Source organism: Enterobacter sp. 118C5 (assembly GCF_034107645.1).
GTDB lineage: Bacteria > Pseudomonadota > Gammaproteobacteria > Enterobacterales > Enterobacteriaceae > Enterobacter > Enterobacter nematophilus.
On sequence record NZ_JAWNEU010000006.1, the window covers coordinates 57,672 to 113,830 of the forward strand.

52 protein-coding genes and 1 other annotated feature (2 of these 53 cut by a window edge) are annotated in these 56,159 nt (G+C 57.8%); of the genes, 25 read left to right on the forward strand and 27 right to left on the reverse strand.

Annotated elements, in window-relative coordinates:
• Both purK and mnmH read left to right on the forward strand, forming a co-directional pair.
• Positions 1 to 364 carry the end of a 5-(carboxyamino)imidazole ribonucleotide synthase gene (purK, locus tag UTO39_RS12825; RefSeq protein WP_320727326.1) on the forward strand. It extends 704 nt beyond the left edge of the window, so 364 of the gene's 1,068 nt are visible here — the last part of the coding sequence; its start codon lies beyond the left edge, outside the window; the stop codon is at positions 362 to 364.
• Positions 365 to 448: 84 nt separating this feature from the next.
• Positions 449 to 1,519, forward strand: a complete 1,071-nt coding sequence (gene mnmH / locus UTO39_RS12830) for a tRNA 2-selenouridine(34) synthase MnmH (protein ID WP_320727327.1) — start codon at positions 449 to 451, stop codon at positions 1,517 to 1,519.
• Between the two features lie 90 nt (positions 1,520 to 1,609).
• Here the strand turns inward: mnmH and UTO39_RS12835 are convergent, their stop codons facing one another.
• From UTO39_RS12835 to ybbA, 3 genes are all read right to left on the reverse strand, one after another.
• Positions 1,610 to 2,755 (reverse strand): porin, encoded by a 1,146-nt coding sequence (locus UTO39_RS12835; RefSeq protein ID WP_061098992.1) that lies wholly within the window; start codon positions 2,753 to 2,755, stop codon positions 1,610 to 1,612.
• 182 nt (positions 2,756 to 2,937) lie between these two features.
• Positions 2,938 to 5,352, reverse strand: a complete 2,415-nt coding sequence (gene ybbP, locus UTO39_RS12840) for a putative ABC transporter permease subunit YbbP (RefSeq protein WP_320727328.1) — start codon at positions 5,350 to 5,352, stop codon at positions 2,938 to 2,940.
• On the reverse strand, positions 5,349 to 6,035 hold the full coding sequence (gene ybbA, locus UTO39_RS12845) for a putative ABC transporter ATP-binding protein YbbA (protein WP_041912055.1): 687 nt from the start codon (positions 6,033 to 6,035) through the stop codon (positions 5,349 to 5,351). The genes ybbP and ybbA overlap by 4 nt, the downstream gene beginning before the upstream one ends.
• On the opposite strand from ybbA, the gene tesA reads away from it, so the two are divergent.
• From tesA to UTO39_RS12860, 3 genes are read left to right on the forward strand one after another with little or no spacing between them, the layout of a single operon-like run.
• Positions 6,006 to 6,629, forward strand: coding sequence for a multifunctional acyl-CoA thioesterase I/protease I/lysophospholipase L1 (gene tesA / locus UTO39_RS12850; protein ID WP_061098994.1), 624 nt, complete (start codon positions 6,006 to 6,008; stop codon positions 6,627 to 6,629). The two genes, ybbA and tesA, sit on opposite strands and share 30 nt — an antisense overlap.
• Positions 6,619 to 7,428 (forward strand): SDR family oxidoreductase, encoded by an 810-nt coding sequence (locus UTO39_RS12855; RefSeq protein WP_151413928.1) that lies wholly within the window; start codon positions 6,619 to 6,621, stop codon positions 7,426 to 7,428. The genes tesA and UTO39_RS12855 overlap by 11 nt, the downstream gene beginning before the upstream one ends.
• Before the next feature lie 58 nt (positions 7,429 to 7,486).
• Positions 7,487 to 8,341: a co-chaperone YbbN gene (locus UTO39_RS12860; protein WP_320727329.1), complete on the forward strand. Its 855-nt coding sequence runs from the start codon at positions 7,487 to 7,489 to the stop codon at positions 8,339 to 8,341.
• A gap of 49 nt (positions 8,342 to 8,390) precedes the next feature.
• On the opposite strand, the gene fetB is transcribed toward UTO39_RS12860, so the two are convergent.
• Together fetB and fetA are read right to left on the reverse strand one after the other, a co-directional pair.
• Positions 8,391 to 9,173 (reverse strand): iron efflux ABC transporter permease subunit FetB, encoded by a 783-nt coding sequence (fetB, locus tag UTO39_RS12865; protein ID WP_320727330.1) that lies wholly within the window; start codon positions 9,171 to 9,173, stop codon positions 8,391 to 8,393.
• Positions 9,166 to 9,837, reverse strand: a complete 672-nt coding sequence (gene fetA, locus UTO39_RS12870; RefSeq protein WP_320727331.1) for an iron efflux ABC transporter ATP-binding subunit FetA — start codon at positions 9,835 to 9,837, stop codon at positions 9,166 to 9,168. Before fetA ends, fetB begins: the two co-directional genes overlap by 8 nt.
• A gap of 246 nt (positions 9,838 to 10,083) precedes the next feature.
• On the opposite strand from fetA, the gene UTO39_RS12875 reads away from it, so the two are divergent.
• The 3 genes from UTO39_RS12875 to UTO39_RS12885 all read left to right on the forward strand — a co-directional run bounded on the left by UTO39_RS12875 (position 10,084) and on the right by UTO39_RS12885 (position 12,414).
• Complete coding sequence (locus UTO39_RS12875) at positions 10,084 to 10,941, forward strand: hypothetical protein (RefSeq protein WP_061098999.1); 858 nt, start codon at positions 10,084 to 10,086, stop codon at positions 10,939 to 10,941.
• 110 nt (positions 10,942 to 11,051) lie between these two features.
• Entirely contained in the window at positions 11,052 to 11,969 is a 918-nt protein-coding gene (locus UTO39_RS12880; RefSeq protein WP_320727332.1) for an SPFH domain-containing protein, read from the forward strand.
• Entirely contained in the window at positions 11,962 to 12,414 is a 453-nt protein-coding gene (locus UTO39_RS12885) for an NfeD family protein (protein WP_061099001.1), read from the forward strand. Before UTO39_RS12880 ends, UTO39_RS12885 begins: the two co-directional genes overlap by 8 nt.
• On the opposite strand, the gene cueR is transcribed toward UTO39_RS12885, so the two are convergent.
• Positions 12,411 to 12,821, reverse strand: a complete 411-nt coding sequence (gene cueR / locus UTO39_RS12890; RefSeq protein ID WP_028012206.1) for a Cu(I)-responsive transcriptional regulator — start codon at positions 12,819 to 12,821, stop codon at positions 12,411 to 12,413. The genes UTO39_RS12885 and cueR overlap by 4 nt on opposite strands.
• A gap of 108 nt (positions 12,822 to 12,929) precedes the next feature.
• Between cueR and copA the strand changes: the two genes are divergently transcribed.
• The 3 genes from copA (at position 12,930) to ybaK (ending at position 16,951) form a co-directional block, all read left to right on the forward strand.
• The gene (gene copA, locus UTO39_RS12895; RefSeq protein ID WP_320727333.1) at positions 12,930 to 15,428 is read left to right on the forward strand and encodes a copper-exporting P-type ATPase CopA; all 2,499 of its coding nucleotides are present in this window, start codon (positions 12,930 to 12,932) and stop codon (positions 15,426 to 15,428) included.
• 50 nt (positions 15,429 to 15,478) lie between these two features.
• On the forward strand, positions 15,479 to 16,273 hold the full coding sequence (locus tag UTO39_RS12900; RefSeq protein WP_061099003.1) for a TraB/GumN family protein: 795 nt from the start codon (positions 15,479 to 15,481) through the stop codon (positions 16,271 to 16,273).
• 198 nt (positions 16,274 to 16,471) lie between these two features.
• On the forward strand, positions 16,472 to 16,951 hold the full coding sequence (gene ybaK / locus UTO39_RS12905) for a Cys-tRNA(Pro)/Cys-tRNA(Cys) deacylase YbaK (RefSeq protein ID WP_021241623.1): 480 nt from the start codon (positions 16,472 to 16,474) through the stop codon (positions 16,949 to 16,951).
• Between the two features lie 122 nt (positions 16,952 to 17,073).
• Here the strand turns inward: ybaK and ushA are convergent, their stop codons facing one another.
• Positions 17,074 to 18,726 carry a bifunctional UDP-sugar hydrolase/5'-nucleotidase UshA gene (gene ushA, locus UTO39_RS12910; RefSeq protein ID WP_320727334.1) on the reverse strand — a complete coding sequence of 551 codons (1,653 nt, stop codon included), beginning with the start codon at positions 18,724 to 18,726 and terminating at the stop codon, positions 17,074 to 17,076.
• 169 nt (positions 18,727 to 18,895) lie between these two features.
• On the opposite strand from ushA, the gene UTO39_RS12915 reads away from it, so the two are divergent.
• Positions 18,896 to 20,116, forward strand: a complete 1,221-nt coding sequence (locus tag UTO39_RS12915; RefSeq protein WP_320727335.1) for an MFS transporter — start codon at positions 18,896 to 18,898, stop codon at positions 20,114 to 20,116.
• 232 nt (positions 20,117 to 20,348) lie between these two features.
• Entirely contained in the window at positions 20,349 to 22,025 is a 1,677-nt protein-coding gene (gene ybaL, locus UTO39_RS12920; protein ID WP_266179616.1) for a YbaL family putative K(+) efflux transporter, read from the forward strand.
• Between the two features lie 106 nt (positions 22,026 to 22,131).
• On the opposite strand, the gene UTO39_RS12925 is transcribed toward ybaL, so the two are convergent.
• The 9 genes from UTO39_RS12925 to UTO39_RS12965 all read right to left on the reverse strand — a co-directional run bounded on the left by UTO39_RS12925 (position 22,132) and on the right by UTO39_RS12965 (position 31,533).
• On the reverse strand, positions 22,132 to 23,436 hold the full coding sequence (locus tag UTO39_RS12925; RefSeq protein ID WP_061099007.1) for an inosine/guanosine kinase: 1,305 nt from the start codon (positions 23,434 to 23,436) through the stop codon (positions 22,132 to 22,134).
• A gap of 62 nt (positions 23,437 to 23,498) precedes the next feature.
• Positions 23,499 to 24,461: a ferrochelatase gene (gene hemH, locus UTO39_RS12930; protein ID WP_061099008.1), complete on the reverse strand. Its 963-nt coding sequence runs from the start codon at positions 24,459 to 24,461 to the stop codon at positions 23,499 to 23,501.
• A gap of 124 nt (positions 24,462 to 24,585) precedes the next feature.
• Entirely contained in the window at positions 24,586 to 25,230 is a 645-nt protein-coding gene (gene adk, locus UTO39_RS12935; RefSeq protein ID WP_320727336.1) for an adenylate kinase, read from the reverse strand.
• A 229-nt stretch (positions 25,231 to 25,459) separates the two neighbouring features.
• Complete coding sequence (gene htpG, locus UTO39_RS12940) at positions 25,460 to 27,334, reverse strand: molecular chaperone HtpG (RefSeq protein ID WP_061099009.1); 1,875 nt, start codon at positions 27,332 to 27,334, stop codon at positions 25,460 to 25,462.
• Positions 27,335 to 27,444: 110 nt separating this feature from the next.
• Positions 27,445 to 28,050: a recombination mediator RecR gene (gene recR, locus UTO39_RS12945; RefSeq protein ID WP_006809843.1), complete on the reverse strand. Its 606-nt coding sequence runs from the start codon at positions 28,048 to 28,050 to the stop codon at positions 27,445 to 27,447.
• On the reverse strand, positions 28,050 to 28,382 hold the full coding sequence (locus UTO39_RS12950; RefSeq protein WP_003858972.1) for a YbaB/EbfC family nucleoid-associated protein: 333 nt from the start codon (positions 28,380 to 28,382) through the stop codon (positions 28,050 to 28,052). Before UTO39_RS12950 ends, recR begins: the two co-directional genes overlap by 1 nt.
• A gap of 53 nt (positions 28,383 to 28,435) precedes the next feature.
• Entirely contained in the window at positions 28,436 to 30,364 is a 1,929-nt protein-coding gene (dnaX, locus tag UTO39_RS12955; RefSeq protein WP_320727337.1) for a DNA polymerase III subunit gamma/tau, read from the reverse strand.
• Positions 29,042 to 29,106 (reverse strand) — a sequence feature (DnaX frameshifting element). (Overlaps the previous gene by 65 nt.)
• Before the next feature lie 88 nt (positions 30,365 to 30,452).
• Positions 30,453 to 31,004 (reverse strand): adenine phosphoribosyltransferase, encoded by a 552-nt coding sequence (gene apt, locus UTO39_RS12960; protein WP_000127359.1) that lies wholly within the window; start codon positions 31,002 to 31,004, stop codon positions 30,453 to 30,455.
• 151 nt (positions 31,005 to 31,155) lie between these two features.
• Positions 31,156 to 31,533 carry a DUF454 family protein gene (locus UTO39_RS12965; RefSeq protein ID WP_061099011.1) on the reverse strand — a complete coding sequence of 126 codons (378 nt, stop codon included), beginning with the start codon at positions 31,531 to 31,533 and terminating at the stop codon, positions 31,156 to 31,158.
• Between the two features lie 50 nt (positions 31,534 to 31,583).
• Between UTO39_RS12965 and priC the strand changes: the two genes are divergently transcribed.
• Both priC and rsmS read left to right on the forward strand, forming a co-directional pair.
• Positions 31,584 to 32,111 carry a primosomal replication protein N'' gene (gene priC, locus UTO39_RS12970; RefSeq protein WP_320727338.1) on the forward strand — a complete coding sequence of 176 codons (528 nt, stop codon included), beginning with the start codon at positions 31,584 to 31,586 and terminating at the stop codon, positions 32,109 to 32,111.
• A gap of 14 nt (positions 32,112 to 32,125) precedes the next feature.
• Positions 32,126 to 32,302 (forward strand): pleiotropic regulatory protein RsmS, encoded by a 177-nt coding sequence (gene rsmS / locus UTO39_RS12975; RefSeq protein WP_116341560.1) that lies wholly within the window; start codon positions 32,126 to 32,128, stop codon positions 32,300 to 32,302.
• A 51-nt stretch (positions 32,303 to 32,353) separates the two neighbouring features.
• On the opposite strand, the gene mscK is transcribed toward rsmS, so the two are convergent.
• Both mscK and acrR read right to left on the reverse strand, forming a co-directional pair.
• Positions 32,354 to 35,731, reverse strand: coding sequence for a mechanosensitive channel MscK (gene mscK, locus UTO39_RS12980; protein ID WP_253540949.1), 3,378 nt, complete (start codon positions 35,729 to 35,731; stop codon positions 32,354 to 32,356).
• A gap of 113 nt (positions 35,732 to 35,844) precedes the next feature.
• Complete coding sequence (gene acrR / locus UTO39_RS12985) at positions 35,845 to 36,498, reverse strand: multidrug efflux transporter transcriptional repressor AcrR (protein ID WP_151413935.1); 654 nt, start codon at positions 36,496 to 36,498, stop codon at positions 35,845 to 35,847.
• 140 nt (positions 36,499 to 36,638) lie between these two features.
• Between acrR and acrA the strand changes: the two genes are divergently transcribed.
• The 6 genes from acrA (at position 36,639) to UTO39_RS13015 (ending at position 43,478) form a co-directional block, all read left to right on the forward strand.
• Entirely contained in the window at positions 36,639 to 37,832 is a 1,194-nt protein-coding gene (acrA, locus tag UTO39_RS12990; protein WP_061099016.1) for a multidrug efflux RND transporter periplasmic adaptor subunit AcrA, read from the forward strand.
• Positions 37,833 to 37,854: 22 nt separating this feature from the next.
• Entirely contained in the window at positions 37,855 to 41,001 is a 3,147-nt protein-coding gene (gene acrB, locus UTO39_RS12995; protein ID WP_061099017.1) for a multidrug efflux RND transporter permease subunit AcrB, read from the forward strand.
• Between the two features lie 510 nt (positions 41,002 to 41,511).
• The gene (tomB, locus tag UTO39_RS13000; protein WP_008499288.1) at positions 41,512 to 41,886 is read left to right on the forward strand and encodes an Hha toxicity modulator TomB; all 375 of its coding nucleotides are present in this window, start codon (positions 41,512 to 41,514) and stop codon (positions 41,884 to 41,886) included.
• A 27-nt stretch (positions 41,887 to 41,913) separates the two neighbouring features.
• Entirely contained in the window at positions 41,914 to 42,132 is a 219-nt protein-coding gene (locus UTO39_RS13005; RefSeq protein WP_008499287.1) for an HHA domain-containing protein, read from the forward strand.
• Positions 42,133 to 42,341: 209 nt separating this feature from the next.
• Positions 42,342 to 42,893, forward strand: a complete 552-nt coding sequence (gene maa / locus UTO39_RS13010) for a maltose O-acetyltransferase (protein ID WP_151413936.1) — start codon at positions 42,342 to 42,344, stop codon at positions 42,891 to 42,893.
• Between the two features lie 117 nt (positions 42,894 to 43,010).
• The gene (locus UTO39_RS13015; RefSeq protein WP_061099019.1) at positions 43,011 to 43,478 is read left to right on the forward strand and encodes a YlaC family protein; all 468 of its coding nucleotides are present in this window, start codon (positions 43,011 to 43,013) and stop codon (positions 43,476 to 43,478) included.
• On the opposite strand, the gene UTO39_RS13020 is transcribed toward UTO39_RS13015, so the two are convergent.
• On the reverse strand, positions 43,450 to 44,910 hold the full coding sequence (locus tag UTO39_RS13020; protein WP_320727339.1) for a PLP-dependent aminotransferase family protein: 1,461 nt from the start codon (positions 44,908 to 44,910) through the stop codon (positions 43,450 to 43,452). The genes UTO39_RS13015 and UTO39_RS13020 overlap by 29 nt on opposite strands.
• A 101-nt stretch (positions 44,911 to 45,011) precedes the next feature.
• Between UTO39_RS13020 and UTO39_RS13025 the strand changes: the two genes are divergently transcribed.
• On the forward strand, positions 45,012 to 45,722 hold the full coding sequence (locus UTO39_RS13025) for a GNAT family protein (RefSeq protein WP_320727340.1): 711 nt from the start codon (positions 45,012 to 45,014) through the stop codon (positions 45,720 to 45,722).
• On the opposite strand, the gene ykgO is transcribed toward UTO39_RS13025, so the two are convergent.
• Positions 45,719 to 45,859: a type B 50S ribosomal protein L36 gene (gene ykgO, locus UTO39_RS13030; RefSeq protein ID WP_003859006.1), complete on the reverse strand. Its 141-nt coding sequence runs from the start codon at positions 45,857 to 45,859 to the stop codon at positions 45,719 to 45,721. The genes UTO39_RS13025 and ykgO overlap by 4 nt on opposite strands.
• A 2-nt stretch (positions 45,860 to 45,861) precedes the next feature.
• Positions 45,862 to 46,122 (reverse strand): type B 50S ribosomal protein L31, encoded by a 261-nt coding sequence (locus UTO39_RS13035; protein ID WP_006176933.1) that lies wholly within the window; start codon positions 46,120 to 46,122, stop codon positions 45,862 to 45,864.
• Between the two features lie 219 nt (positions 46,123 to 46,341).
• Between UTO39_RS13035 and UTO39_RS13040 the strand changes: the two genes are divergently transcribed.
• Entirely contained in the window at positions 46,342 to 47,907 is a 1,566-nt protein-coding gene (locus tag UTO39_RS13040) for an EAL domain-containing protein (RefSeq protein WP_320727341.1), read from the forward strand.
• Here the strand turns inward: UTO39_RS13040 and UTO39_RS13045 are convergent.
• Positions 47,900 to 48,172: a metal-sensing transcriptional repressor gene (locus UTO39_RS13045; RefSeq protein WP_116341576.1), complete on the reverse strand. Its 273-nt coding sequence runs from the start codon at positions 48,170 to 48,172 to the stop codon at positions 47,900 to 47,902. The two genes, UTO39_RS13040 and UTO39_RS13045, sit on opposite strands and share 8 nt — an antisense overlap.
• A gap of 133 nt (positions 48,173 to 48,305) precedes the next feature.
• Here UTO39_RS13045 and UTO39_RS13050 point away from each other — a divergent pair, with 133 nt between their 5' ends.
• Positions 48,306 to 49,127, forward strand: a complete 822-nt coding sequence (locus UTO39_RS13050) for a nickel/cobalt efflux protein RcnA (RefSeq protein WP_320727342.1) — start codon at positions 48,306 to 48,308, stop codon at positions 49,125 to 49,127.
• A 33-nt stretch (positions 49,128 to 49,160) separates the two neighbouring features.
• Here UTO39_RS13050 and UTO39_RS13055 read toward each other — a convergent pair whose 3' ends face one another.
• From UTO39_RS13055 to UTO39_RS13065, 3 genes are all read right to left on the reverse strand, one after another.
• On the reverse strand, positions 49,161 to 52,253 hold the full coding sequence (locus UTO39_RS13055) for a beta-galactosidase (RefSeq protein WP_320727343.1): 3,093 nt from the start codon (positions 52,251 to 52,253) through the stop codon (positions 49,161 to 49,163).
• 102 nt (positions 52,254 to 52,355) lie between these two features.
• Positions 52,356 to 53,426: a LacI family DNA-binding transcriptional regulator gene (locus tag UTO39_RS13060; protein ID WP_061099698.1), complete on the reverse strand. Its 1,071-nt coding sequence runs from the start codon at positions 53,424 to 53,426 to the stop codon at positions 52,356 to 52,358.
• Between the two features lie 76 nt (positions 53,427 to 53,502).
• A complete protein-coding gene (locus UTO39_RS13065) occupies positions 53,503 to 54,114 on the reverse strand; it encodes a YitT family protein (protein ID WP_151413939.1) in 612 nt (203 codons plus the stop codon).
• An 86-nt stretch (positions 54,115 to 54,200) separates the two neighbouring features.
• Between UTO39_RS13065 and UTO39_RS13070 the strand changes: the two genes are divergently transcribed.
• Entirely contained in the window at positions 54,201 to 55,622 is a 1,422-nt protein-coding gene (locus tag UTO39_RS13070) for a PLP-dependent aminotransferase family protein (RefSeq protein ID WP_320727344.1), read from the forward strand.
• 80 nt (positions 55,623 to 55,702) lie between these two features.
• Here UTO39_RS13070 and UTO39_RS13075 read toward each other — a convergent pair whose 3' ends face one another.
• Both UTO39_RS13075 and UTO39_RS13080 read right to left on the reverse strand, forming a co-directional pair.
• A complete protein-coding gene (locus UTO39_RS13075) occupies positions 55,703 to 55,918 on the reverse strand; it encodes a hypothetical protein (RefSeq protein ID WP_028012176.1) in 216 nt (71 codons plus the stop codon).
• Positions 55,915 to 56,159: the 3' portion of a hypothetical protein gene (locus tag UTO39_RS13080; RefSeq protein ID WP_006176926.1), read on the reverse strand. Its footprint extends 7 nt past the window's final position; only the last 245 of its 252 coding nucleotides appear in the window; the start codon falls outside the window, past its right edge; the stop codon is at positions 55,915 to 55,917. The genes UTO39_RS13075 and UTO39_RS13080 overlap by 4 nt, the downstream gene beginning before the upstream one ends.

A 56,159-nucleotide genomic window follows, 5' to 3' on the forward strand; every position in this document is an offset into this window, starting at 1 on the left:
GATTAACGAGCTGGCCCCGCGCGTGCACAACAGCGGCCACTGGACGCAAAACGGCGCGTCTATCAGCCAGTTCGAGCTGCACCTGCGCGCCATCACCGACCTGCCGCTGCCGCAGCCCGTCGTTAACAGCCCGTCGGTGATGATCAACCTGATCGGTACCGATCTGAACTACGACTGGCTGAAGCTGCCGCTGGTGCATCTGCACTGGTATGACAAAGAGGTCCGCGCGGGTCGTAAGGTCGGTCACCTCAACCTGAACGATACCGATACCGACCGCCTGAGCGCCACCCTGGAGGCGATCGTTCCTCTCCTGCCGCCGGAATACGCGAGCGGCATTGTCTGGGCACAATCAAAGCTCAAGTAAGACATCTGCGCCGGGGAGTTGACCTTCCCCTTCCCCGGCGTACAATCCCCGCCCATTGCTGCTGAGTTTTCTTCTGGAATAACCATGAACGATGGAACGGACTATCGCGCGATCCTCGCGTCTGATACCCCTTTAATCGACGTTCGCGCGCCGATCGAATTTGCCCAGGGCGCGATGCCTGCGGCAGTCAACCTGCCCTTAATGAACGACGACGAGCGCGCCGCCGTCGGCACCTGCTACAAACGCCAGGGCCCCGAGGCCGCGCTGGCGCTCGGCCATAGTCTGGTGAAAGGCGAGACGCGCGGCGCGCGCGTCAGCGCCTGGCGCGAAGCCTGCCTTGCCCATCCTGAGGGCTATCTCTGCTGCGCGCGCGGCGGCCAGCGTTCACATATCTCTCAGGCCTGGCTGAAAGAGGCGGGCATCGACTACCCGCTGATCCGCGGCGGCTATAAGGCCCTGCGCCAGACGGCGATTCAGGTGACCATTGAGCAGTCGCAAAAACCGATGGTGCTTATTGGCGGCTGTACCGGAAACGGTAAAACGCTGCTGGTGAAGCAGCACGCGCAGGGTATCGATCTGGAAGGGCTGGCGCACCATCGCGGATCGTCGTTTGGCCGCACGCTGACGCCGCAGCTTTCCCAGGCCAGCTTTGAAAATCACCTTGCGGTTGAGCTATTGAAAAAAGACGCCGCGCGCTGGGTGCTGGAAGATGAAGGCCGGATGATTGGCTCCAACCACCTGCCGGAGTGCCTGCGCGACCGGATGGTTGACGCTCCTATCGCGGTCGTTGAAGACCCGTTTGACGTCCGCCTTGAGCGCCTGCGCGAAGAGTATTTCGACCACATGTGGGCGGATTTTTCTGCCGCGTACGGTGAGGAGGCGGGCTGGAAAGAGTACAGCGAGTACCTGCACCATGGCCTGTTCGCCATTCGCCGCCGTCTGGGGCTGCAGCGTTTTGCGGAATTTACGGTGCTGCTGAACGCTGCACTTGCCGAACAACAGCGAACGGGCAGCACTGACGCACATTTCAGTTGGCTTGCGCCGCTCCTGAAAGACTATTACGACCCGATGTACGGCTATCAGCTGGATAAAAAGGCTGAGAAGATTGTGTTTCGCGGGACGTTTGCAGAAATTGCCGAGTGGCTTAATCGCTGAAAAAAGCCGGGTGGCGGCTACGCCTTACCCGGCCTACATGTGCTACCCGACTGTTCCCTCTCCCTTTCAGGGAGAGGGTTAGGGTGAGGGTTAGAAGTCGTAACGCAGGCGCACCAGGTTCATATCGCCCAGGTTGTCGGTGCTGGAAGTGAACACGTGTTCGTAATCCACGCGGAAACCGTAATCCAGCTGGAAGCTGATACCCACGCCGTTGTCGATGCGCTGGTAGTTGCGGCCGTTCACGTACTCGATGCGGTCACCCATGAAGTAAGGCTGGATGGATTTCACCGCGTACTGACCGATTGGGAATTTGTACCCCGCAAAGTATTCAATACCCCACGCGTCGCCCGCAAAGTAGTCATTAACAGACACTTTTTTGGTGGTCAGGAAGTTCTGGTACCAGCCGCCGCCCGCGGAGAAGGTCCAGTTGTCCGGCGTCCAGCTCAGCGCGGTACCGACGATATTCTGATCGTAGGTTTTGCTGTCGCCGTTGTCCGGGTTACGCATGTCGGCGCGGGTGTAGTTCCAGGCAGCGCCCCAGGTCAGATCGGTGGTCAGGTGGTAATCGATACCCAGCGAGCCGCCGCCTTTACGCTTGTAGCGCAGGCCGTTGCCCGGCAGGTATTCGCTGTCTTCAAACAGGTAGGATGCATAGATGTCCGCATCGCCCACGGTTTTCTTGTATTTCAGCATCTGGCGTGAACGGTAAGAGCCGTCGTAGTCGCCGTTGATCCCGTTACCCGGCGCCTGGGCGATCATGTCGTAGTCCCAGATATCGGTTTTCGCGCCCACCACATCATAGTAAACGCTGTTCTGTTGGCCGAAGGTCAGCGTACCCCAGGTATCGCTCTTCAGGCCGGTGTAGAGCATGCGGCGAGTGGTGTCGTGTGCCCCGTCTGCATAGTGATTATCCCAGTTAAACTGGGCAGGGATGTTCACCCCCAGCTCGTAGTAGCTGATCCAGCTGATGTCATCAAACAGGTAGTAATCAGCCGCGAAACGGAAACGGGTGCCGCCGTCAAAGCCGTTACGCTTGTAGCCGTTTTTACCGTCGTCGCCGGTCATGTTCTGGAACTGCGGACGAATGCTGCCGCCAACGGTGAAGTTCAGGCGGCTCAGCGGGTTACCCGCCTGAGGATCCTGCTTAAGTACGGTGATTTCTGCCTGAGATGCAAAAGTAGTCAATGCCACTGCCGCGCCGATCGTTGCCGCCAGCGCTGATTTTTTTATAGTCATTATTTTTCCTTAATAGACACGCTGCTAAATATTTAGCTGGTGAATATTAACCGGAAATATTCGGGCTGTGTGGACGGGTTTTTAATGTTTTGTGCTGCTAAATGCGTTGGCATTATCACTTTGTGCTATTTAAGCATTACGCACCGGCATAAAAACCGGTGCGTAATTATTACCATACTAAATCAATTCACAAACTGCCGGAACAGGGCCTTGCCCTTTAACAACCGCGCACCGAGCCAGCCCCCGCAGAGGGAGAGCAGCACCGCGCCGCAGAGAGGAAGTATCAGCCAGAGACGCCAGTCAGGCTCCCACGGGAAGTCGAAGACCTTCGTCTGCAGCACCGCCAGCGCCGTCTCAGCGCCAATCGCCGCGACCAGACCCGCCACCAGCCCCAGCAGCGCAAACTCGCTCCAGAGCGTCATGCGCAGCAGGCGCTTGCCCGCCCCGAGCGTGCGGTAGACTATCAGCTCCTGATGACGCTGGCGCATGCCCACCTGCACCTGAGCCAGCAGCAACAGCACGCCGCAGATTGTCACCAGCACTACCATCACCTCCAGCGCGCGGCTCACCTGCTCCAGCACCTGCCCCACCTGTTTCAGGATCGCGCCAATATCCAGCAGGCTGACCGTCGGGAATTCCCGGTTAAGCTGGGTCAGCATGCCGTTGCCGTTTTCCCAGCGGAAACTGGTCAGCCAGCTCTGCGGCTGTCCGTCCAGCGCGCCCGGCGGGAAAATAAAGAAGAAATTCGGCCGCAGGCTTTCCCAGTCCACTTTACGCAGGCTGGTGACTTTGGCGGTAAAATCCTGAGTATCGCCGGTGAAGGTCACGCTGTCCCCGAGCTTCACGTTCAGGCGCGTCGCCAGCCCCTCCTCCATCGACACCTCCCCCGCTTTCGGCGGCCAGGTCCCGGCGGTAATCGGGTTATGGTCGGGACGTTTCTCCTGCCAGGTCAGGTTGAGCTCGCGGTTAAGCGACTCGTCCTTGTTCCCCTCGGTTGACTGGCCGTTGATCTGCGTCAGACGCGCGCGGACGATGGGGTAGAACGACTCGGGGATAATGTGATGCTCCGACAGGAAGCCCTTCAGCGGCGCGACCTGTTCCGGCGCGATGTTGATCAGGAAATAGTTCGGGCTTTCCGGAGGAAGCTGCTGCTGCCAGCGATCCAGCAGATCCCCGCGCAACACGAGAAGCAGCGCCAGCAGCATAAACGACAGCGAAAAGGCCGACAGCTGGCTGAGCGTTGACCAGGGCTGATGCAGCAGGCGGTTGACCGCCAGCCGCACGGGCAGGGATTTTACCGTCAGCCTTTTCAGGACGTTGAGCAGTATCCAGCCCAGCACGCCGCACAGCAGCGCCAGCACAACCGCCCCGGCCAGCACCGCCCACAGCAGCGTGCTACCGCCCATCAGCCAGGCCAGCAGCCCGACCGCAACAGCAATAATCACCGGAAGATAGAACTTCAGCGGCCAGACGTTCGCCACCACATCGTTGCGCAGCACGCGCAGCGGCTGCGTCGCGAGCAGCAGGCGGTACGGGCGCAGCCCCACCAGCACCGAGATCACCGTCATCGCACCGATCGCCCACAGCCACGGCCAGAGGCTTGCCGGGGGCAAGGCGGCAGGCAGCACCGGTTTCAGCATCACCATCAGTAGCTTTTCAAACAGCAGCCCTATTATTACGCCAGTCAGCGCAGAGAGGACCAGCAGCATCAGCCACTGGCCGACAATCAGCCTGCGCAGCTGCGCCCGCCCCGCGCCGAGGGTTTTAAGGATCGCTACCAGGTCGTAGCGGCTGCGGCAGTAGTGCCCCATCGCCACGGCAACCGCCGCCACCGCCAGCAGCAGGGTCAACAATGCCGAAAGCAGCAGGAACTGTTGAGAACGCTCCAGGGATTTGCCGAGCGCCCCCTCGTCCTGCTCCAGCCCGTACCAGCGGTGCTCCGGCTTGAGCTGCGGCAGAAGCCATTTTTCATACGCCTCCAGCTGGGCAGGCGTGCCGCCAAACTTGTAGCGCCAGGTCACGCGGCTTCCCGGCTGGACGGCATGGGTGGCCGGAACATCGGCGGTGTTCATCAGCAGGCGCGGCGCAAGCTGGAACGGGTTAAAGCCGGAGTCGGGCTCCTGCACCACTTCCCCGGCGATTTTCAGCGTCGCGTCGCCCACGTCGATACTGTCGCCGGGCTTCAGGTTGAGAAGCGCCATCAGGCGCGATGCCAGCAGCACCGTGCCGGGCGTCGGCTTTAGCCCCGGCGGGCTGGTTTGTAATTCCCCGTACATCGGGTAGATATCGTCCACAGCCTTGACGCTGGCGAGCTGCGGGGTGTCCCCCGCGAAGGTCATGGTCTGGAAGGTGATTTGCTCTCCCACCTTCAGCCCTTCTTTGCGCGCTTCCTCAATCCAGCCAGGCGGAACAGGACGCGAGCTTTGCAGCGCCCGGTCCCCGGCCATAAATTCGCGGCTCTGCTGGCTAAGCCCTTTTTCCATGCGGTCGCTGACGCTGCCGAGCGCCAGCACGCAGGCCACCGCCAGGCTTAACGCCAGCCAGACAATCAGCAGCGAGGGCGAGCGCCATTCGCGCCAGAACCAGCGGGCGATCATGCTTCCTCCTGAAGAATACCGTTCACCAGCCGCAGGCGGCGGTCGCAGCGGGCGGCGAGCTGCGGATCGTGGGTCACGAGGATCAGCGTGGTGCCATGTTCGCGGTTAAGCGAAAACAGCAGGTCAGCAATTTTGTCGCCGGTTTTACGGTCAAGGTTGCCGGTGGGCTCATCGGCAAACAGCACTTCCGGGCGGCCGTTAAAGGCGCGCGCCAGCGCCACGCGCTGCTGCTCGCCGCCGGAAAGCTGTGCGGGAAGATGGTCGAGGCGCTTGCCCAGGCCGAGCTGTTCCAGCAGCGCCTTCGCATGCGTGCGGCTTTCGCGGCTCTTTTCGCCGCGCAGCAGCGCCGGGAGCTCGACGTTTTCCAGCGCGTTCAGCGTCGGGATCAGCATAAAGGACTGAAAGACAAAACCGATGTGGCGCGCGCGCAGCGCGGCTCGCGCCTCTTCATCAAGCTGGTGCAGCGGCTGCCCGACAAGGTGGACTTCCCCACTGCTACCGTCGTCCAGACCGGCCAGAATCGCCAGCAGCGTGGACTTGCCGGAACCGGATTCGCCAATCAGCGCGATGGTTTCGGCGCGTTTGACAACGAGTTCAACTCCGGTAAGGATTGAAAGCTCCTGCTCCCCCTGACCGACGGACTTCTTAAGACGATGAACTTCAACACTGTTTTCCGCTGGCATTTGCCCTTCCTGTTTTTGATGCTGATGACCTTCCGCGCGGCGGCAGCGGACACGTTACTGATTCTTGGCGACAGCCTGAGCGCGGGCTACCGCATGGCGGCCAGCGCGGCCTGGCCGGCTCTGCTCAATGATAAATGGCAAAGCAAGACAACCGTTGTCAACGGCAGCATCAGCGGCGATACCTCGCAGCAGGGGCTGTCGCGCCTGCCTGCGCTGCTCAAGCAGCATCAGCCGCGCTGGGTGCTGGTTGAGCTTGGCGGTAATGACGGCCTGCGCGGCTTCCAGCCTCAGCAAACCGAGCAAACGCTGCGCACCATTTTGCAGGACATCAAGGCGGCAAACGCCCAGCCGCTGCTGATGCAAATTCGCCTGCCCGCCAACTACGGTCGTCGGTATAATGAGGCCTTTAGCGCGATCTACCCTAAGCTTGCCAAAGAGTTTGATATTCCGCTCCTGCCATTTTTCATGGAAGAGGTCTATCTCAAACCCCAGTGGATGCAGGACGACGGGATCCACCCCAATCGCGATGCGCAGCCGTTTATTGCCGACTGGATGGCAACGCGGCTGGCTCCTTTAGTTAAACATGACTCGTAATTCAGCGGAGTTCCTGACAGGTAAAGTTATGCAAAAATCGGTCTTAATTACAGGATGTTCCAGCGGAATCGGCCTCGAAAGCGCGCTCGAACTCAAGCGCCAGGGATTTCGGGTGCTGGCAGCCTGCCGCAAGCCTGACGATGTCGAGCGCATGAACGGGCTGGGCTTCACCGGCGTTCAGCTGGATATGGACTCGCCGGAAAGCGTTGAACGCGCCGCCGACGAGGTGATAGCCCTGACCGACAATCGTCTGTACGGGCTCTTTAATAATGCCGGTTACGGCGTGTATGGCCCGCTGGATACGCTCTCGCGCGAAACGCTGGAGAAGCAGTTTTCGACCAATTTCTTCGGCGTCCATCAGCTCACCATGCGGCTCCTTCCGGCCATGCTGCCGCACGGCGAAGGGCGCATCGTGATGACATCGTCAGTGATGGGGCTGATTTCCACCCCGGGTCGCGGCGCCTACGCGGCCAGTAAATATGCGCTGGAAGCCTGGTCCGACGCCCTGCGCATGGAGTTGCGCCACAGCGGCATTAAGGTCAGCCTGATTGAGCCCGGCCCGATCCGCACCCGCTTTACCGAAAACGTTAACCAGACCCAGGCGGACAAGCCGGTCGAAAACCCCGGCATTGCCGCACGCTTTACCCTCGGGCCAGAGGCGGTGGTTGCCAAAGTGCGCCATGCTTTTGAGAGCGAGCATCCTAAAATGCGCTATCCGGTGACGCTGGTCACCCATGCCGTCGGCTGGCTAAAGCGCCTGCTGCCGGGCAGGATAATGGACAAAATTTTGCACGGCTGAGTTGAAGCGACGACGCTCATCCCCATGTAAAGAGTAAACCGACAAAAGAGAAAGCCGCATGTCCGTACAGAATATCGTCAATATTACAGAAGCAAACCTGCAGCAGGTCCTCGAACAGTCGATGGCTAAACCGGTGCTGTTCTACTTCTGGTCTGAGCGCAGCCAGCACTGTCTGCAGCTGACGCCGGTGCTGGAAAGCCTTTCCGCGCAGTACAACGGTCAGTTCATTCTCGCTAAGCTGGACTGTGACGCCGAGCCGATGGTCGCGTCGCAGTTTGGTCTGCGCGCCATTCCAACCGTCTATCTGTTCCAGAACGGCCAGCCTGTTGATGGCTTCCAGGGGCCACAGCCGGAAGAGGCGATTCGCGCCCTGCTGGATAAAGTGCTGCCGCGCGAAGAAGAGCTGAAAGCGCAGGAAGGCATGGCGCTGATGCAGGAAGGCAAATACGACGAGGCGCTGCCGCTGCTGAAAGAGGCGTGGCAGCTGTCGAACCAGAACAGCCAGATCGGCCTCCTGCTGGCGGAAACGCAGATCGCCCTGCACCGTTCAGAAGACGCGGAAGCCGTGCTCAAGACGGTCCCAATGCAGGATCAGGACACCCGCTATCAGGGACTGGTGGCGCAGATTGAGCTGCTGAAGCAGGCGGCGGACACCCCGGAAATTCAGCAGCTGCAGCAGCAGGTGGCCGACAACCCGGCGGATGCCGCGCTGGCAAGCCAGCTGGCGCTGCAGCTGCATCAGGTGGGGCGTAACGAAGAGGCGCTGGAGCTGTTGTTCGGCCACCTGCAGAAAGATCTGGGTGCCGCAGACGGCCAGGCGCGCAAGATGTTCCAGGAGATCCTGGCCGCGCTGGGTACCGGAGACGCGCTGGCGTCGAAGTATCGTCGTCAGCTGTACGCGCTGCTCTACTAACAAAAAAATGCCCGGTTCGCTAACGCTTACCGGGCCTACACAAACAGGCTTAATCCGCTTTTTTCAGCTGTGTCACCACCAGCTGGTGGCGCGCGTTGTAGAACTTCCGATAGGTCAGGTAGCAGGCAATGATGGTTGACAGGCTCGCCGTGGAAAGCAGCATAAACGTCACCATGATCTGATACTTAATCGCTTTTACCGGATCGATACCGGCAAAAATCAGCCCCGACATCATGCCAGGCAGGCTCACCAGCCCCACCGTTTTGGCAGAATCTACGGTCGGGATCAGCGATGAACGAATGCTCTCACGAATCAGCCGCGCTGAAGCCACTTTTGGCGTCGCCCCCAGGCTTAACTTCTCCTGCAGCTGCTGCTGTTCGCTGCTGAAACGCTGGCCGAGGTTGTTGTAGCACAGGCCAACGGCCACCATGGCGTTTCCCGCAATCATCCCGGAGATAGGGATCACCTGCATCGGCGTAAACTCAATCGAGCCGGAGAGCACCAGCACCGCCAGGGTGAGCGCCGTCCCGGTGGTAATCGCGATAAATGACGAGATAAACGCCTTATCAATATATTTACTGCGCTTCTGCGCGTTCCACGCCGCGTTAAAGCAGATAAAGAGCACCATCAGCAGCGTCAGCACCGCGTGGTTGACGTTGAAAATATACTTCAGCACATAGCCGACGATGATGAGCTGAATCACCGCGCGGCAGATACTCCACACAATATCTTTTTCCAGCCCCAGCTTTTCCCGGTAGCTTACGACGATAGCAATCAGCACCAGCACCATCGAAAACGCCAGAGATTCATTGGTAATATTATGCTCACCCACGGTTGGCCTCCTGCATTTTCCCACCGTGCGGCTGGAGCGTAATCACGTCATCCGCATGGGTAATTTCGTTTGAGTCGTGCGTCACCCACAGCACGGCAATATTCTGCTCGCGGGCGTAACGATGAATAATCTCGTTGACGTTGCGTTTGTTGGCGTCATCGAGCGCGCTGGTGATCTCATCCAGCAGCAATACCTTCGGTAAGAACTGCAGATTACGGATCAGCGAGACGCGCTGCTTTTCTCCGCCCGAGAGCTCATGGATGGATTTGGTCAGCGTCTCCTTCGCCAGGCCAAAACGGACCAGATCGTCGATGAATTTTTCCGGCTCCGGCGTTTTATTGCGGATTTGCCACGGAAAAATCAGGTTATCAAAAACCGTGTCGCCAAAAAGCACTGGCGTTTGTACGCAATAAGAGACCTGCTGGCGATAGCTTTCCGGGGAAAGGGCCGCAATATCCTGCCCTTCAAACAGAATGGTACCTTCCGTTGGGCTCAGCAGTGAGGCCACAATCTTCAGTAAGGTGCTTTTACCGCAGCCTGACGGCCCCGTTATCAGCTTGAACTCACCGGGAGAAAGGTTAAACCCGACGTGCTGAAGGATCGTGTTATTCGCAACACAAAAGCCGACGTCCTTTATCTGCAAAATAGCATTTTCGTTGTTCATATTTTTTCCAGTAACCATCGAGCGCTATTAGCATAATCCGTGCCGCACGTTCGTCACAACGCGTTTTAGCACCCCCTTTCGCCTCCAAGACTTCCGATTGCGTTTACCGTGCATTCATTAGACATGCTTTACACTTTCGCTTTACAGTTTACGCCGTGACCTTAGCGACACTTCCGCATCCCTGGTTTAGAACATTCGTTAAAGTGGTGTTAAGCTCTGCCCGCAACACAATAAGGAAGTACAAGAATGTCTAATATTCACACTTTTTATGAGTTTTCTGAACTTGAACCCGGCGTGAAAACCATCGATCAGCTTCTTGCCGCCATTGCTTCAGAATCCGTTACGGCTTATGTGTTCGGGGGAGAACTTGTCCGCTTCGTTAAGGGCCTGCTGAAGATGAAGCCGGTCATTCAGCTGAAGAATTGCCGTTTTGCTTTTGACAACGGCACTCGCTTCGTTGAAATCGACGGCAGAGGGAATGTCAAAGAGTTCGAGCCGGGCAAGGTTCCGGCCTGGTTCCAGTCTCCCGGTGAGTTTGCCCGCGGCCAGTGGCTGGTCAACCATGATTTTGCTGACCTGATGACGCCGGAATTTATCCGCGCGTTTATCGAACGCTTCCCGGACGTAGGCAAACGACGCGAACACGCGAACCTGCTGTTCGATCTGCAGCTCAATAAGCTGGCGCCCGCGCAGCCCGCGGCGAAAAAGACAGGCAACGTTCAGGGCAAAACCACCAAACCCAAAGTCACCGATCTGCAGTCTTTCGAACTCTTCAGCCAGTTTTATGCGCGCATGAAAACGGCAGTCTGTGCGGACCAGTTCCCGACGCTGCAAATTCTGACGGGACACGACGCCGTCAACGACGCGCCTACCTCTCTGAAGGGCGCGGTACGCACCTGGTTCAAAGGGATCACCGGTCAGCTTCCGCCGAACAACAAGCGCGTGGGCGCGGGCAATGCGGAACTGTTCTGCGCGCCGATCCGCGAGCAGCTGCACCAGGTAGAAGAGATTGGGCTGGAGACCTTCTATCACGGCCTGTCGAAAGCCATCGCCGATGCGGGTGACGATGCGCTGATTGCTGACTTTACCTATAGCTACCACTAACGCTCTGCCCCGCCCGTCGGACGGGGCGAATTTTAGCCCATTAACCGATATACTTACGAATAGCAAACACGCGCTTTTTCTCATCAAGGCATGCAAAACAGGAGGTTTTTATGCTCATCGTTGTTCCCGTCCTTATATTCGTCGCGCTGGTTATCGTGGGCGCAGGCGTCAAAATTGTCCCGCAGGGCTATCAGTGGACCGTAGAGCGCTTCGGCCGCTATACCAACACGCTGCAGCCCGGCCTAAGCCTGATTATCCCGTTCATGGACAGAATTGGTCGCAAGATCAACATGATGGAACAGGTGCTGGATATCCCCTCTCAGGAGGTGATCTCCAAAGATAACGCCAACGTCACCATTGATGCCGTCTGCTTTATTCAGGTGATTGATGCGCCGAAAGCGGCCTATGAGGTGAGCAACCTGGAGCTGGCGATCGTCAACCTGACGATGACCAACATCCGTACCGTACTCGGCTCGATGGAGCTGGACGAGATGCTCTCCCAGCGCGACAGCATCAATACCCGCCTGCTGCACATTGTTGACGAGGCAACGAACCCGTGGGGGATCAAAGTCACCCGTATCGAGATCCGCGACGTGCGCCCGCCGGCAGAGCTTATCGCCTCCATGAACGCGCAGATGAAGGCCGAGCGCACCAAGCGTGCCTATATTCTGGAAGCCGAAGGGGTCCGTCAGGCGGAGATCCTCAAAGCGGAAGGGGAAAAACAGTCGCAGATCCTGAAAGCCGAAGGCGACCGTCAGTCCGCGTTCTTACAGGCGGAAGCGCGTGAACGTTCTGCAGAAGCGGAAGCCCGCGCGACGCAGATGGTCTCCGAGGCGATTGCCGCCGGTGATATCCAGGCCGTGAACTACTTCGTGGCGCAAAAATATACCGATGCGCTGAAAGAGATCGGCTCCGCGAACAACAGCAAAGTGGTGATGATGCCGCTGGACGCCAGCAGCCTGATGGGCTCTATCGCAGGTATCGCCGAACTGATCAAAGACAGCGGAACGAGCGTAAAAAATGATTGAGCTGATCGTTGCACATCCTCATGCCTTCTGGCTAAGCCTCGGTGGCTTGTTGCTGGCGGCGGAGATGCTTGGCGGCAACGGCTACCTGCTCTGGAGCGGTGTTGCCGCGGTCATTACGGGCCTGCTGGTCTGGATCCTTCCTCTGGATTGGGCGTGGCAGGGCGCGCTGTTTGCCGTGCTGACGCTGGTTGCCGCCTGGCTGTGGTGGCGCTGGCTTAACCGCCAGGTCAAAGAGCAGAAACCGCTGGACGCGCATCTCAACCAGCGCGGACAGCAGATTGTCGGCAAGCGCTTTACGCTCGACGCCGCGCTGGTGAACGGGCGCGGGCACATGCGCGTGGGCGACAGCTCGTGGCCGGTGGTGGCCGACGAAGACCTCAACGCCGGAACACAGGTCGAGGTCATTGCGGTGGAAGGGATTACGCTGCGGGTTAAAGCCTGCTAGACGTGGGTTTTACGATGGCAGCAGCCGGCAAGATTATCAATAATCGGGCAGTCGGCGCTGTCATCACCCGGGCAGGATTCTGCCAGCTGCAGCAGCTGTTCGCGCATCGCCTGTAGCTCAATGATGTGGCGCTCGATCTCCGCCACTTTTTCCAGCGTGCGTTTTTTCACGTCGGCGCTGTGGCGCTTCGGATCGTTAAACAGGTTAACCAGCTCGCCACACTCCTCCAGGTTAAACCCCACCTGTCTTGCCTGGCGCAGCAGCGTCAGCTCATCGAGATGCAGCTGCGTATAGCTGCGGTAGCCGTTTTCACTGCGCAGCGGCGGCGTTACCAGCCCCTTCTCTTCATAAAAGCGGATTGCTTTGCTGGTTAAGCCGGTTTTTTTGGCCACGTCACTGATATTCACATTTCCCCCTTGACCTTCCCCTTGATGGAAGGTTTAACCTTCATAACAGTTAGCGAAAAGCGTTACTCCGGTCAACAACTGACCAATATATTATACGGGAGTTTTGTTATGTCTCACACTATCGACCTGACGCTGGACGGCCTCTCCTGCGGCCACTGCGTCAAACGCGTTAAAGAAAGCCTGGAACAGCGTCCTGATGTTGAAAGCGCTGAAGTGACTATCGACCATGCCGCCGTGATCGGCAGCGCCAGCGCGGACGCGCTGATTGATACCATTAAACAGGCCGGTTATGGGGCGGAGTTAAGCCACCCAAAGGCTAACCCGCTGGCAGAGTCATCATCCCCGTCGGAAGCGCTGACAGCGGCCACCCCTGAGCTTCCGGCAGCGGATGATATTGATGACAGCCAACAGCTGCTGATCAACGGCATGAGCTGCGCCAGCTGCGTCTCCCGCGTGCAGAACGCCCTGCAGGCGGTACCGGGCGTCGCACAGGCACGGGTCAACCTTGCGGAGCGTACTGCGCTGGTGATGGGCAGTGCCTCCGCCGCAGATTTAGTGCAGGCCGTGGAAAAAGCGGGCTACGGGGCGGAGGCCATCGAAGATGACGCCGAACGCCGCGAGCGCCAGCAGGAAACGGCTATTGCCACCATGAAGCGCTTCCGCTGGCAGGCGATTGTCGCCCTGCTGGTCGGTATTCCGGTGATGGTGTGGGGCATGATGGGTGACAACATGATGGTCACCGCAGACAACCGCACGCTGTGGCTGGTGATTGGTCTGATTACCCTTGCGGTCATGGTCTTTGCAGGCGGGCATTTTTATACCAGCGCCTGGAAGAGCCTGAAAAACCGCACGGCGACGATGGATACGCTGGTTGCGCTCGGTACCGGCGCGGCGTGGCTGTACTCCATGAGCGTGAACGTCTGGCCCCAGTGGTTCCCGATGGAAGCCCGCCATCTCTATTATGAAGCCAGCGCGATGATTATCGGCCTGATTAACCTGGGCCACATGCTGGAAGCGCGCGCCCGTCAGCGCTCCTCGAAAGCGCTGGAACGCTTGCTCGATTTAACCCCGCCGACGGCCCGCGTGGTCACGGACGACGGGGAGAAAAGCGTCCCGCTGGCGGAGGTGCAGCCGGGCATGACGCTGCGCCTGACCACCGGCGACCGGGTGCCCGTCGACGGTGAAATCACTCAGGGCGACGCCTGGCTGGATGAAGCGATGCTGACCGGAGAGCCGATCCCCCAGCAGAAATCGCAGGGCGACGCGGTGCATGCCGGTACGGTAGTGCAGGACGGCAGCGTGCTGTTCCGCGCCAGCGCCGTCGGCAGCCATACCACGCTGTCGCGCATTATCCGCATGGTGCGCCAGGCCCAGAGCAGCAAGCCGGAGATTGGCCAGCTTGCTGACAAAATCTCGGCCATTTTTGTGCCGGTGGTGGTCGGCATTGCCCTGCTGAGCGCGGCGATCTGGTATTTCTTCGGCCCGGCACCGCAGATTGTCTACACCCTGGTGATCGCCACCACGGTGCTGATCATCGCCTGTCCGTGCGCGCTTGGCCTGGCAACGCCGATGTCGATTATCTCCGGCGTGGGCCGCGCCGCCGAGTTTGGCGTGCTGGTCCGTGATGCGGATGCCCTGCAGCGGGCGAGCACATTGGATACGATTGTGTTTGATAAAACCGGTACGCTGACCGAGGGCAAACCGCAGGTAGTTGCCGTAAGCACCGCCGGCATTGCGGAAGAGGACGCGCTGCGCCTTGCCGCCGCGCTGGAGCAGGGTTCCAGCCACCCGCTGGCCCGCGCCATTCTCGATAAGGCGAATGCTTCTGCCCTGCCGCAGGTCAGCAATTTCCGCACCCTGCGCGGGCTCGGCGTCAGCGGTGAAGCCGACGGCCACGCGCTGCTGCTGGGTAACCAGGCGCTGCTGAATGAAAACGGTGTTGATACGTCCGCGCTGGAAGATGAGCTGAAAGCACAGGCGTCTCAGGGTGCCACCCCGGTTCTGCTGGCGGTGGATGGCAAAGCCGCCGCGCTGCTGGCCGTACGCGATCCGCTTCGCCAGGACAGCGTGGATGCTTTACAGCGCCTGCACCGCGCGGGCTATCGCCTGGTGATGCTGACCGGGGATAACCCGATCACCGCCAACGCCATCGCGAAAGAGGCCGGTATTGATGAGGTGATTGCGGGCGTGCTGCCGGACGGCAAAGCGGACGCCATCAAGAACCTGCAAAATGAAGGTCGCCAGGTGGCGATGGTAGGCGACGGCATCAACGACGCCCCGGCGCTGGCCCAGGCGGACGTGGGGATTGCCATGGGCGGCGGAAGCGATGTCGCCATTGAAACCGCCGCCATTACGCTGATGCGCCACAGCCTGATGGGCGTTGCCGACGCGCTGGCCATTTCTAAAGCCACGTTGCGCAACATGAAGCAGAACCTGCTGGGGGCGTTCGTCTATAACTCGCTCGGCATTCCGGTTGCTGCCGGCATTTTGTGGCCGCTGACCGGCACCCTGCTGAACCCGGTGGTTGCGGGTGCGGCGATGGCGCTCTCCTCCATTACCGTGGTGAGCAACGCCAACCGTCTGCTGCGGTTTAAACCGAAGGATTGAACCTTGTTCTCGTACGCGCTAGCATGACCCTTTCCGGTCATGGAGCGCGTATGAGTCTGTTTAATCGTATAAAAGCATCGTTTCGCGCCCTCTTCCCCCGCCGCTATGACTGGCCCGGCCTGGATATCTCCCTTCCCGGCGGGCAACATCTTCATCTGGTCGGCAGCATCCATATGGGCACGCAGGGAATGTCTCCCCTGCCACCCGGCCTGATAAAACGCCTGAAGCGCGCCGACGCGCTGGTCGTCGAGGCGGACATTTCCGGCCACGAGTCGCCGTTTGCCGGGCTTGAAAGCGACCTTCCGCTGGCGGAGCGCCTGAACGACGACCAGCTCGCGGAACTGACGCGCGTGGCGGCAGAAACCGGCGTGTCGCTCTCCATGATTGACACCCTGCCGCTGTGGCAAATTGCGATGGTGCTGCAGGCCACGCAGGCGCAGCGTCTGGGTTTGCGCGGTGACTACGGCATTGATTACCAGTTGCTGAACGTGGCGCGGGCGCGCCGTATGCCCATCATCGAGCTGGAAGGGACGGACAGCCAGATTGCGCTCCTGCGCCAGCTTCCTGACGACGGTCTGATGCTGCTGGATGATACCCTGACCCACTGGCACACCAACGCGCGTCTGCTGCAAACCATGATTGGCTGGTGGCTGGATGCGCCGCCCGCGGACGGTAAGCTGGCGCTACCGTCGACGTTCAGTGAATCGCTTTATGATGTGCTGATGAATGCGCGCAACAAAGCCTGGCGAGAGACGCTGCATGCTTTACCTGCGGGGGAGTACGTGGTCGCGGTCGGGGCGCTGCATTTGTACGGCGAAGGGAATTTGCCGTCGCTGTTGAAATAAAAAAATGGCCAATATCTCTATTGGCCCGTCAAAGAGGAATTTCATCGTTTTTATTATACCGAAGTGACCTTCGGCTGAGCCGATTGTCGCTCAAAGTGACCATCACTGCCAACACTATTGCGCAAGATGGTGCTATTTTTTAGACAAACGTCAGGCGTATGCTGGCTGCATGAATTGTCTGTCGTAAGAAGGATAGCTATGACTCCCGCCGTTAAATTACTCGAAAAAAACAATATTTCTTTCCGGATCCATACCTACGATCACGATCCGAACGAAACCAACTTTGGTGATGAAGTGGTGCGCAAACTGGGGCTGAATGCCGACCAGGTCTATAAAACGCTGCTGGTCGCGGTGAATGGCGATATGAAGCATCTCGCCGTGGCGGTAACGCCCGTTGCCGGGCAGCTCGATCTCAAAAAAGTCGCGAAAGCGCTGGGGGCGAAAAAGGTGGATATGGCGGACCCGATGGTTGCGCAACGCACCACGGGCTATCTGGTGGGCGGGATCAGCCCGCTCGGACAGAAAAAACGCCTGCCGACGCTGATCGATGCGCCTTCGCAGGAGTTTGAGACGATCTATATTTCGGGCGGTAAACGCGGGCTGGATATTGAACTGGCCGCGGGCGATCTGGCGAAGATGCTGGACGCGAAATTCGCGGATATTGCGCGCCGGGATTGAATAAAAAGCCGGGTGGCGGCTGCGAGGTAAAAGCAAAACGGTAACAGGCGTTACCGTTTTTTGTGTTCGCGCCCTCTCCCGGTGGGCTGAGGGTTGGAGTGAGGGCATCAGGCCGCACAACACTACTGCCAGCTCACCTCGCCCTTCGGCTCATAGGCATTCACGTCGATCGGCGAGTTCTGCTCGATGTACTGCTTCAGCACTTCCGCATCGATAAAGCCGGTGTTTACGTAGCCCGGTTTGTTATCGATGTGCGGATAGCCGTCGCCGCCGGTGGCGTTAAAGCTCAACGTCGCCAGACGGTAGTTTTTCGCCGGATCGACTGGCTCGCCTTTGATTTTCAGATCGTTCAGCTTGCCGTCCTTCGCCACAAAGCTGACGTTGGCAAACTGCGGATAGGCACCCGAGTCCGGCTTCATCTGCGCCACGGCGGTCAGGTAGTCAACGACCTCTTTCCCGCTCATATCCGCATACACCACCACGTTGCCGAACGGCTGCACCTTCAGCACGTCTTTATAGGTGATGTTTCCGCCTTCGATGGAGTCACGAATGCCGCCGCCGCTCATCACGCCGAAGTCCGCATTCGTGCGCGCCATCTGCGCCGCCAGCACCAGATGTCCCATGTTGGTCTGCACGAAGCGGACTTTACTGCGGTCCCCTTCCAGACGACCGTTCAGCGTGCCGATTTTCACGTCCAGCTGCGCCTTGCCTTTATTCTGGAACGGCGTCAGCAGGGAGAGCATCTGCTGGTTTTCTGCGATCTCTGGCGTGTAAAGTACGCGCTCGCTTTTCCCGTCCGGGTAGGTGACTTTCTTCTTCAGGTTGACCGGAATGAGCTGATAGTGCACCAGCTTCATCTCGCCGTTGCGGAACTCGAAATCCGCGCGGCCCACGTATTTACCCCACTCGTGGGCCTGCACAATCCAGATCCCGTTCTGACGGTCCGGCGCGCAAGGCGTGCCCGGCACGTAGTCCACCTGCTTTTTGTTCTCCGACGCCATGCAGACCGGATCCTGTGAGTGACCGCCCACAATCATTGCCAGCGAGCCTGTCGGCAGGCTGCGCGCCATCTCCACGTCGCCGGGCGCATTGGAGCCGTGCTCGCCGTTATCGTAGTGTCCCATATGGGTAGTGGCGATAATCACGTCCGGCTTTTCGTTCTGCTGCAGCTCCTGAATCACCAGCTTCGCTTCGTCTGCCGGTTTGCGGAATTCGATATCGGTGAAGAACTCAGGGTTACCGATTTTTGCCGTATCGTCGGTGGTTAAACCAATGACCGCGATTTTGAGATCCTGACGCTTAAACAGCGCCCACGGTTTAAACAGACGTTCGCCGGTGCTTTTCTGGTAAATATTGGCGGAGAGGAACGGGAATTTGGACCATTTCTCCTGCTGGCGCAGCACGCTCAGCGGGTTATCAAACTCGTGGTTTCCGACGGCCATCGCGTCGTAACCGATTAAATTCATGCCGCGGAAATCGGGTTCAGCGTCCTGTAGATCGGATTCCGGCACGCCGGTATTAATATCTCCGCCGGACAGCAGCAGCACGCTGCCGCCCTGGGCCGCCACCTCTTTGCGAATGCCGTCCACCAGCGTTTTTTGCGCCGACAGGCCATACTCGCCGTATTCGCTGCGCCAGAAATGACCGTGGTGATCGTTGGTATGCAGGATGGTGATTTTATAGGTTTTATCTTTTTCATACGCCTGCGCGGGCAGGCTTGCCAGGCCCCATGCGGCAATAAGCGCCAGCGCGACGCCCCGCTTCATTAACTTCATCTTCTCTCTCCCTGACCAATAGACAAAGGCAAAAATTACAGTGACTAACAAGAATAGACAAATAAGTTTTCAGAATTGCGACTTTCTTCAAATGTCACGGACGGGTATGTTAGTCGGATAATAATTACACCCTGCATCTCTAATAACTAAAGACGTGGTAATTCTCTCTATGGCAATCAGTGAATCAACCCAGCCCGCTCCGGGCGCGCCGGCGTCGTCGCCGGCATCGCGCACCTCTTTTAAAGTTTTAGGCGCAATCAGCCTCTCGCATCTGCTCAACGACATGATCCAGTCGTTGATTCTGGCAATCTACCCGCTGCTGCAGTCCGAGTTTTCCTTAACCTTCGTACAGATCGGGATGATCACCCTGACCTTCCAGCTGGCCTCGTCGCTGCTGCAGCCGGTGGTGGGCTACTGGACGGATAAATACCCGATGCCGTGGTCGCTGCCGATAGGCATGTGCTTTACCTTAAGCGGGCTGGTGCTGCTGGCCATGGCAGGCAGTTTTGAAGCGGTTCTGCTCGCCGCCGCGCTGGTAGGGACCGGCTCGTCCGTCTTCCATCCGGAGTCCTCACGCGTGGCGCGTATGGCCTCCGGCGGCCGTCACGGGCTGGCGCAGTCGCTCTTCCAGGTAGGGGGCAACTTCGGTAGCTCCCTCGGCCCGCTGCTGGCGGCGGTGATCATCGCTCCGTACGGCAAAGGCAACGTGGCCTGGTTTGTGCTGGCCGCCCTGCTCGCCATTGTCGTGCTGGCGCAGATCAGCCGCTGGTACGCCGCCCAGCATCGCGTGAACAAAGGAAAACCTAAAGCAAAGGTTATCAATCCCCTGCCCCGTAATAAGGTCATTCTTGCGGTCTCCGTGCTGCTGGTGCTGATTTTCTCGAAATACTTCTACATGGCGAGCATCAGCAGCTATTACACCTTTTATCTGATGCAAAAATTCGGATTATCGGTACAAAACGCGCAGTTCCATCTGTTTGCCTTCCTGTTCGCGGTCGCTGCCGGAACGGTCATTGGCGGGCCGGTGGGGGATAAGATTGGCCGTAAATATGTCATTTGGGGCTCAATCCTCGGCGTGGCGCCGTTTACCCTTATTTTGCCGTACGCAAGCCTGGAATGGACCGGGATTTTAACCGTGATAATTGGTTTTATCCTCGCCTCCGCGTTTTCCGCCATTCTGGTCTATGCCCAGGAGCTGCTGCCGGGCCGTATCGGTATGGTTTCCGGGCTCTTTTTCGGTTTCGCCTTCGGCATGGGTGGCCTTGGCGCGGCCGTATTAGGGATGGTTGCGGATCACACCAGCATCTACCTGGTTTACAAAATCTGCGCTTTCCTGCCGCTTCTTGGGATGTTGACCATATTCCTGCCTGATAATCGTCATAAAGCGTGATTTACGGGTAGCTAAATTTATGCTTTGGCTACCCTTCCCCCTTATGCCATAAGGTTTTCCTCTTCATCCCCGCTATGAATTTATCAATATGCGCCTTTTAAGGCGCATATTGCCGTTTTATTCAAACTTCAACAATTATTCATAAACATAAGGGCAAAAATTGTCATAAACTATTACCTGGTTTTTTGGTATTCACGCCAAAAATGGAACACTCACCGCGAAAGGAGACGGAATGCACCACGCCACACCGCTTATTACCACCATTGTTGGTGGACTTGTGCTCGCTTTTATCCTTGGCATGATTGCCAATAAGCTGCGTATTTCTCCTCTTGTCGGCTATTTGTTAGCGGGTGTACTGGCGGGGCCTTTCACGCCAGGCTTCGTGGCGGATACCAAACTGGCGCCAGAGCTGGCGGAGCTGGGCGTGATCCTGCTGATGTTTGGCGTTGGTCTGCATTTTTCTCTGAAGGATTTGATGGCGGTAAAGTCGATCGCCATACCGGGAGCGATCGCCCAGATAGGGGTGGCGACGCTGCTGGGGATGGCGCTTTCGGCAGTGCTGGGCTGGTCGCTGATGACCGGCATCGTATTTGGGCTGTGCCTCTCAACCGCCAGTACCGTGGTGCTGCTGCGCGCGCTTGAAGAGAGGCAGCTGATAGACAGCCAGCGCGGGCAGATCGCAATAGGCTGGCTGATTGTGGAAGATCTGGTGATGGTGCTGACGCTGGTGCTGCTGCCCGCCGTCGCCGGAATGATGGAAAAAGACAACATCGGCTTCGCCTCGCTGGCGCTGGATATGAGCATCACCATCGGTAAGGTGGTGGCCTTTATCGCCATCATGATGCTGGTGGGGCGCCGTCTGGTGCCGTGGATCATGTCCCGCAGCGCGGCGACCGGCTCCCGCGAGCTGTTTACGCTCTCCGTGCTTGCGCTGGCGCTGGGCATTGCCTTTGGCGCCGTCGAGCTGTTCGACGTCTCCTTCGCGCTGGGCGCGTTCTTCGCCGGGATGGTGCTGAACGAGTCCGAGCTGAGCCACCGCGCGGCGCACGATACCCTGCCGCTGCGCGACGCCTTCGCCGTGCTGTTCTTTGTCTCCGTCGGCATGCTGTTTGACCCGATGATTCTGGTTCAGCAGCCGCTGGCCGTGCTGGGCACGCTGGCGATCATTATCTTCGGTAAGTCGGTCGCCGCCTTTTTCCTGGTGCGGATGTTCGGCCACTCCCCGCGTACGGCGCTGACGATTGCCGCCAGCCTGGCGCAGATCGGTGAGTTCGCCTTTATTCTGGCCGGTCTGGGCATGGCATTGAACCTGCTGCCGCAGGCGGGGCAAAATCTGGTGCTGGCGGGCGCGATTCTGTCGATTATGCTGAACCCGGTGCTGTTTGCCCTGCTGGAAAAATACCTCGAGAAGACCGAAACCCTCGAAGAGCAGACGCTGGAAGAGGCAACGGAAGAAGAGAAGCAGATCCCGGTAGATATTTGTAATCACGCCCTCCTGGTAGGCTTTGGCCGCGTCGGCAGCCTGCTCGGTGAGAAGCTGATGGCGCAGGGGATCCCACTGGTAGTGATAGAAACCTCACGTACCCGCGTCGACGAGCTGCGCGAGCGCGGCATTCGTGCGGTGCTGGGCAATGCGGCGAACGAAGAGATCATGGAGCTGGCGCATCTGGACTGTGCCCGCTGGCTGCTGCTGACCATTCCGAACGGCTATGAAGCGGGAGAGATTGTGGCCTCCGCGCGTGAGAAGTGCCCGAATATCGAGATTATCGCCCGGGCGCACTATGACGACGAGGTGGAGTACATTACCGAGCGCGGTGCGGATCAGGTAGTGATGGGCGAGCGCGAGATTGCGAATACGATGCTGACGCTGCTGGCGAAACCGCCGGTTGAAGAAGGAGTGACGGGCTAGCTTGTGCGGTCTGATCACCCCTCACCCTAACCCTCTCCCCATGGGGGAGAGGGAACTTAAACACCCTCTCCCCCATGGGGAGAGGGCCGGGGTGAGGGGCCTTCTCTTACCTGTCCCAGTACGCCTCTTCGAGGCTGTCTTCTCGTTCCGGCAGACCGCGCGTTAAGCGCGGAGAATGCTGGTTCAGCACCTGATAGCTCACGCGGTTCGCGTACTTACACACCTGCGCCAGCGAGGAATAGGTCAGCCAGCTGAACTTGTGCTTGCTGGAGTTCGGCACGTTGGTTTTATGGTAGGCGTTGGCGGTAATGTCGTGCAGCAGCGCGGCCAGCGCGCCGTCGCCCGCGCCGTTAGTGTTCATAATCTTCTCCGGCCCGCCCATATACGGTGCAATGTGGGAGTAAATACGCAGCGGATTGACGCAATCTTTGTGGCGCATGCCGCGGCTGAACTCGTACTGGTTGAACTCGGCAATCGCGCCCGGCAGCAGCGGGTGCTGGGTTTTGCGTTTGCTCTCTTCTTCCGTGAAGCCTGCCATATACAGCCCAACCGGGCCAGCGGTGCAGAGCACCAGGTCCACCCAGTCCAGCGCTTTATCAGACGCCAGCAGCGGATCGCTCTCGCCGGTCAGCGCTTCGGCCTCTTCTTCGTTCATTGCCAGAATCGAGACGTGCTCCTTCAGGAACGCCTGCCACCACTCCGGGTTATCGGCAATCACGAATTTAGTGCCCAGGGTTAACACCACCGGCACATCGTACTTTTTGGCGTACTCAATCGCCTTCATGGTCGCTTCCGGCATCGGCTCGCCCGGCTTGCAGCGCACCAGGTAGGAGGTCAGCACCAGCGCAGAGGCGCCCGCGATCACCTCTTCAGGAATGCTTTCCGCGCGCAGCTTGTTCATATGGCCCGGGCTGATGGCAAAGGTACGCTCGCCGGATTCGCCGATCAGCGTAAAGCAGCGGCCAATCGGCCCGTCTACGCCCTGGAGATAGTTCAGATCGGTACGGCTGGAGGTGTTGCACAGGTAGCGGTAGGCGTAGCCACCGATTTCGATATTGCTGCACATCACGCCGAGCAGGACCGAGCGGTCGTCTGCCAGCACCGAGTAGTTGTGCATGGTGTTGCCGATGGTGCCGCCGGCGAACTGGTGGGTAATCAGGTTTTCGCGCACCAGCTCCTGGTACAGCGCTTCGGCAACGTCGTCCTCAATCACCAGGGAGTGACCGGCGCTCAGACCGTAACGGGCGACAAACTCATCATCCACTTTCGCTTCAATGTCCACCAGCGTCTGGTCGATACCGACGACCCAGGCCGCGCTGGTTTCATTTTCAGGCTGGATTTGCTGCAGGAGCGGATCGCGGGCATCGACGGGAAAGTAGTGTTTGGATTTACGTTTACCGGGAAATTTCATGGTCTGAACTGTACGAAGAATATGGGCCGGGAATGGTAGCACAAACCCGGCCCGGAGTGCGATCAGCGGCTGTTCGTCACCAGCGAGACCATCATGTCGATATGCTCAGGCGAGTCGTTAAGCGCCGGAATGTATTCGTACTTTTCGCCACCAGCCTCAAGGAAAAATTCCCGGTTTTGCACCGCGATCTCCTCCAGCGTTTCCAGACAGTCCGCCGAGAAGCCCGGCGACATCACCTGAATGTGCTTCACGCCCTTCTCGCCGAGCATTTTGAGGGTTTCATCGGTGTACGGCGTCAGCCACGGCTCGCGACCAAAGCGCGACTGGAAGGTCATCATCACCTTCTCCGGCGGCAGGCCGAGGGCGGAGACCAGCTCGCGGGTGGTATCGCGGCAGCGCTGCGGGTAATCATCCCCTTCGTTGGCGAAACGCTGCGGGATCCCGTGATAGGAGAGCAGCAGCAGATCCGGCTCGCCGTGCTTTTCAAACGACGCGCGCGCGCTGTTGGCAAGCGCCTTGATGTAGAGATCGTTATCGGCGTAATCGCGGATAAAGGTCACGCCCGGAATGCGGCGGCGGGTTGCCAGAATGCGGGCCAGCTCGTCCCAGACGGCGGCCACCGTCGAGCAGGAGTACTGCGGATATAGTGCCAGCACGACGATATGGTCCACGCCCTGCGCCAGCAGGGAGTCCACCGCGCTTTTCAGGGACGGTTTGCCGTAGCTCATGCCGAGCGCGACGGGCATATCCGGCAGGCGGGCGGCCAGCGCTTTTTCCTGACGGCGGCTGTAAACCATCAGCGGCGAACCCTCTTCCATCCAGACGGACTGATAGAGTTTGGCGACGCGCGGAGAGCGAATCGGCAGAATGACGCCACGCAGCAGCGGCCACCACAGCAGTCTCGGAAAATCCACGACGCGCGTGTCGCTTAAAAATTGTCGCAGGTAGCGTTTTACCGCGTCTGGAGTGGGTGCTTCTGGAGTGCCCAGATTGGCAAGCAGGATGCCGGTTTTCGCCTGACTCATTCACGCCTCTTAACCATTTGATAGGTTGTCAATTGTAGCGGAAATGCGTTTAAACGAAACCCATTGCTGTAATAGGTAAGATGAGAATATTTCTCACCCGGGAGCCCGGGTGAGAGGAGTGCGATTAGCCGAGGATTTTTTCCAGCTCTGCACGTACGTCAGCCACGGCTTTGGTGCCGTCAACTTTGGCGTATTTGGTGTTACCCGCCTGCGCTTCTTTGGTGTAGTAGCCGATCAGCGGCGCGGTCATCTGATGGTATTCCACCAGACGTTTACGCACGGTCTCTTCCTGATCGTCTTTACGGGTGGTCAGCTCTTCGCCGGTCACGTCGTCTTTGCCTTCAACCTTAGGCGGGTTGAATTTGATGTGGTAAACGCGGCCAGAGGCAGCGTGCACGCGACGGCCAACGATACGGTCAACGATCAGCTCGTCCGGTACGTCGAACTCCAGGACGTAGTCCACGTTGATGCCCGCTTCTTTCATGGCGTCAGCCTGAGGAATGGTGCGCGGGAAGCCGTCCAGCAGGAAACCGTTATGGCAGTCTTCCTGCGCAATGCGCTCTTTAACCAGCGCGATAACCAGCTCGTCGGTTACCAGCTTGCCTGCGTCCATGATGTCTTTCGCTTGTTTACCCAGCTCGGAGCCAGATTTAACAGCGGCGCGCAGCATGTCACCGGTGGAGATTTGCGGAATACCGTATTTCTCCATGATGAACTGAGCCTGAGTTCCTTTACCCGCGCCCGGAGCGCCAAGCAGAATAATACGCATTGCGAAAATCCCCTCAAATGTCGTTTCAATTTTTCAAAAGCGCTAAACAATACCACCAGAACGGGCGTGGCTCAAGGAAGGCGGGAAGGCTGAAACGGTTAATGGGGGGAGATAATTTGGGAGGGTGCGGTTGATTCCCCTCACCCTAACCCTCTCCCCAGAGGGGAGAGGGGACGATTATACCCTCTCCCCTCTGGGGAGAGGGCCAGGGTGAGGGGCAGGTGTTTAATTACGCCAGCAGCAGCGCATTCACACGTTTAATGAACAGGTTAGGATCTTCCAGCGTGCCGCGCTCGGCCAGCAGGGACTGATCCAGCAGCAGTTCAACCCACTCGGCAAAGCGAGCTTCATCCTGGGTATCCGCCGCGCGTTTCACCAGCGGATGATCCGGATTAAGCTCAAAGATATATTTCACTTCCGGCACCGCCTGGCCCGCCGCGGCGAACAGCTTCGCCATCTGGGTGCTCATTTCGTCGGCATCGGTGGTAACAATCGCCGGGGTGTCGGTCAGACGGTGCGTGAAGCGCACCTCTTTCACGCGGTCGCCCAGCAGGGTTTTCACGCGCTCAACGAACGGCTCCAGCGCCTTCTCGGCCTCTTTCGCGCTTTCGTCCACTTCATCCGCCAGCTTGTCGATGGACTCATCGGCTTTGGCAACGGACTGGAACGCCTTACCGTCGAACTCGGTCAGGTAGTTCATCATCCACTCGTCGATGCGGTCAGAAAGCAGCAGCACTTCGATGCCTTTCTTACGCAGCAGCTCCAGGTGCGGGCTGCTCTTCGCCGCCGCGTAGCTGTCGGCGGTGATGTAGTAGATCTTCTCCTGCCCTTCTTTCATGCGGGAGACGTACTCTTCCAGCGACACGGTCTGCGCGGAGGAGTCGGTGTGCGTGGAGGCGAAGCGCAGCAGTTTGGCGATCGTTTCGACGTTCGCAGTGTCTTCCGCCGGGCCTTCTTTCAGCACCAGGCCGAACTGTTTCCAGAAGGTCTGGTATTTTTCGGCATCGTCTTTCGCCAGTTTTTCCAGCATCTGCAGCGCGCGTTTGGTCAGCGCGTTACGCAGGTTGCGGGTGACGGTGCTGTCCTGCAGAATTTCGCGGGAGACGTTCAGCGGCAGATCGTTGGAATCTATCAGGCCGCGGACGAAGCGCAGGTAGTTCGGCATGAACTGCTCGGCGTCGTCCATGATGAACACGCGCTGCACGTACAGCTTCAGGCCGTGCTTGTGATCGCGGTTCCACATGTCCCACGGCGCCTGCGCCGGGATATACAGCAGGCTGGTGTACTCCTGCTTACCTTCCACACGGTTGTGGCTCCAGGTCAGCGGGTCGGTAAAGTCGTGGGCGATGTGCTTGTAGAACTCGTTGTATTCGTCGTCTTTAATTTCAGACTTGTTGCGCGTCCACAGCGCCTGCGCCTTGTTGATCTTCTCCCAGGAAACCACGGTTTCACCGTCTTTCTCTTCCTGTTTTTCAATCTCTACCGGCAGGGCGATGTGGTCGGAATACTTGCTGATGATGGAGCGCACGCGCCAGTCGTTCAGGAAATCGTCTTCGCCTTCGCGCAGGTGCAGGGTGATTTCGGTCCCGCGATCCGCTTTGGTGATGTCATCAACGGTGTATTCGCCTTCCCCTTTGGACTCCCACAGCACGCCATTCCCGGCGCTGTCGCCCGCGGCACGGGTGCGCACGGTGACTTTGTCCGCCACGATGAACGCCGAGTAGAAGCCCACGCCGAACTGACCGATCAGCTGGCTGTCTTTCGCCTGGTCAGAGCCCATGGACTCGAGGAACGCTTTGGTGCCGGATTTGGCGATGGTCCCGAGGTGGTCGATCACCTCGTCGCGGTTCATCCCGATGCCGTTGTCGGCAATCGTCAGGGTGCGGTTCTCTTTGTTGAAAGAGACGCGCACGCGCAGCTCGCCGTCGCCTTCGTACAGATCCGGGTTGGACAGCGCGCGGAAGCGCAGCTTGTCCGCCGCATCAGAGGCGTTGGAAATCAGCTCACGCAGGAAAATTTCTTTGTTGGAATACAGGGAATGGATCATCAGGTGCAGAAGCTGTTTTACTTCTGACTGGAAACCGCGGGTTTCTTGTCCTTTCATCTAAGTCGACCTCAACAATGCCATTTAATGGGGTTGTAAAACGTTGAGGGAGAGATGGGGATAAGGGGGGAAATTTTCAAGCGGAGGCCGCGCGCGCAGCCTCCGTTTGGTCAGAAAATAATCTTGTGGCGTCCGGCCAGCGAGTGCGACAGCGTGGTGCCATCGACCATCTCCAGCTCGCCGCCCACCGGCACGCCGTGGGCGATGCGGCTGGCGTCAACGCCGTACTGCGCGCACAGCTCGGCGATGTAGTTGGCGGTTGCCTCCCCTTCCACCGTGGGGTTGGTGGCGAGGATCACCTCTTTGATCGTTTCGGACTCAAGGCGCTGTTCAAGGCGGTCAAGACCGATATCGTCCGGGCCAATCCCGTCCAGCGGGGAGAGATGCCCCATCAGCACGAAGTAGCGGCCGGAAAACTGCCCGGTTTGTTCGATGGCGTAGATGTCCGCCGGACTCTCCACCACGCAAATCTGACCGTTTTCCTGGCGACGCGGGTTCGTACAGATGTTACATACGTCCTGCTCGGTAAAGGTGCGGCAATCCGCACAGTGACCAATTTCTGACATGGCGCGGGTCAAAGCCTGCGCCAGGCGCATCCCGCCGCTGCGGTCGCGCTGCAATAGCGTAAACGCCATGCGCTGCGCTGACTTCGGGCCAACGCCCGGCAGGCAGCGCAGCGCTTCCATTAACTGCGTGAGCAGCGGACTGGTTTGCATCAGAACGGCATCTTAAAGCCCGGCGGCAGCTGCATACCGCTGGAAACAGAGGCCATTTTCTCTTTCTGGGTTTCGTCGATACGGCGAGCGGCATCGTTAAACGCGGCTGCAACCAGATCTTCCAGCATCTCTTTGTCGTCTTCGAGCAGGCTCGGGTCGATTTCCACGCGACGGCAGTTGTGCGCACCGTTGATGGTCACCTTGACCAGACCGGCACCGGATTCACCCGTGACTTCCAACTGAGCGATCTCTTCCTGCATCTTCTGCATTTTTTCCTGCATCTGCTGAGCCTGCTTCATCAGGCCACCCAGACCGCCTTTTCCACCAAACATAGGCTTCTCTCTTCTTTCACGTTAAGGATTACAACCGTAAGTCAGACTCACGATCAAATGGGGCGAATACTCTCTTCATCCAGATCGGCGTCGAAGAACCGGCGCAGGGTCTGAATGTTGTTATCCGCAATTATCGCCTCGCGCGCCTGCGCGAGCTTCTCTTCATAAATGGCCTGGCGCCACTCGAGCGGCGTTTTCACTGCCGGATTATCATCTTCAATGATAGTCAATTCAACCGGTGAACCCTGTAAAGCAGCAAGCGCCTCGGCCAGCGCCTTTTGCGCGCCAGGGGAATTGAGGTGCCGCTGGCCCGGACGCAGGTGCAGACGCACCTGATTGCCGTCCTGCTCTTTCCAGGCGTTCAGCGCGACCTGCTCCACCAGCTTCGGCAGCTGGAGTTTGCTGACCTCAGCGGCCCAGGCGTCGCGCGCAATAGATTCTTCGGCAAGCTTCGCGGAAAGCTCCGGCGTCTTCTCATGCTCCAGCGCCTTTTTCAGCGCTTTTGGCGTGGCCACCTCTTCCTTCACCGTTTCGGTGATGGTGGTTGCCTTCCAGCGGTAAGCCTCTTCTTTCACCGGGGCTTTCTGCTCGAGCGCGGACGGTGCCGGACGCGACTGTACGCGCTCCGTTACCGAGGCCAGTCGTTCAAGCGCGGCGTTGTTCACCGGCCGCGCTTTTCCTGGCGCTGCCGGTTCACTCTTTTTTGGTTTGGTTACTCCCTGCGCACGCTGCAGCTGGCTGCGTGCGGCAAGCACCGAACTGGTGGCATCCGACAGCGGCACGTTTTGCTGCGGCGGCGGTGTCGGCTGCGGCGGCACCTGCTGCGGCGACATCACCGCCGTAGGGGCGACCGGGGCGAAAGACTGCCGCGGCACTTCCGGCTCCGGCAACGGCATGCGCGGGTGGAACGCCAGCGCGCGCAGCAGCGTCATTTCAACGCCCATACGCGGATCCGGTGCGTACGGCAGCTCTTTGCGGCCAATCAGCAGGGTCTGGTAATACAGCTGCACGTCGGCAGGCGGCACGGTGCGGGCAAGTTCACGCATCCGCTGTTCAATGGCGGCCATGTCCGCACCGATGGCCGACGGAGACAGCTGCAGCATCGCCACGCGGTGCAGCAGGCTGAGCATCTCGACCAGCAGCGCTTCCCATTCAATGCCCCTACCCGCGGCGGCGTTGACCAGCGACATCACGCGCTCGCCGTTGGCGGCAATCATCGCTTCGATGAGCGACAGCGCCTGATCGTCATCCAGCGTGCCGAGCATGGTGCTGACCGCCTCGGTGGAGAGCTTGCCGTCACCGCTGGCGATCGCCTGGTCGGTCAGGCTCAGCGCATCACGCAGGCTGCCGTCCGCCGCGCGGGCCAGCAGCTGCAGGGCGCGCGGCTCGTGAACGATCTTCTCTTCATCAAGGATGTGCTCAAGCTGAGCGCGGATCTGCTCAACGTCCAGCGCCTTCAGGTGGAACTGCAGGCAGCGCGACAGGATGGTGACCGGCAGCTTTTGCGGATCGGTGGTCGCCAGCAGGAATTTAACGTGCGCGGGCGGCTCTTCCAGCGTTTTCAGCAGGGCGTTAAAGCTGTGGCGCGACAGCATGTGCACTTCATCGATCAGGTAGACCTTGAAGCGTCCGCGCGCCGGGGCGTACTGCACGTTGTCGAGCAGATCGCGGGTGTCTTCCACTTTGGTGCGCGAGGCGGCGTCGATCTCAATCAGATCGACAAAACGCCCCTGCTCGATCTCCCGGCAGTTATCGCACACGCCGCACGGGGTGGCGGTGATCCCGGTTTCGCAGTTCAGACCTTTTGCCAGCAGACGGGCAATAGAGGTTTTACCGACGCCGCGGGTGCCGGAAAAAAGATAGGCGTGATGGATGCGACCTAGCGACAAGCCGTTCGCCAGGGCCGTCAGCACATGTTCCTGACCGACAACGTCAGCAAAGGTTTGTGGTCGCCATTTACGGGCTAACACCTGATAACTCATGGGCAGGCTCTGCAACGCTGGAAGGTGAATTTATGGAGGGGAATGCTATCACAACCTCACCCATTGAGCGAGGTTGTGAAAACCGGGATTAATGACCCGGGAAAGGCACCAGGCTGTAGCTGGTAATGCCCTGTTTTTCCAGGCGCTGTTCACCGCCGAGATCGAACAGGTTGATGATGAAGGCCGCGTCGGTCACTTCCCCACCCAGACGACGGATCAGCTTCACGGTCGCTTCAATGGTGCCGCCGGTTGCCAGCAGATCGTCCACCACCAGCACTTTGTCGCCAGGCTTGATGGCATCAACGTGGATTTCCAGCTGATCGGTGCCGTACTCCAGCTCGTAGCTCTCCGCGATGGTTTCACGCGGCAGCTTGCGCGGCTTACGCACCGGCACAAAACCCACGCCCATCGCCAGCGCAACCGGTGCGCCGAACAGGAAGCCACGGGCTTCGGTGCCTACTACTTTGGTGATCCCGGCGTTTTTATAACGCTCCACCAGCAGTTCAATGCTGAGCGCGTACGCTTTCGGGTCTTCCAGCAAGCTGGTGACATCACGGAAAAGAATGCCAGGCTTTGGATAGTCCTGGATGCTTTTGATGCTGTTTTTCAGATATTCAAGCTGCTGTGCAGTTGCGGTCATCGGTTTGTGCCTAAATGAAACAGTGTTACTCACGGCGCGCAACGAGTCGGTAAAGGTAACAATTGTTTAACCTTTAACCAGGCGCGCCTGTGCTCGAAAACGGTCGAATTTACTGGCTGTACGCAATAATTGCAACCGTCATGATAAGGCTTCAGTGCTTTTGTTGCTTTTCATCAACCACGGGGATCCGCCACATGAAGATAAGCAGGCAGGAGAGGATGAAAAGCAGCAGGATCCGTACCCACATCATTTTCACCAGCCATAATGAAATCGCGAAGGTGATGAGGATCACCGCAATCGCGCGCGGCTTGGCCCCGGGCGGCATGGCCCGATATTTTTGCCAGTGGCGCAGGTAGCCGCCGAACCACGAGCGGTAGAGCAGCCAGTGGTGAAAGCGCGGCGACGATCGGGCGAAGCACCAGGCCGCCAGCAGGATGAACGGGGTGGTCGGCAGCAAGGGCAAAACCACGCCCAGCGTGCCCAGCACTACCGCGAGCCAGCCAATGATGATTAAAATAGTACGCTGCATAATGCGAATCGTTATCAAACTGAACGGCTACTTTACCACTGGAGAGCGCCTTGAAAACAGCCTTGCTTCTTGAGACGCTGCAAAATCAGCTGACAACACTGCGGACGCAGGCCACGCCGCTAATGGGCCACGCCACGGTGAAGCCGCGCTTTGATCGTCAGCTGTTCCGCACCCGCAGCACCGTCATTCAGGATTATCTTGCAGAGGCGCAGACCAATCTCGACGAATTGCGCCACGCGGTTGAAAGCGGGCAGCAGGAGCAGGTAGCGTGGCTTGCGGAGCATCTCACCGAGCAGATCACCGCCCTGCACCGCGAAATCGCCGCCTGGCCGCTGCGCGCCTGGGACAGCGCTTCTCCGGGGCCTGGAAAATGGCAGCGCAAGCGGCTGGAGAACCAGGAGTTTGAGCGTCGTCTGTTTGAGATGAAGCGCGAGCGCGAGACGCGCCTGAACAACAGTGAAACGCTGGAAGAGCAGCAGCTATTGATGCGCGAGATTAGCGCCCTGGAAGGCCGCATCGTCCGCTGCCGTCAGGCGCTGGATGAGATTGAGCGCGTGATTGAACGCCTGACCCGTTAACAGGAGCCACATCTATGTCACTGGAAAATGCACCCGATGAGGTCAAGCTGGCCGTCGATTTGATTATGCTGCTGGAGAATCATGAGATCCCGGCGGAGACGGTGCTCAAGGCACTGGAGATTGTGCGGCGGGATTTTGAGGGAAAGGTGAAGGCCGGTTGCCCTCACCCTCACCCTAACCCTCTCCCTTGAGGGAGAGGGGACCGTTAGGTGCGGTTTGAAAGCTCTGCACTGATTCGCTTTTTACCCTCTCCCCTCTGGGGAGAGGGCAGGGTGAGGGGCAGGGTTTTCCTCACCCTTAATCTCGCGCTTCACTTCCGTGTGCTCGTCACCTTTCTCGTTATGCAGGTGAACCTCAAGCTGGTTGAAGGCGATATTAATGTTGTTTTCACGGCACAGGCGGTCGATCGCGCGGTTGAGTTCATCAACGGTGTAGCTGCGATCGCGCAGTTCACGCACGTATAAACGCAGCTCGTGATCCAGCGTGCTTGGCCCGAAGGTGGTGAAGAACACGTCTGGCGCAGGATCGTGCATGACTTTTGGATGCGATTTAGCAGCTTTAAGCAATACCTCTTTCACTTTATCCAGATCGGAACCGTAGGCCACGCCGAGGCGAATCACCACGCGCGTGGTGGTATCCGAGAGCGACCAGTTGATCAGACGCTCGGTCACGAACGCTTTGTTCGGGATGATCACCTCTTTACGATCGAAATCGGTGATGGTGGTGGCACGAATACGGATCTTACTGACCGTACCGGAGAACGTACCGATAGTGACGGTGTCGCCGATACGCACCGGACGTTCGAACAGGATGATCAGGCCGGAGACAAAGTTACCGAAGATCTCCTGCAGGCCAAAACCAAGACCGACCGAGAGGGCCGCCGCCAGCCACTGCAGTTTATCCCACGAGACGCCCAGCGAGCCGAATACCGTCATCGCGCCAACGATAATGATGACGTAATTCAGGATGGTGGTGATGGCGTATGACGCCCCCTGGCGCAGGTTCAGCCTTGAGAGTACCAGCACCTCCAGCAGACCCGGCAGGTTGCGAATCAGCGCCCAGGCCACCACCGACGACACCAGCGCAAATAGCAGGCTGCCCATGGTGACGCTTTTCATCACCGCCGCGCCGGCTTCGGTACCGTTGTACTGCCAGAGGGTAATACTGTCGAGATAGGCGAAGACGGTAATTAAATCAGACCAGATCGCCCAGAACATGACCGCAAACAGGGCGATCATCACCAGCATGGTGATACGCAGCGTCTGCTGGTTAACCTGCTCCAGCGCGATGGTCGGCTCTTCCTGCGGCTCCGCGCCTTCGGCGCCCTCTTTTACCTGATGCTGGCGACGCGCAATGGCACGGCGGTAAGCGATGCGGCGGGCCGCGACGCTTAAGCCGCGCAGCACGGTCTGATAGAGCAGATTCCAGACGATCACCAGATAGACCGTCTCGATCCAGCGCCCGGACAGGCGCAGCGTGGTGTAGAAGTAGCCCGTTGCCGTAAGCACCATCAGCGCCAGCGGAATGATCGCCAGCACCGTCACGGTGGCCAGACGAAGATTGTGGGACTCTTTATCGCGCCAGCTGTCGCGGCACATCGGCCACATCAGGATAGCAATCAGCAGCAGGTTGAGCAGAATGACCAGCTGACCCAGCACATCATCCATCAGATGCAGCGGGGAAAGCTCAGACACCACCGACCAGAAGTGCAGCGGCAGGAGCGCCAGGCTGACGCGCACAATTTGACGACGCCAGTGGCTGGTCAGCTGAGCAGGCATATTGAAGTGACGCACCGCGACGCCGTCTTTTTCCAGCACCTTCCAGCACACGCCAAATACCAGCCAGAACAGCGCCAGTTTTTTACTGAACGCCCAGAGCAGATCGCTGACGTTAAGCTGCATCGTGAGCAGGATCAGGCCCACGGCCAGAATAATCAGGCACACCGGCAGCGCGCGAATGAGATCGATCAGAATCGCTTTTGGCGTATGGAGCTGACTGTCGTTACGCAGTTGCCCCACTTCCGACGCCAGCTTCGCCTGGTACTGTTTCAGCCATTTCAAACGCCAGCGGATCAGACCGGCAATCAGCAGCAGCGGTAAACCGGCCAGGAAAGCAATCATTACCGCAGGCCAGGCTTTCTCCCAGTTTACGGTGATTTTCATGCTCTTAATCTGCGTTTTCAGCGTCTCCGGGAAGGACTTAATCCAGTCCCAGTCCATCGGCTTGTTGCTGTTCACCCAGAAAATCTGCTGCGTCAAAATCTCCTGCAGGCTTTTTGATACGCTGACCAGCTGCTGCTGGTTGATCTGCAGGTTAATCGCCATCATCAGCTGGTTGCCCAGCTGTTTATTCAACTGGTCCAGCAGTTCACGGCGCATATCCACCACCTGGAGCAGCGCGTCATGCACCTCGGGGTTCACGTCGCTGGAATGGCCCTCTTCAATTTTGGCAACGAAGGCATCGCTCTGGAAAAGGGCATCGCGCTGCTGGTTGACGTCAAACTGTTCCAGACGTAAATCCGCAATCCGGTTGGTCATGTCCTCCAGCTCGTCGGCGGACGGCAGCGTCTGCTGCTGCTGGTAGAGAATACGCGACAGCAGGAGGCTGCCCTTCAGAACCGCGATCTGCTCTTTGATGTTGCGTTCCGCCTGCAGCGCGCGATCCAGCCAGTTTTTCACTTTAATATTTTGCTGAACCAGCGAGTTGCCGTTTTCCGTCGCCAGTATCAGGCGCTGGCTGAGCTGATGGTTAGCCTCAAGCTCCTGTTTCACCAGCGGGTTGGCCTGAATGCGGGCGGTTTCGTCCGGCGATACGGCCTCCTGGGCGGTTTTTTCCGTCAGGGTCAGGCGTTTGCTGTTTACCGCCTCCTGCAACAGCTGAAGCTGGTGTTCAAGGCGATTAATATTCGCCGTCACGTAATCACGCTGTTTCTGGAGCGTGTCCTGCAGCACCGTGTTCCCTTCCAGGCTTTTACGCTGCTGTTCGATTTGCGCATTGAGCAAGGACTGCTGAACCAGCAGCAGGGTTTGCTGAGTCGGGCGCAGCGTGCCTTCCCCTACCGTCGTGCCGTTCAGGCGGTTGCGGATCTGCTGCAGCTGCTGAGACGCGGTGTACATCGCATTTTGCACGCGCTCGGGCTGGGTTTGCAGGGAGACAAGCTGGCTGTTGTAGGTCGCGAGGTCGGACTGTGCGGTTTGCAAATCGTCGAGCAACTGGGCGACGCGGGATTCCAGCTGGCGTAATGAGAGCGTGGCGAGCGTCTTGCGCGTTTCGTCGTCGTTATCGACGTCGCTCAGCGCGCTCAGCGCTTCCGTGGCCTTACGCATGTTCTCAGGCGCCTGCGCCACCTTCTGACGAAGCTGGGTGGTTTCAGCTTTAACGCGCTCAATTTTATCAATGTTTTCCAGCGTTTCAGTCAGATCCTGCTGGGTGAGCTTCTCTACAGGAGAGAGTTCTTTTTGTTTGTTCAGGGTGTCGAGCTGCGACTGAATTTCACTGCGCGAAGGGATATCAGTGCTGTTGTCTGCACGAGCCCAGGTCAGCGGTGCGGTGAAGAAGAAAAACAGCATAGCAAGAAGCAATGCAAATACAGGATGTTGCGAGCGATTGATGGGCAGCATAGTTGTGAATGATGTCAGCAGATGACCGAAAATAGTCCGGCGTGAAGAATATCACGCTCGCCGGAAGCAGAATAGCGAGAACGTTAGCCTCTGAGATAAATCCTGGAAAGGGCTCAGGCCGTGAGCGAAGGCGCGTCGCTGCGCAGCGTCGGGCAGAGCTGTAGCATTTCCAGTAAAATCGCCACGTAGCTGCGGGCTTCCCCTTTGAGGTCAAAAGACTGCGGCGCAAACAGCCAGTTTTCCATTAGCCCTGAAATGTAGCTGCGCATCAGGATAGCCGCCCGGCGGGTCAACAGATTGGCGGGTAACAGTTTTGCCTGCATACACAGGTTCAGGTTCTGTTCAATCCGGTCATAGCTCTCCAGGCTGAGGCTGCGCTGCGCCTGTTGCACCACCGCCATTTCACCCACGAACTCGCATTTATGAAAAATAATTTCCATCATTAATCTGCGACGCTCTTCAACTACCGTTGCTTCAAGGATATATACTAATATTTCTCTCAATACTGAGAGTGGATCGTCAGGGAATTTTGCCCGATACTCACTCTCGAGATCGCTAATGCTGGACTCTGAAAGCTCCCAGATTTCACTGAACAGATCTGACTTGTCTTTAAAATGCCAGTAAATCGCTCCCCGCGTCACACCGGCGGCCTGAGCAATTTGCGCCAGCGAGGTTGAAGAAACACCCTGCTGAGAGAACAAACGTATCGCCACATCCAGAATGTGTTGTCGGGTTTCCAGCGCTTGTTGTTTAGTTTTTCGTGCCATAGGTGAGTGAATTTACAGGAGTTAGATTTACATACATTTGTGAATGTATGTACCATAGCATGACGATAATATAAACGCAGCAATGGGTTTTAGACTCAGGACCCTTGATCAATTTGAAATCGGACACTCGAGGTTTATATATGAACAAAAACAGAGGGTTAACGCCTCTGGCGGTCGTTCTGATGCTCTCAGGCAGCTTAGCGCTTACAGGATGTGACGACAAACCGGCTCAACAAGGAGCTCAGCAGGCGCCAGAAGTCGGCGTTGTAACACTCAAATCTGAACCTCTGCAGATCACCACCGAATTACCAGGCCGTACTAGCGCTTACCGCATTGCGGAAGTTCGTCCTCAGGTTAGCGGCATTATCCTGAAACGTAACTTTACCGAAGGCGGCGACGTGCAGGCAGGTGAGTCTCTGTATCAGATTGATCCCGCGACCTATCAGGCTTCTTATGAAAGCGCGAAAGGTGACCTGGCTAAAGCACAAGCCGCGGCAAAAATTGCCCAGCTGACGCTGAACCGCTATCAGAAACTGCTCGGCACGAAGTACATCAGCCAACAGGATTACGATACCGCTCTGGCAGATGCCCAGCAGGCTAACGCGGCCGTGGTAGCAGCCAAAGCGGCTGTCGAAACTGCACGTATTAACCTGGCCTACACCAAAGTGACCTCCCCTATCAGCGGTCGTATTGGTAAATCTTCCGTGACGGAAGGGGCGCTGGTGCAGAACGGGCAGACCACTGCGCTGGCTACCGTGCAGCAGCTTGATCCGATCTACGTTGACGTGACGCAGTCCAGCAACGATTTCCTGCGCCTGAAACAAGAGCTGGCTAACGGCACCCTGAAACAGGAAAACGGCAAAGCCAAAGTGGAGCTGGTTACCAACGACGGTATCAAGTTCCCGCAGGAAGGTACTCTGGAATTCTCTGATGTGACGGTCGACCAGACCACCGGTTCCATCACCTTACGTGCGATTTTCCCGAATCCTGACAAAAATCTTCTGCCAGGTATGTTCGTTCGCGCGCGTCTGGAAGAAGGAACGAATCCAACCGCACTTCTGGTTCCACAGCAGGGTGTGACCCGCACGCCGCGCGGCGATGCGAGCGCACTGGTTGTCGGGGCAGATAACAAAGTCGAAACGCGCAATATCACCGCCACGCAGGCGATTGGCGATAAATGGCTGGTGACGGAAGGTCTGAAAGATGGCGATCGCGTGATTGTTACTGGTTTGCAAAAAGTACGTCCTGGCGCGCAGGTAAAAGCACAGGAAGTGACATCTGACGATAAACAACAAGCTTCGGCCGCTGGCCAGTCAGAACAAACCAAGTCTTAACTTAAACAGGAGCCGTTAAGACATGCCTAATTTCTTTATCGATCGCCCCATATTTGCGTGGGTGATCGCCATTATCATCATGCTGGCCGGAGGACTTGCGATCCTGAAGCTGCCTGTCGCGCAATATCCAACGATTGCGCCACCGGCGGTGACGATCTCCGCAACCTACCCGGGGGCTGATGCGAAAACGGTGCAGGATACCGTAACTCAGGTTATCGAACAGAACATGAACGGTATCGATAACCTGATGTACATGTCCTCAAACAGTGACTCCACCGGTACGGTTCAGATCACCCTGACCTTTGAATCCGGTACGGATGCGGACATCGCGCAGGTTCAGGTGCAGAACAAACTGCAGCTGGCGATGCCTCTTCTGCCGCAGGAAGTGCAACAGCAGGGTGTGAGCGTCGAGAAATCGTCCAGCAGCTTCCTGATGGTTGTCGGCGTTATCAACACCAACGGCACCATGACGCAGGAGGATATTTCCGACTACGTGGGCGCCAACATGAAGGACGCCATCAGCCGTACGTCGGGCGTGGGTGACGTTCAGCTGTTCGGTTCCCAGTACGCGATGCGTATCTGGATGGATCCGAACAAACTGAACAACTTCCAGCTGACGCCGGTTGACGTGATTAACGCGATTAAAGCGCAGAACGCCCAGGTGGCAGCCGGTCAGTTAGGCGGTACGCCGCCGGTGAAAGGCCAGCAGCTTAACGCGTCCATTATCGCGCAAACCCGTCTGACCTCCGCCGATGAGTTCAGCAAAATTCTGCTGAAGGTGAACCAGGACGGTTCGCAGGTTCGTCTGCGCGACGTGGCCAAGGTAGAACTGGGTGGTGAGAACTACGACATCATCGCGAAGTTTAACGGTAAACCGGCGTCCGGTCTGGGTATCAAACTGGCGACGGGCGCGAACGCCCTGGACACCGCGACGGCGATCCGTGCGGAACTGAAGAAGATGGAACCGTTCTTCCCGTCAGGCCTGAAAATCGTTTATCCGTACGACACGACGCCGTTCGTAAAAATTTCGATTCACGAAGTGGTTAAAACGCTGGTAGAAGCGATCATCCTGGTGTTCCTGGTGATGTATCTGTTCCTGCAAAACTTCCGCGCGACGCTGATCCCAACCATCGCCGTGCCGGTCGTTCTGCTGGGGACCTTTGCCATCCTTGCAGCCTTTGGGTTCTCGATAAACACCCTGACGATGTTCGGGATGGTGCTCGCCATCGGCCTGCTGGTGGATGACGCCATCGTGGTGGTAGAGAACGTTGAGCGCGTGATGGCGGAAGAAGGTTTGCCGCCGAAGGAAGCCACCCGCAAATCCATGGGCCAGATTCAGGGTGCGCTGGTGGGTATCGCGATGGTGCTGTCCGCGGTATTTATCCCGATGGCCTTCTTCGGGGGCTCTACGGGTGCGATTTACCGCCAGTTCTCCATTACCATCGTCTCCGCGATGGCGCTGTCGGTACTGGTGGCGTTGATCCTGACGCCAGCGCTGTGTGCCACCATGCTGAAGCCGGTTCAGAAAGGCGGCCACGGCGAGCATAAAGGGTTCTTCGGCTGGTTTAACCGCATGTTTGATAAGAGCACGCACCACTACACCGACAGCGTGGGCAATATCCTGCGCAGCACCGGTCGTTATCTGCTGCTCTATATCATCATCGTAGTGGGGATGGCTTTCCTGTTCGTGCGTCTGCCAAGCTCGTTCCTGCCAGATGAAGACCAGGGCGTGTTCCTGACGATGGCACAGCTTCCGGCGGGTGCTTCGCAAGAGCGTACCCAGAAAGTGCTGGATGAAGTGACGGACTACTATCTCACCAAAGAGAAAGCGAACGTTGAATCCGTGTTTGCGGTTAACGGCTTTGGCTTTGCGGGTCGTGGCCAGAACACCGGTATCGCCTTCGTTTCTCTGAAAGACTGGGCGGATCGTCCGGGCGATGAGAATAAAGTTGAAGCGATTACGGGCCGTGCCATGGGCACCTTCTCGCAGATTAAAGATGCGATGGTCTTCGCCTTTAACCTGCCAGCGATTGTTGAACTGGGTACGGCGACCGGCTTCGACTTCCAGCTGATCGACCAGGGCGGTCTGGGTCATGAGAAGCTGACGCAGGCGCGTAACCAGCTGTTCGGCGAAGTGGCTAAACACCCTGACCTGCTGGTTGGCGTACGTCCAAACGGCCTGGAAGATACGCCGCAGTACAAGATTGACATCGATCAGGAGAAAGCGCAGGCGCTGGGCGTGTCCATCAGCGACATCAATACCACGCTGGGCGCGGCCTGGGGCGGTAGCTACGTCAACGACTTCATCGACCGCGGTCGCGTGAAGAAAGTGTACGTGATGTCAGAAGCGCAGTACCGTATGTTGCCGAACGATATTAACAACTGGTACGTTCGCGGCAGCAATGGTCAGATGGTGCCGTTCTCAGCCTTCTCGACGTCGCGCTGGGAATACGGTTCACCGCGTCTGGAACGTTACAACGGTCTGCCGTCGATGGAAATTCTGGGTCAGGCCGCGCCGGGCCGAAGCACCGGTGAAGCCATGAACCTGATGGAAGAGCTGGCTAGCAAACTGCCTGCGGGTATCGGCTATGACTGGACCGGTATGTCCTATCAGGAACGTCTGTCCGGTAACCAGGCCCCTGCCCTGTACGCCATTTCACTGATTGTGGTCTTCCTGTGTCTGGCGGCGCTGTACGAGAGCTGGTCAATTCCGTTCTCCGTTATGCTGGTGGTTCCACTCGGGGTTATCGGTGCGCTGCTTGCGGCAACGTTCCGTGGATTGACCAACGACGTATACTTCCAGGTAGGCCTGCTGACAACCATTGGCTTGTCGGCGAAGAACGCGATACTTATCGTTGAATTCGCCAAAGATCTGATGGAGAAAGAGGGTAAAGGCCTTATTGAGGCGACGCTGGAAGCGGTGCGTATGCGTCTGCGCCCAATCCTGATGACCTCTCTGGCGTTCATCCTCGGCGTAATGCCGCTGGTTATCAGCTCCGGTGCGGGCTCCGGTGCGCAGAACGCGGTAGGTACAGGCGTAATGGGCGGTATGATCACCGCAACCGTACTGGCTATCTTCTTCGTCCCGGTGTTCTTCGTGGTGGTGCGCCGCCGCTTCAGCCGTAAGAATGAAGATGTGGAGCACAGTCATTCGGTAGAACCTCACTGATACCGGTTTCACATAATAAAAAGGCCGCATTTGCGGCCTTTTTCATTTTCAGAAAAAATCATAAAATAAGCTTATTGAGCTCCTATTTATTTTCTGCCATCTTAAACAGACATATCATAATTAACTGATAACTTAATCGGTGAATTCAGGATTTTTTTAAATCTATTTCCCTGCTTAAGTTGTTAGGAATATTCCTAATTAAAAGTTAAGACAAACAGAACTCCGGATGTGAACTTTTCTTATGGCTGTAAGCTAAGCCGATGAAACGTAAGGAAGCGAAAAAAAGAATCGTTAATCCTGATAAAAAAGTTCAGTTTCGGATGAACATTTGCGTAGACGCTCGCAGCCTGCGGTTTTATTTGTAATTTTTCGTAATAGCGCGGTGAAATCCAGGAAGGAGTGGCTTATAGTTAGGTTATCAGGAACACAGCACTCATGTAGCTAAGTCAGATGTATCCATCCCGACAATGATGTTCGGTGAGTAAGAAATCACTCAGAAGGGGATGCGCTATGGACGAGTACTCGCCAAAAAGGCATGATATCGCGCAGTTGAAATTTCTCTGCGAATCCTTGTACCATGACTGCCTTGCCAATCTTGATGAAAGCAACCATGGCTGGGTAAACGACCCAACGTCTGCCATCAATTTACAGTTGAACGAGCTGATAGAGCATATCGCTACCTTCGCACTTAATTATAAAATTAAGTACAATGAAGATAATAAGCTCATTGAGCAAATTGATGAATACCTGGACGACACCTTTATGTTGTTCAGCAGTTACGGCATTAACGCTCAGGATTTGCAAAAATGGCGTAAATCGGGAAACCGGCTATTCCGCTGTTTCGTCAACGTGAGCAGAGCTAACCCGGTTAGTCTTTCCTGTTAAAATTATTACAATTACTAAGGTGAAATTATGTCTGATAAACCACTCACAAAGATCGATTATTTGATGCGCTTACGACGTTGTCAGTCAATTGACACTCTTGAACGCGTCATTGAAAAGAATAAATACGAGCTTTCTGATAATGAACTGGCGGTATTTTATTCAGCCGCTGACCATCGCCTTGCAGAGCTAACGATGAATAAGCTGTATGACAAAATCCCTACTTCTGTATGGAAATTTGTCCGTTAATCTTCGAAGTGTGTCTGTAGAGGTTCTACGCCACGTAATAAGCTGTTTTCACCTGTCCCGTTATGCTCCCTGCGCGAAAGCCAGGTCTCCGTGTTAAACGCGCTCATCAGCAACAATGTTGTGACTCTTGTCACATCGGCCTTCCGGGAACGTTCCCCTTAATGCCTGTTGCGATTACCCTTCAGGAATAACGTCCAGAGAGGTTTCCGATGAGCATAGAAAAACAGAAGATGATTTCAGGTGAACATTACCGCCCTGGTGATGAGACGTTACGCGCCGACCGGCTGCGGGCGCGCCATCTGCTCCACCGCTATAACCACTCCGCGCCTGACGATAAAACAGAACGCCAGAACATTCTGGCGGAACTGCTGGGGCAAAGCGAAGGGGCGTATATTGAGCCGAGCTTCCGCTGTGACTATGGATATAACATTTATCTGGGCAAAGACTTTTACGCCAACTTCGATTGCGTCATGCTGGATGTCTGCCCCGTTCATATTGGCGACAACTGCATGCTCGCGCCGGGCGTTCATATTTATACGGCAACCCATCCGCTGGATGCGCAAGAACGTAACAGCGGCGTGGAGTTTGGCAAGCCCGTCACCATTGGCAATAATGTCTGGATTGGTGGGCGTGCGGTGATTAACCCTGGCGTCACCATCGGGGATAATGTGGTTGTGGCTTCCGGTGCCGTCGTGACGAAAGACGTGCCGGCTAACGTGGTCGTGGGCGGCAACCCGGCGAAAATCATCAAAACGCTGTAATGTTCCGGGGAGCCAACTGTTATGGTCTTTTAGCGCCCGACTGTTACTTTTTTCAGCCTGATGGCTCCCCTAAAATTGGCAGACACCCTGTATTGTCAACTCTCATAAAGGCCAAAAATGACCGAGATACAGCGCCTGCTTACCGCCACCATCGACGATCTTAACCACCGCGAAAAGCGCGACAATCGCCCGCGCTTTAGCATTAGCTTTATCCGCAAACATCCCGGGCTGTTTGTTGCCATGTATGCCGCCTGGCTGGCGACGCTGATTGTCATGCTGAAGTCCGAAACGCTGGTGGACTCCGTCTGGCTGCTGGTTGTGCTGTTTATCGTGTTTAACGCCTTTTTCTTTTTTGACGTGAATCCCCGCTACCGTTACGAAGATATCGACGTCCTCGATTTCCGGGTCTGCTACAACGGCGAATGGTACAACACGCGTTTCGTGCCGAATGAGCTTATCGACAGCATCCTGCACTCTCCGGCTGTCGAAACCGTGCAAAAAGAGAAGCTGCAGAAAATGGTCGCCACCAAAGGCCAGCTCTCTTTTTATGATGTTTTTACCCTTTCCCGCTCTGCTGCTGCGTAATTAACGCCTGCAGGCGTCGGATACCCGGCGCAAACTGCGAAGCAGAGGTGTTGCCGTAACCTAAAACCAGGCCGGTTTGCCCCTGCTTCGTCTCCAGGTAATAGCCGCTCAGTGCAGCGGGTGCCAGCTGAAACGCCCTCGCCTTCTCCACCAGCCGCTGGTCGTCGATACCGTCAATCGCCAGTGTCAGGTGCATCCCTCCTTCCCCGGCAAGAACGCGGTGCGGAGTATGAAGCTCTGCGCTCAGTACCTCCCGCAGCTGGCGGTAACGCTTACGATACAGGCGACGCATGGCGGCAAGATGACGGGCATAGTGCCCCTCCTCGATAAACAGCGCCAGGGTGCGCTGTTCTGCGCGATGCCCGCCGCGCAGCAGCGAGCCGATGGCCGGACGCGCCGCTTTCGCCAGCGCTGGCGGCAACACCATAAATCCCATTCGCAGAGACGGAAACAGCGTTTTACTGAACGTCCCCAGATACACAACGGGCGCGTTGTTGACCATGCCCAGCATCGCCGGTACGGGCTCGCCGACATACCGGAACTCGCTGTCGTAATCGTCCTCAATGATCCACGCCTTGTGCTGGCGGGCCAGTTCCAGCAGCGCCAGACGCCGCCGCGCGCTGAGCACGCTCCCGTAAGGAAACTGATGCGATGGCGAGGTGAAAACGAGCGCAGGCGAAGGCGCATTCTGCCCTTCCCAGCACATTCCCTCGTCATCCACCGGTATGCCGGTCATCGCCAGGCCGGTTTTGACAAAGGCGCTTTTGGCCCCGCCGTAGCCGGGATTTTCCACCCAGGCGACATCCCCCGGCTCGCTTAACAGCATCGTGCACAGATTGACGCCCTCCAGCGCCCCTTCGGTTATCACAATCTGGCTGGCGTCGCAGTCAATGCCGCGAGAGAGCGCAAGATGGCGGGCGATGGCCGCCCGCAGCGACGGCTCCCCGGCCGGGTCGCCATAGCCCAGCAGAGCGCTCCCCTCCTCCCGCAGGACGCGATCGTACAATCGCCGCCACAGCGGCAAGGGAAAATAGTTGATGGCGGGCGTTCCCGGCGTAAAGGCCATTACCGGTGTGTCGCGCGGCACAGGCGCAGGCAGCCGGGCGACGCGTTTTGCAAGCCGGACGTCAGGATCGGGCAGAACCCGCGGGCTGGTACGATGGGCGAACTGCGCTACCCGCGTTCCCTGACGGTTACGCAGCAAATAGCCTTCGAGCGTGAGCTGGTCCAGCGCCGCGTTGACGGTGTTCCGTGAAACGGAAAGCTGCTGCGCCAGCGTTCGCGAGCCGGGCAAATGGCTGCCGGACCGAAGCCTTCCGCCCAGTATGGCCTCCCGCAAAGCGAGATAGAGCGCGCGCTGGAGCGTCTCTTCCCCACGCGTTTTAAGCGCAGCATGGAGCAAGGTATAAAGTTCATCGCCCGGTATGTTCATCTCATCTCCTTGTGGTACTACCAAAACATAGCCGAGTGGCTCTTTTTAAGGAACCAGTAATTTTCTAATCTGGAACTCTTCTCAACGTCACGGAAATAAAGATGAAGACATTCAATGAGTTTGGACAACCCGTGGGCGAAGCCCTTACCGACTGGCAGCCTCGCCCTCATCCGTCCCGGGTGGTACTGCAGGGGCATTACTGTCGGCTTGAACCGCTGCGCGTGGAGCATGCCGGAGCGCTGTTCTCCGCCTATGCTCTGGCCGGAGACACCCGCAGCTGGACGTGGCTACTGCGCGAACCCGATGCCACGGCCGCGGAGTTTGCCGAATGGGTGGCAAGCGTGAGTGAGTTATCTGACCCGATGCACTTTACCGTTATAGATAATCAGACCCAGGCCCCGGTCGGGACGCTGGCCCTGATGCGGATCGACCCTAAAAACGGCGTGGTGGAAGTGGGACACGTTCACTTCTCCGTGCTGCTAAGCCGTACGCCCATGTCAACAGAAGCGCAATATCTGCTGATGCGGTACGTGTTCGATACCCTTGGCTACCGGCGATACGAATGGAAGTGCAACAGCCTGAACGAGCCTTCACGCAAAGCGGCACTGCGTCTTGGCTTTCAGTTTGAAGGGCGTTTTCGCCAGGCGCTGGTCATAAAAGGCCGTAACCGGGATACCGACTGGTTTTCGATTCTCGACAAAGAGTGGCCGGCGCTGGCGAGCGCCTTTGAAGGCTGGCTTGCCACCGACAATTTTACTGCCGATGGCAAACAGAAAAGATCCCTGGAAAGCTGGCGAGAAACGCGCGTCTAGCGTCTTTTTTTACGTCCCTGCACCGCCTTAAAGCGCGGATTGGATTTGCAAATCACGTATAAGCGTCCCTTGCGTTTGACTATCTGGCAATCCGGGTGACGCTGTTTTGCGCTGCGCAATGAGTTAAGCACCTGCATGGTTAGCCCCGCTTCGCATTAAGAAAACCGCCAAAACGCTTGCGGAAGCGCGCTGCGCTGCCGTCCGTGGAGAACGTTTTTTGCTTACCGGTATAAAACGGGTGCGATTTTGAAGAAACTTCGATAGTGATGTACGGATAGGTTTCACCGTCGAGCTCTATTTCGCGGTCGGTTTTAATGGTTGAACCAACTTTAAAGTATTCATTGGCGCTGGTGTCGTGGAATACCACGGTGCGATACGCTGGATGGATGTTGGGTTTCATCATAAATCCTTTGTGTTTTGTTATAACATAACAAAATAATATCCAGGCCGGGTTGAAAAAACAACCCCCTCTCTCCCGAGGATATTTTCTAATTTGCTTTAGATAACATGAAAACCCCGCCCCCACGTGCTATAACTATCTCATTTCGCGGTAAAATCTTTCTCTTCAGGCAGGGAACTCAGCGTCCGGATTCGGGCATATGAGAAAGGAAACGACAGCATGAAAACCCGACATCTGGTCAGTCTGGTGACTGGCGTACTTATCTTTTCCGTGCTGGTTCCCATTTGCCTCAGCATCTGGCTTGCCCACCGCCAGGCTGAAGAGAAATTTGTCGATGCGCTGGATAGCTATGCTTCTCGCGTGCTGATGCGCACCGACAGGGTCGTGGATCAAGCTAAAGAAGCGTTAAATCTTCTGCAGGAATTTAAAGGGGTCCCCTGTAGTCCGCTGCACCTGAGGGAGATACGTCGGGTCGCGTTCTCATGGCGTTATATCCAGGAGGTGATCTACATCGACAATCTCCGCCCCCTCTGCTCTTCGCTTGAGCAGGCCAGCAAAGCGGCCTCTTACCCTCCCCCCATGCGTATCACCGAAGATGGCTACAGCGCGTGGCTTACCGCACAAAACGATCTTGGTTTTCACCGCTACATGGCCGTCCTGGGAAAAGGTCATTACCTTGTGCTGATCGATCCTGCCTCGCTTGTGGATGTGATCCCCTTCGGGGCGATTGCCATTGATGCCGCCCTGGTGGGAAGCGCAACGCATCTGATTTTCGCCAGCAGCAACACGCTTGACCCGCATATCCGCGATCGGGTTAACGATGGGGGTATCTCCAGCATTCAGTACAACGGTTCAATGTATGTGATGAAACCCGTACCTGAGCTGGGGTTTACCGTCGTCGCATGGGCTACGCTCAAGCCCCTGGCTGAAACCTGGCACCGGCAGCTTCTTTTCTGGTTACCCTTCGGCATGCTGATAAGCCTGCTCGCCGCGCTCTTTGTCCTGCGGATCCTGCGACGTATCCAGTCGCCGCGCAATCGCCTGCTGGACGCCATTAACAGCCGCGATTTTGTAGTTCACTATCAGCCCATCGTGGCGCTGTGTAGCGGCAGAATTGTCGGCGCAGAGGCGCTGGCGCGCTGGCCCCAGCCAGACGGAAGCAGCCTCTCGCCTGATATTTTTGTCCCGCTTGCCGAGCAAACCGGCCTCATCTCGCAGCTGACACAGTTAGTTATGGAAAAAGTGTTTGAAGATATGGGCCACTGGCTGCAGCTCCACCCCGAGCAGCATATCTCCATCAACCTCGCCCCGGCCGATTTGATCTCCGGTAATCTGCCGCCTTTACTGAGTCAACTCCTGAATAAGTGGCAGATTCACCCCAGACAAATCGCCCTTGAGTTAACCGAGCGTGGCTTTGCCGACCCCAAAATCAGCGCGCCGGCCATCGCCGCGTTTCGCCGTTCGGGCCACCCTGTCTACATTGATGATTTTGGTACAGGCTATTCCAGCCTCAGCTATCTGCAGGATCTGGATGTCGACACGCTAAAAATTGATAAATCGTTCGTGGATGCGCTGGAGTACAAGAACGTAACGCCGCACATTATCGAAATGGCGAAGTCGCTGCAGCTGGCGATGGTGGCGGAAGGCGTGGAGACCGAAGGGCAGCTCACCTGGCTGCACCGCCACGGCGTGCAGTATGGGCAGGGGTGGTTCTACAGTAAGGCGCTGCCAAAGACGGAGTTTATCCTTTGGGCAGAAAACAACCTCGCCACGCGCTCTACTTAAGATAGGATTTGATCACCTGCAGCACGACGCCAAGATCGGCTTCACGCTGCGCCTCTTCAGGCTCTTTCACGACATGATCGGTAAGATGCCCTTCAATCACCTGCATCATCATACCATTGACCGCGCCACGGATCGCCGCCAGCTGCTGCAGCACGTCGGCACATTCGTGATCGCTGTTAAGCATTTTTTCCAGCGCTGTGCTCTGCCCCTGAATTTTCTTCAGGCGAGTCAATAACATCTTCTTATCGCGAACGGTATGTGACATCTCTGCCTCCCTCAGTTTTGGCTTTTAAAGCATATCACGCTCTACTCCCCCTGAGTATTTTTCTACTGGGGGGTAGTATTAACCTACTGGGGGGGAGTACTATTTGCGCACGCTTTCCACACCGGAAATTTCAATGAACGATTTTGCTTCACTCCTGCAGCAGGGTAATGCCTGGCTGTTTGTTCCCAGCGCTATCCTGCTCGGTGCGCTGCATGGCCTGGAGCCGGGCCACTCAAAAACAATGATGGCTGCCTTTATCGTGGCGATCCGCGGCACGCTGAAGCAGGCGGTGCTGCTCGGGCTGGCGGCCACGCTTTCCCATACGGCGGTGGTCTGGATCATTGCCATGGCGGGATTATGGTTTGGCCGCGGCTGGGACGCACATACGTCCGAACCCTGGTTCCAGCTGATCTCCGGGGTGTTGATCGTTGCAATCGCCCTGTGGATGGCGTGGCGAACCTGGAAAGAGAGCCGGCCGCACGATCGTTATCATCATGGCCATGACCACCACCATGACCATGACCACCATCACGATCATCACCATCACCACGAACACCCGCTGGTTGGAGAGGAGTGGCAGGACGCCCATCAGCGCGCGCACGCGCAGGATATTAACCGGCGCTTTAACGGACAAAACGTGACGACAGGACAGATTGCGATGTTTGGCCTGACCGGCGGGCTTATCCCCTGCCCGGCGTCCATTACCGTTCTGCTGATCTGCCTGCAGCTGAAGCATTTTGCGCTCGGCGCGACGCTGGTATTCAGCTTCAGTATCGGTCTGGCGTTAACGCTGGTCGCTTCCGGCGCGATTGCCACCTTAAGCCTTAAGCACGCGACAAAACGCTGGCCCGGATTTAGCGAACTTTCCCGCAAAGCGCCGTGGATATCCGCTGCTCTGATCGTCGTGGTAGGGATTTACATGAGCCTGCATGGCCTGAACGGCATTCTGGCGTAAGCAGGCGGCCACGCCCGGTGGCCGCCCCTCTGGTCAGGTCAGATTCTGCTGCCAGCTGAAGGTATAACGCAGCCGGTGCGTCTGCAGGATAAATTCCGGCGAAACGCTGGGGCTCCAGGAGTCATCGCCGCCCACCCCCATATGAAACGCATCGAGGTTGAGCCAGCACCCCGGCTCTTCCCGCAGCAGATGATGATGGGTTGTCTCACGCAGCTGTTGCTGGCTATAGCGGCTCACCGAAAAATGGAACCGGCCGTTCAGCCGATGTGGCCCCAGCAGAAGCTTCTGGGTATCACAGCGCAAACCATTTTCCGTCGGGAAGATATACGGCGTGTGCATGGCTGCCAGGGGCAGCGTCCAGCGCCCCTGCTGCGCCGCCAGCTTTCTGTCCGGGTAGTTTTCATGCGGCCCCAGCCCCAGCCAGTCAACCTTTTCCGGCGCGTCAGCGAGATGAACGCTCAGGCCAATGCGCGCGGGCTCCGGGATATCAGACGCAATGTCGACCTGAATATCGCCGTGCAGAACCCCCTGCTCGTCCACCCGCCAGATTTTACGGCTCAGGAACAGCGCCCTGCCGCGATGCTCCAGGACATTAAGCGTGGTAACCACCACCTCACGCGCATGCTGCTCTGCCTCACACTGCAGCACCCGCGAGGTGAGATCGTACATGCCCGCCGCTTTCCAGCGTTCCACCCACGCGTTTGGATCGACGCGCGTTGCTTCGCTCACGCCAATGTCGTTGTCCAGCGGCGCGCGGCTGACGTTATCCGTCACGGGTGAAAGCAGCGTTTCAACGCCATTTCGCCACCATTGAGTCAGGTATCCGGATGCGCGATCGAACTGCCAGCGCTGTTGACCATGCGTGACCTCAAGGATGCGATCGTGTTGCGTTAAAACCGGCGGCTCGCCCGTAGAGACTGGTGGTGCGATGAAGAGTGGAGCGGGAAGCGGCCACTGCTCCCACGCGCAGCGATGGCCTGCCGGTGACCACGGCGTTGCCAGCGGCTGGCGAACCTCAACGTTCAGCCAGATTTCACCCGGCCCGGCCTCCAGCTCCGGCAGGTCGAGCTCCAGACGCTGGGTGCCTTCAGGCGTTATCGCGAGCGTCACCTCGCCTGCGGCCAGCACGTCTCCGTCCCGGGCAACCGTCCAGCTCAGCACTTCGTTATCGGTAGGACGGAACAGGTAGCCGCTTTGCACCTCAATCACCAGCGGAGAGGCGCTGACCAGCGTAAAGGTAAAGAACTGCTGGGCGCGCTGCGCCTCGTACAGCGCCGGATGCGGCGTGCGATCGGGGAATACCAGTCCGTTAAGGCAGAACTGCCGATCGTTCGGCTTATCGCCAAAATCCCCGCCGTAGGCCCAGAACGCGTTGCCCTTTTCGTCTTTCTTCGTCAACGCCTGATCGACCCAGTCCCAGACAAACCCACCCTGCAGGCGAGGATGGCTGCGAAACGCCTGCCAGTATTTCGCGAACCCGCCGAAGCTGTTTCCCATCGCGTGCGCGTATTCACAGAGGATCAGCGGACGCGTTTCGTCCGGCATGCCGATCCATTTTTTGATTGACCATTTAGGCACCGCCGGGAAGGGCTGATCCCGATCGACCCGGGCGTACATCGGGCAGACAATATCGGTCGCCGCCGTATTCGCCCCGCCGCCTTCGTACTGCACCGGGCGCGTAGGATCGGTGGTTTTCAGCCAGCGGTACAGCGCATCGTGATTCGCGCCGTGGCCGGATTCGTTGCCCAGGGACCAGATGATAATGGAGGGGTGATTGCGATCGCGCTGCACCATGCGGGTCACGCGCTCGCTCATGGCGGGCAGCCAGCGCGGATCGTCTGCGAGGCGGCTCATCGGCACCATGCCGTGGGTTTCGATATTGGCTTCGTCAACGACGTACAGCCCGTAGCGATCGCAAAGGCGGTACCACAGCGGATGGTTCGGGTAGTGCGAGCAACGCACGGCGTTAAAGTTATGCTGCTTCATGATTTCGATATCGCGGCGCATGGTCGCCTCGTCCATCACCTGGCCGTTTTCCGGGTGATGCTCGTGTCGGTTAACGCCGCGGATCAGCAGCGGTTTACCGTTAAGCTTCAGCAGGCCGTTGCTGATGTCAACGCGGCGGAAGCCCACATCGCACGCCTCAACCTCCAGCACCTCACCCTGCGGGCTGAGAAGCGCAATCGTCAGGCGATACAGTTCCGGCGTTTCAGCACTCCAGAGCGCGGGGCGGTCAACGGGGATCGCCACCGTCAGGCGTTCGTCCCAGCGGCCGCGCTCGTCCACAATGGCGGACCCCGAACGCCGGGAAACGCTGGCGCATTTTTCACCCTTTCGCCACAGGGTAAAGAACACCTCGCAGTCCGCAAAATCCGCCCCTGCCAGCGTGACATCAGCCTTCAGCACCGCGCGATCCAGCTCCGCATTCAGGTCCGTCACCACGCGATAATCGGCAATCTGCGTTTCGGGTTTATGCAGCAGCGTCACGTCGCGGAAAATGCCGCTCATGCGCCACATGTCCTGATCTTCCAGATAGCTGCCGTCGCACCAGCGCAACACCATGACCGCCAGGCGGTTTTCACCGGGCCGCAGGACCGCCGAGAGATCGAATTCGGCGGGCAACCGGCTGTCCTGGGAATAGCCCATCCACCTCCCGTTGCACCACAGATGAAACGCTGAGTTCACGCCGTCAAAGATGATGCGGGTCTGCCCGCTCTGAAGCCACGCGTCATCCACATCGAATGTGAGCGAGTAACAGCCGGTTGGGTTTTCTTGCGGCACAAAAGGCGGATTAACGGGGATGGGATAGGTGACGTTGGTGTAGACGGGCGTGTCAAACCCCTGCATCTGCCAGTTCGACGGCACGGGCATCGCGACGGCGTCCGCACAGTCTTCGGTTACCCACTCCTCCGGGATTTGCTCGGGTGCAGGGAAGTTGTTAAATCGCCACACCCCATTGAGGGAGCGTCTGCTGGCGGATGCAGCATCATCCAGGGCAGGCCGTTCAAGACGCCAGCTGTGTAACGGCGCATGTGCCTCCAGACGGTTCCACTGGGTGACGCCCGGGTTTTCCCAGTCCCGTCGGGCCAGAATGGCGCTGAGAGTCAGCGATAAAGTGTTGGGCATATTAACCTCTTTGCGAAGCGCTCACAATTTTGGTTAACATGCCCTGGCACCCGATGACGGTAAAGCACGCAATCGCGGGGTAGCGAGTCCGATCACAAAGTTTTATTTGCGGGCAAGCTGCCCGGCAAGGAGGGCCAGGCTTCTGAGCTGCTGCGCCAGATCCTCACGTTCGGCCTGCTGCGGGGTGCGGCGCGCGCTGGAGTGGCGAGTCACCAGCGTCACCGGCAGCTGAACCTGCCAGCATTCCTCCTCCCCGGAGGGGGCCAGAAGCCACTCCACGCTGCGCTCGCCCGCCTCGCGAAACGCCTGACGAATGGTCGTCAGCGGCGGAGAAAACCAGGCGCTGTCGGCCGTATCGTCAAACCCGACCACCGATATCTGGCCGGGAACAGCTATCCCTTTTTCGGCACAGGCGCGCATCACCCCAAGCGCCATCTGATCGTTTGCCACCAGAATGGCATCCGGTAATACCGCCCCCGAGAGCAGCACATGTCCCTTCTCATAGCCGCTGGCCGCGCTCCAGTCGCCGTAGGCCACCGCAGCCGCGTCAAGACCCGCCTGCGCCAGCGTCGCTTTCCATCCCGCCAGACGCGCGCGCGCAGAGACCGAGCTTTCCGGCCCGCTCAGCAGGGCAATATGCTGATGCCCCAGCGAAAGCAGATGCTCAACGCCCAGGCGCGCGCCCTCCCCGGCGTTAAACACGAGGCTATTGACCCGCGCTGACGGTGACACGTCGAGGAACAGCACCGGGACGGGCGTCGCCAGCGCCCTCAGCGCTTCGGCGTGCGGATCGTCTAGCGGCACATTTACCAGCAGCGCGTCTACCCGCTGCGCCAGCAGCGCCTGAAGCGCCGCCTGACACTGCTGCGGCTGCTCCACCATGGAAATCAGGACGCTCGCCCCCTGCCCTGCAGCCCGGGATTTTACCGCTGACACAATTTGCGAGGGCGCATGCAGCGCCAGATCGGTGGTGATGAGGCCCAGCGTACGGGTGCGCTTCCCCGCCAGCTGCTGCGCCCGCAGGTTGGGAACGTAATGCAGCTCCGCCATTGCCTGCTGCACCTTTTCTCGCGTGCGGGCAGAGACGTGCTCCGCGTCGTTAATCACGCGGGAAACGGTCTGATAAGAAACCCCCGCAAGGAGGGCGACATCATAAAGAGTGATTGCTTTCATGCGTTCTGGCATCGCGATTGTCGAAGCGTCTATTCTGGCACAGCGACGCCGTTAAAACATGTGAGCGCTTCGCAAATTAAACAACCCGCTCCGGCTGCGGCATTTTCTCACCGCGCGGCTTCTGGCGGAACCAGGGCAAACAGAGCTGAATAAGCGGGCCAATGGTCAGAGCGTACACCACGGTGCCCACCCCAAACGAGCCGCCCAGCACGCACCCAATCAGCAGGACGGATACTTCGATGGAGGTTCGCACGCTGCGAATGGACCACCCCAGCCGGGCGTGAATGCCGGTCATCAGGCCGTCGCGCGGACCAGGCCCGAAACCGGCGCCGATGTACATGCTGGTGGCGATCGCGTTCATCACGATACCCGACGCCAGGAAAGCGATGCGTACGGGTAACGAACTCAGTTCGGGGATAAGCGCCATGCTGGCGTCCGCCGCCAGACCGATACAAATCACGTTGCTGATCGTGCCAAGACCGGGCATCTGACGCAGTGGGATCCACAGTAAGAGCACCGCGGCACCGGTCAAAATGATCGCCGTCCCGATGCTCATCCCCAGCTGTATTCCCACGCCAAGGTGAAAAACATCCCACGGATCGACCCCCAGATCCGCGCGAATAAACATCGCGGTGGAAAGCCCATACAGCCCTAAACCGACATAAAGTTGCAGCAGACGACGTACCATTTTTATTTTCTCCAGTGAACCCGGCTTTCATCCTGACCTAAAATGGCACTAAGATTAATGTCCAGTTTTTAAATAGTGGACTGCATATGTCATCACGCCGCTTCGGAAGCCAGTCTTTGGTACGCCTCTTAGGGCACTGGCAGCAAACCTCATCCCGCACTCCGCTCTGGCGCCAGTTGGCCGACGCGCTGCGCCTGTTAATCCTTGATGGCCGGCTGGCGCTGCATACGCGCCTGCCGGGTGAGCGTGAGCTGGCGACGGCGCTGGGCGTGAGCCGAACCACCGTCAGCAGCGCCCTCGCCCACCTGCGTGAAGAGGGATATCTTGAAAGCCGCCACGGCAGCGGGTCGCGCGTCATCCTCCCGGATGCACGCGCCGTTCCCACCCTTTCCGCAGCGAGCGTCGCCCTGGATCTCTCCACTGCCGCCCTCAATGCCGGGCCAGAGATCCACCAGGCTTACACCCATGCGCTTACGGCTATTACTCAGCATCTCTCGCTGACGGGGTACGATCAGCTTGGGCTGCCGGCGCTGCGGGAGGCCATCGCTGCGCGCTATACCGCACGAGGTCTTCCCACCCGGGCAGACGAGGTGATGGTGGTCAACGGTGCCGTCAGCGGGTTTGCGCTGGTGCTGCGGATGATGGCCGGACCGGGGGATCGCGTGGTGGTCGATCACCCCACCTATCCGCTGGCGATTGCCGCTATTCAGGGGGCGCAGTGTCGGCCTGTAGGAGTGTCGCTGCCGGAAACGGGCTGGGATACGGATGGATTCGCGGCCACGCTTGCCCAGACCGCGCCGCGCCTGGCCTACCTGATGCCAGATTTTCACAACCCAACCGGTCGATGTATGGATATCGCCACCCGTCAGGCAATCGCAGATATTGCAGCCCAGACCCGCACGGCGCTGGTCGTGGATGAAACGATGGTCGATCTCTGGTTTGATTCGCCTCCACCGCCGCCGCTGGCATCGTTTAACCCGCAGGCCAGCGTGATAACGTTAGGCTCTGCCGGAAAAAGCTTCTGGGGCGGGCTGCGTCTCGGCTGGATCCGCGCCTCCTCGCGTACTATCGCCACGCTCGCCCAGACGCGCGATACGCTGGATTTAGGCTCGCCGCTGCTGGAGCAGCTGGCAACGCTGTGGCTTATCGACAATAGCGAGCGTTTTCTGCCCGCTCGCCGCAAGATGCTGGCGCAACGGCGCGATCGATGCAGTGACCTGCTGCGAGAACATTTCCCGGAGTGGACGTTTCATGAGGCGGAGGGTGGGCTCTCTTACTGGATCGAGCTCCCCGGCATGCTGGCGACACAGCTTGCCGCACGGGCAGAAATCATCGGGATTAACCTGGGAACCGGGACGCGGTTTGGCTTATCGGGAGCGTTTGACCGCTTTTTACGTATGCCCTTTTCGCTGGAGCCAGCGGAGCTGGAAGCGGCGCTGCTGCGGATTAAACCGTTATGGCTCGCGCTAAATTCAAATACGCCAGCAGTCAAACGCAGCCTGGTTTAATATTAAAATTTTGAACTGGATCATAAAATAAAAACTGCTGACTGTAATATATGCAGTCAGCAGTTTTCACTGGTCAGGATTTAGTGCTGAGGAGGAATGGGGAAACCTTTCAATGAAATAACGAAGTTATCACCGTCTTTCTTTATTTTTGCACCGGTATCACACCAGTCAGACGCAATACGAAAGAACTCATCGCTTCCAACATTCCAGCCAAGACGTACATGCTTCACGTAGCCTGAACGCAACAGAGCGCAGGCCTCGTTGTAGTCACTGGCAGTTGACAGTTGTTGTTTCATTTTCTCTTCTTCAGAAGTTTACGTAGAGCCTTGATTTCTTTAGGAGTAAATGGAGAAACACTCTCTTCTTCCGTATGCTGATTATCAATATCCTCTTCCGATACTCCCGCCTCTTCTACTGCTTCAAACGCCAGCAGCAGCAGTTTCTCTGTGGTCACGCTTAAATTTTCGTTATTTACTTCCGCATAGTGGCGGAGTCTTTCTTTTAGCGCTTCGTCAATTTTAACATTTAAAACTGCAG

Excerpts from the sequence above, each read along its gene's own strand:
- UTO39_RS12965 (WP_061099011.1), bottom strand. The coding sequence starts at position 31,533 with ATGCAGCGTACTATTTTAATCATCATTGGCTGGCTCGCGGTAGTGCTG.
- UTO39_RS12855 (WP_151413928.1), top strand. The coding sequence starts at position 6,619 with ATGACTCGTAATTCAGCGGAGTTCCTGACAGGTAAAGTTATGCAAAAA.
- ybbA (WP_041912055.1), bottom strand. The coding sequence starts at position 6,035 with ATGCCAGCGGAAAACAGTGTTGAAGTTCATCGTCTTAAGAAGTCCGTC.
- ybaL (WP_266179616.1), top strand. The coding sequence starts at position 20,349 with ATGCACCACGCCACACCGCTTATTACCACCATTGTTGGTGGACTTGTG.
- acrR (WP_151413935.1), bottom strand. The coding sequence starts at position 36,498 with ATGGCACGAAAAACTAAACAACAAGCGCTGGAAACCCGACAACACATT.
- mscK (WP_253540949.1), bottom strand. The coding sequence starts at position 35,731 with ATGCTGCCCATCAATCGCTCGCAACATCCTGTATTTGCATTGCTTCTT.
- rsmS (WP_116341560.1), top strand. The coding sequence starts at position 32,126 with ATGTCACTGGAAAATGCACCCGATGAGGTCAAGCTGGCCGTCGATTTG.
- ushA (WP_320727334.1), bottom strand. The coding sequence starts at position 18,726 with ATGAAGTTAATGAAGCGGGGCGTCGCGCTGGCGCTTATTGCCGCATGG.
- UTO39_RS12860 (WP_320727329.1), top strand. The coding sequence starts at position 7,487 with ATGTCCGTACAGAATATCGTCAATATTACAGAAGCAAACCTGCAGCAG.
- UTO39_RS13045 (WP_116341576.1), bottom strand. The coding sequence starts at position 48,172 with ATGTCACATACCGTTCGCGATAAGAAGATGTTATTGACTCGCCTGAAG.
- UTO39_RS12875 (WP_061098999.1), top strand. The coding sequence starts at position 10,084 with ATGTCTAATATTCACACTTTTTATGAGTTTTCTGAACTTGAACCCGGC.
- tesA (WP_061098994.1), top strand. The coding sequence starts at position 6,006 with ATGAACTTCAACACTGTTTTCCGCTGGCATTTGCCCTTCCTGTTTTTG.
- UTO39_RS13025 (WP_320727340.1), top strand. The coding sequence starts at position 45,012 with ATGAAGACATTCAATGAGTTTGGACAACCCGTGGGCGAAGCCCTTACC.
- UTO39_RS12885 (WP_061099001.1), top strand. The coding sequence starts at position 11,962 with ATGATTGAGCTGATCGTTGCACATCCTCATGCCTTCTGGCTAAGCCTC.
- UTO39_RS12880 (WP_320727332.1), top strand. The coding sequence starts at position 11,052 with ATGCTCATCGTTGTTCCCGTCCTTATATTCGTCGCGCTGGTTATCGTG.
- UTO39_RS12835 (WP_061098992.1), bottom strand. The coding sequence starts at position 2,755 with ATGACTATAAAAAAATCAGCGCTGGCGGCAACGATCGGCGCGGCAGTG.
- UTO39_RS13070 (WP_320727344.1), top strand. The coding sequence starts at position 54,201 with ATGTCATCACGCCGCTTCGGAAGCCAGTCTTTGGTACGCCTCTTAGGG.
- ybbP (WP_320727328.1), bottom strand. The coding sequence starts at position 5,352 with ATGATCGCCCGCTGGTTCTGGCGCGAATGGCGCTCGCCCTCGCTGCTG.
- UTO39_RS12950 (WP_003858972.1), bottom strand. The coding sequence starts at position 28,382 with ATGTTTGGTGGAAAAGGCGGTCTGGGTGGCCTGATGAAGCAGGCTCAG.
- UTO39_RS13005 (WP_008499287.1), top strand. The coding sequence starts at position 41,914 with ATGTCTGATAAACCACTCACAAAGATCGATTATTTGATGCGCTTACGA.
- acrB (WP_061099017.1), top strand. The coding sequence starts at position 37,855 with ATGCCTAATTTCTTTATCGATCGCCCCATATTTGCGTGGGTGATCGCC.
- maa (WP_151413936.1), top strand. The coding sequence starts at position 42,342 with ATGAGCATAGAAAAACAGAAGATGATTTCAGGTGAACATTACCGCCCT.
- recR (WP_006809843.1), bottom strand. The coding sequence starts at position 28,050 with ATGCAAACCAGTCCGCTGCTCACGCAGTTAATGGAAGCGCTGCGCTGC.
- UTO39_RS12915 (WP_320727335.1), top strand. The coding sequence starts at position 18,896 with ATGGCAATCAGTGAATCAACCCAGCCCGCTCCGGGCGCGCCGGCGTCG.
- mnmH (WP_320727327.1), top strand. The coding sequence starts at position 449 with ATGAACGATGGAACGGACTATCGCGCGATCCTCGCGTCTGATACCCCT.
- ykgO (WP_003859006.1), bottom strand. The coding sequence starts at position 45,859 with ATGCAGGTGCTTAACTCATTGCGCAGCGCAAAACAGCGTCACCCGGAT.
- ybaK (WP_021241623.1), top strand. The coding sequence starts at position 16,472 with ATGACTCCCGCCGTTAAATTACTCGAAAAAAACAATATTTCTTTCCGG.
- adk (WP_320727336.1), bottom strand. The coding sequence starts at position 25,230 with ATGCGTATTATTCTGCTTGGCGCTCCGGGCGCGGGTAAAGGAACTCAG.
- UTO39_RS13035 (WP_006176933.1), bottom strand. The coding sequence starts at position 46,122 with ATGAAACCCAACATCCATCCAGCGTATCGCACCGTGGTATTCCACGAC.
- UTO39_RS13040 (WP_320727341.1), top strand. The coding sequence starts at position 46,342 with ATGAAAACCCGACATCTGGTCAGTCTGGTGACTGGCGTACTTATCTTT.
- fetA (WP_320727331.1), bottom strand. The coding sequence starts at position 9,837 with ATGAACAACGAAAATGCTATTTTGCAGATAAAGGACGTCGGCTTTTGT.
- htpG (WP_061099009.1), bottom strand. The coding sequence starts at position 27,334 with ATGAAAGGACAAGAAACCCGCGGTTTCCAGTCAGAAGTAAAACAGCTT.
- apt (WP_000127359.1), bottom strand. The coding sequence starts at position 31,004 with ATGACCGCAACTGCACAGCAGCTTGAATATCTGAAAAACAGCATCAAA.
- UTO39_RS13055 (WP_320727343.1), bottom strand. The coding sequence starts at position 52,253 with ATGCCCAACACTTTATCGCTGACTCTCAGCGCCATTCTGGCCCGACGG.
- UTO39_RS13065 (WP_151413939.1), bottom strand. The coding sequence starts at position 54,114 with ATGGTACGTCGTCTGCTGCAACTTTATGTCGGTTTAGGGCTGTATGGG.
- acrA (WP_061099016.1), top strand. The coding sequence starts at position 36,639 with ATGAACAAAAACAGAGGGTTAACGCCTCTGGCGGTCGTTCTGATGCTC.
- UTO39_RS13060 (WP_061099698.1), bottom strand. The coding sequence starts at position 53,426 with ATGAAAGCAATCACTCTTTATGATGTCGCCCTCCTTGCGGGGGTTTCT.
- UTO39_RS12900 (WP_061099003.1), top strand. The coding sequence starts at position 15,479 with ATGAGTCTGTTTAATCGTATAAAAGCATCGTTTCGCGCCCTCTTCCCC.
- UTO39_RS13015 (WP_061099019.1), top strand. The coding sequence starts at position 43,011 with ATGACCGAGATACAGCGCCTGCTTACCGCCACCATCGACGATCTTAAC.
- UTO39_RS13050 (WP_320727342.1), top strand. The coding sequence starts at position 48,306 with ATGAACGATTTTGCTTCACTCCTGCAGCAGGGTAATGCCTGGCTGTTT.
- UTO39_RS12925 (WP_061099007.1), bottom strand. The coding sequence starts at position 23,436 with ATGAAATTTCCCGGTAAACGTAAATCCAAACACTACTTTCCCGTCGAT.
- hemH (WP_061099008.1), bottom strand. The coding sequence starts at position 24,461 with ATGAGTCAGGCGAAAACCGGCATCCTGCTTGCCAATCTGGGCACTCCA.
- copA (WP_320727333.1), top strand. The coding sequence starts at position 12,930 with ATGTCTCACACTATCGACCTGACGCTGGACGGCCTCTCCTGCGGCCAC.
- dnaX (WP_320727337.1), bottom strand. The coding sequence starts at position 30,364 with ATGAGTTATCAGGTGTTAGCCCGTAAATGGCGACCACAAACCTTTGCT.
- tomB (WP_008499288.1), top strand. The coding sequence starts at position 41,512 with ATGGACGAGTACTCGCCAAAAAGGCATGATATCGCGCAGTTGAAATTT.
- UTO39_RS13075 (WP_028012176.1), bottom strand. The coding sequence starts at position 55,918 with ATGAAACAACAACTGTCAACTGCCAGTGACTACAACGAGGCCTGCGCT.
- UTO39_RS13020 (WP_320727339.1), bottom strand. The coding sequence starts at position 44,910 with ATGAACATACCGGGCGATGAACTTTATACCTTGCTCCATGCTGCGCTT.